The organism is Avibacterium sp. 21-586 (assembly GCF_026226775.1).
Taxonomy (GTDB): Bacteria; Pseudomonadota; Gammaproteobacteria; order Enterobacterales; family Pasteurellaceae; genus Avibacterium.
Window position 1 is genome coordinate 1323872 of sequence record NZ_JAKKOD010000001.1, and the last position, 57671, is coordinate 1381542.

Here is a 57671-nt window from a genome sequence, read left to right on the forward strand (position 1 = left end):
TTTCGCCCAACGCATAGCTTGGGTGAGATTATGCCCATCGCGGCTAAAACGTTGTTCTGTAAAATAATTAGGAAACCCGAAATTTTTCAGATTTTCCAACCGCACTTTGAGATCGTCTGTTTCTTTCGCATCACGCAGTAAAATCTCAAAATGATTGCCATCTAGGCTGCCCGTACGAATTTTGCGGTTATGTCGTGTTACATTGAGGATTTCCACGCCCTCTAGCTGAAACTGGCTGAAATCAGGCGTAGGCTGGCCAGCCATATGTAAGCAGAACCACTGTTCAGTGACAGCCTTGCGATCTTTTAATCCAGCATAACTCATATTGCGTGCTGAAATGCCCGCAAACTCGGCTAATTTTTCACCGACAAACAGCGTGTTGGCATCGGTTTTTCGCACATAAAGGGCAACAAATTCCCCTTCGCCTGCCATTTCATAGCCTAATTCTTCTTTGACAATAAAATCCGCACATTCTGCTTTTAAGCGTGCTTGCTGTGTGGGTTGTGATTGTAAAAACGCTAATTCTTGCATTTTAAGCCTTCACCAAAAGTGCTACCGCTTCACACGCGATTCCTTCACCACGCCCGGTAAAACCGAGCTTTTCGCTCGTGGTAGCTTTCACGTTCACCTGTTCCACATCGCAATCTAACACCTGTGCAATGGCCGCGCGCATATTATCAATATGTGGACGCATTTTCGGTGCTTGCGCAATAATGGTCATGTCCACATTGCCAATTTTGTAGCCCTTGCCTTGCACTTGACGATAAGCCTCTTGCAGTAACCCTTTGCTGTCCGCCCCTTTATATTGCGGATCGGTGTCTGGGAATAATTTACCAATATCCCCCAGCGCCACTGCACCTAACAAGGCATCTGTTAACGCGTGCAACGCCACATCACCATCACTATGCGCCAGTAAACCTTTCTCATAAGGCACAGCCACCCCGCCAATCATAATAGGCCCTTTACCGCCAAAGGCGTGCACATCAAATCCATGCCCAATTCGTATCATAGTCTTTCCTAATCGCTGATGAAAAATAGTGCAAGATTATAGCATCACAAGCCCTATTCAAAAATGGATAATTTAAGTGCGGTGGGATTTTTGTGAGTTTTTTACTGCATTTTTATTCACTTATTATATTTACTTCTTAGAAAAATCCTTTACTGTATAACAGATAAAATTGCTGTATGGAGAGAACTAATGAAATACCTCCCCCTTATTCCCGGTTTATTATTGACCCTTTTAATTAGCGTGCTGGCGAGCTGGGTTGCGCAAACTCAACTGGCGGTGCAGTGGCATATTAGCGCCTTGACCTTAGCCATTGTGTTGGGGATTTTGGGCGGTAATACCTTTTATCCTTATATTGAGCTACAAATGAAAGCTGGCGTGTTGTTTGCGAAAGGGATTTTACTGCGTTGCGGTATTGTGTTGTTTGGCTTTCGTTTAACTTTTCAGGATATTAGCCAAGTGGGATTGAGTGCGCTGTTTGCAGATGCTACCGTGCTGATTTTAACTTTTTTGCTCACTTGTTGGGTGGGGATTAAGTGGCTGAAGATTGATCGTCAAATTGTACAACTCACCGCCGCAGGTTGTAGCATTTGTGGGGCGGCGGCGATTATGGCCACTGAACCGATTGTAAAAGCGCCGTCTTATAAAGTCTCAGTGGCGGTAGCGTTGATCGTGATTTTTGGCACACTGAGTATGTTTCTTTACCCTATGTTATATCCTTATTTGCAAGCCTATTTGCCTGATCAGGCGTTTGGTATTTATATTGGTTCTACTGTCCACGAAGTAGCACAAGTTTATGCGGCTGGAGCGAATCTTGGTTTACAAGTCGCGGACACTGCGGTAATTTCTAAAATGTTGCGTGTGATGATGCTTGCACCGCTTTTGCTTGCGTTGTCCTATTTTTTACGTAGGGAAAGTGGCGAAAAACAAGGTAAAATCGTGATTCCTTATTTTGCTTTATTATTTATTGGCGTGGCAATCTTCAATTCTTTCAATCTATTACCGCAAGTGGTTGTGAATTTTTTGGTTCAGCTTGATAGCGTTTTATTAATGATGGTAATGACAGCATTAGGACTTACCACCAATATTAACTCGCTCAAACAAGCAGGAACAAAACCGCTATTATTAGGCGCGATCATTTGGATTTGGTTAATGGTGGGGGGATTGGCAATTAACTTGTTAGCTGCACAAATTTAATTTATGAGTATAAAAACAAGGCGTTTAAAAAACGCCTTATTTTTTACCGCACTTTTCCAATACATTTGTATTGAAATTGTATTATTCTGCCTTTAAGCGATGTAAAAAGGCTTTGGTGCGTTCGTGTTTTGGATGTGCGAATAATTTTTGTGGGGAGCCTTGTTCGACAATCACGCCACCGTCCATTACCACAACCACATCTGCAACATCTAATGCAAATTTAATCTCGTGCGTTACCACCACCATCGTCCAGCCCTCATTGGCGAGTTCTTTCATCGTGTTTAATACATCTTGCACTAATTCTGGATCAAGTGCAGAAGTGGGTTCATCAAACAGCATTAGTTCAGGCTGAATTGCAAGGGCGCGAGCAATGCCAACGCGTTGTTGCTGACCGCCTGAAAGTTGGTAAGGATAAAGATCTTTCTTATCTAACAAGCCCACTTTAGCAAGCAATGCTTCCGCTTCTTGACGAACGATTTTTGGATCGCGTTTTTGCACCTGCATAGGGCCTTCCATAATATTTTCCAAGGCAGTTTTGTGGGGGAATAGGTTGTATTGTTGGAACACCATTCCTGATTTACGGCGCAATGGCAAAATATTTTTGTTAATGCTTGGGTTGGCAAAATCCACTTTAAGTGGATCTTTTTGCTGAAATTCAATGGTACCTTGTTCAGGTAATTCTAAGGCATTCAAACAACGTAAAAAGGTGGTTTTGCCCGAACCAGAAGGGCCAAGAATCACCACCACTTCGCCTTTGTGAATATCAAGGTCAATCCCTTTTAAAACAGGATTATCGCCAAAGGTTTTATGAATATTGCGTACTTTAATCATTGCCTTCCCCTATCGTGCCACATAGCGATCTAAACGTTTTTCTACCCGCGCTTGAATAATAAACAGCACAAAACAGAAACACCAATACACCAATCCTGCCTCAATATACACAGGTAAGAAATCGTAAGATGAATTCGCAATTTGCTGTGCTACGCGGAACATTTCTGTTACGGTCACCACTGAAGCTAAAGAGGTATCCTTAAACAAGCCGATAAAGCTATTGCTCAATGGCGGAACGGCAACACGAAAGGCTTGCGGTGCAATAATTCGGCGGAAGGTTTGCATATAGGTCATACCAATGGTGTAACCTGCTTCCCATTGCCCTTTCGGTACGGATTGAATTGCTGCACGCACGGTTTCTGAACCGTAAGCACCCACATTCAGAGAAAAACCAATAATTGCCGCAGGAATGGGATCAATAAACACACCCAGTGCAGGCAAGCCGTAAAACACCACGGAAATTTGCACCAACATTGGCGTACCACGAATAATCGAAATATAGATTTTCGCAATCGCCAAAAAAATACGATGCAACCAGCCGTTTACAGGGGTAACGCGTAGTAACGCCACACCCACTGCGATAATCATTCCCAAAAAGAAAGATACAACAGCAAGCGGTATTGAAACCAATACCGCCGCTTTAACCATTGGGATAAACCCGTTTATTACCAGCTCTGCACGAGCATCAGTCATAAAGGGTAAGGAAGCTAAGAAATTATTTAACACTGATATCCTTTCCAAAGAATTGCTCACCCAGTTTTTTCAAGGTACCATCATTGCGTAATTCCACGATGGCAGCACTAATTTTTGCAAGTGCTTCTTCATTGTTTTTGTTGGCAACAAACCCAGCCCCTACTTTTTCTTCAGATTCCCAGAATGGTTTTAATCCTGAATTTGGATTTTTCTTTAAATAATCTAGTAATGCTAAGGAATCATTGAAAGTAACATCCGCACGTTTTTGCTGAATTAACAATAAGCCTTGTGCCATTCCATCGATTGGAACGATTTGCGCACCATAGTTGACCGCTAATTCACCGTAGTTAGAACTCAAGGTTTGTGCAGCTTTTAAGCCTTTCACATCTTCCACTTTGTGAATGCGAACTTCATCTTGGCGTGCAAGCAACATTGCGCCTGACCAACTATAAGGCTCTGATTTATCAAAAGTTGCTTGGCGTTCTGGTGTTGTTAAAGCCACTTGGTTTGCCACTAAATCAAAACGACCACCTTTTAAGCCCGCAAGCATTGCGTCCCATTGAGTTTCTTTAAATTCTACTTTTACGCCTAATTTTTCAGCTACAGCACGAGTAACTTCAACATCATAACCTGTTAATTTGCCACTATCATCGTGATAAGTGAACGGGGCATAAGTCCCTTCTGTACCTACGGTAATTGTACCTTTATGATTAATACGTTCAATTAAACTTTCTGCGGCAACAGCTTGAGTTGCGGTCGCAAAAGCAAATAGAGAAGTGGCTAAAAGCGTAAATTTTTTAGACATAAAGTGCTCCTTAGTGAAAATAAATGAAATTGTCCGAAATTCAATGCAGAGCATTGTAAAAGAAATACCTTAATTTACAAATAACTTAAAAGTATAAGTTATGAAAAACCTTAATATACTAGCTGTTAGTATAGTTAATTGGAAATATATTTTTTGCATATTCGGCTCAAATTAAGTAGGTTTTTTCTCTAATTATGCGATAAAGTTATAAGGCAATGGGATTAAGTTAAGTTTTGATTTTTCATCAATAAGTCGAAATTCTGTATCCGCATCAAACTGATTATTCATCACCACTTGCAGCCATAAAATGCCGTCAAAATGCACCGCACTTAGGATAAAGCCTGTTTTACGCCAGCCATTTTCCAACTGCATTTCAATTTCTGAGCCTAACTGAATAGGTGCGTTAGTTTGAGTGGTAAACAGGAACATCGCCCGTTTGTTAATGCCACGATATTTCGCACGTGCCACGGTTTCTTGCCCGATATAACAGCCTTTTTGGAACGAAATAGCTTGTTCGATACATTGTAAATTCAAGGCTTGCGGGATAAATTCGTTTTGGCTCTCGGGCGATAAAATCGGGTAGCCCGCTTGCATTATGGTTTGCTCCCATTGTGCAATTTCACCTGTGAAATCAATCGGTTGTGGGGTTTTGTTTAATAACATCGCGCACGCAGATTGCCCTATTTCAAGGCAAAAATCCGCAGAAATTGCACCGCACTTTTGTTTATCCAATAGCCCGATCACTTGCCAATCTTGCGCTTCAAAGGCAACTTTGGAAAAGACAGCATATTTTTTCAGATTATCCAACGCAGAAGGCAATAAGGCGTGGCGGATAATCAAGTAAAACTGCTCGCTATTTTCACGCAACAGACGAAACACACTGCTCATTTTACCTTTTGGATCACAATGGGCGGTGAGCGTGGACTGTCCATCTGCTAGCCTATTCACATCACAAGTGAGCTGACCTTGTAGAAATTTTTTTGCATCCACGCCTTGCACAGAAATAACACGATATTGTGAGAGATTGATGATTGCCATAAGGATTCCAAAAATTATTCTAAATTCTGAATTTGTTCACGCATTTGTTCGATAAGTACTTTTAATTCCACGGCAGAATTGGTGATTTCCGCACTAATGGATTTTGATGCCAGTGTGTTACTTTCGCGGTTGAGTTCTTGCATCATAAAATCGAGTTTACGCCCTACTGCGCCGCCTTTTTGTAAAATGCGTTGGGTTTCTTTAACGTGCAGCTGTAAACGATCTAATTCTTCCGCCACATCAATACGCTGCGCTAATAGCACCATTTCTTGTTCTAGGCGCTGTGGATCGGCTTGTAATTGCAATTCGTCAAAACGTTGCTGTAAACGCTCGCGTTGCCATTGCAAAATCTCTGGCATTTTTGACCGCACTTTATCACTTTCACTGGCGATAGCCGTTAAACGCTGTTGGATCAAGTCGTTTAATTTTTCCCCTTCACGCCCACGCATTGCGATAAATTCATCGAGCGCCGCTTCAAAGCCAGCTAACAATTCTTGGCTAATGCGATCTAAATCTTGCTCTGGGGTTTCCACCACGCCGGGGTAGCGCAGAACATCGGTGAGATTAATTTCCCCTTCACCTGCTTGTTGTTTGATCCACTGTAAGGATTGGATCACCTGTTGTGCCAAGGCTTGGTTTAAATTAAGGCTCGCTGTGGCTTGCTGTTTGCCTTCAAAACGCAAGTTGCATTCCACCTTACCACGGGTTAAACGCTGGCGTAATTTTTCTCGCAAGGTGTTTTCTAAACCGCGAAATGGCTCTGGCAAGCGGAAGACCGTTTCCAAATAACGTTGATTAACGGAACGAATCTCCCAAACCGCATTGCCCCAATCTTGCTTGATTTCATAACGGGCAAAGGCCGTCATACTATAAATCATAATAAATCCTTAATTTGTGCTAAAAATTGTCGCCTATTCTACCGTTAAATTTCTCATCTGTCAGTTTGCGTGTTAGAATGAGCGCCATTTTATGAATGAATAAGGAATTTCCAATGCGTCCGAATGATCGCCCATTAAATCAACCCCGCCCAATTAAAATTACCCGCCATTTTACCAAATATGCCGAAGGTTCGGTGTTGGTGGAATTTGGCGAAACCAAAGTGCTTTGCACCGCCAGTGTTGATGAAAGTGTGCCACGTTTCTTAAAAGGTCAAAACCAAGGTTGGGTTACGGCAGAATATGGTATGTTGCCACGCTCCACTCATAGTCGTATGCAGCGTGAAGCGGCAAAAGGTAAACAAGGCGGACGTACGATGGAAATTCAGCGTTTAATCGCCCGCTCTTTGCGTGCAATGGTGGATCTTAATGCGCTTGGTGAGCGTTCAATCACACTGGATTGTGATGTGATCCAAGCTGATGGCGGCACGCGTACGGCGTCAATCACTGGCGCTTGCGTGGCGTTAATTGATGCGATCAACGGCTTAATGGAAAAAGGTGTGCTGAAGACGAATCCAATTAAAGGGCTAGTGGCGGCGATTTCTGTTGGCATTGTGGAAGGCGAAGCGGTATGTGATTTGGAATATGTAGAAGATAGCAATGCCGAAACCGATATGAACGTGGTAATGACCGATGATGGCCGAATGATTGAAGTGCAAGGTACGGCAGAAGGTGAACCATTCTCCCACGAAGAATTATTAACCCTGTTAGATCTTGCGAAACAAGGCTGTGAAGTGATCTTCAACGCTCAGCGTGAAGCCTTAGAGCAAGCATAATTGGGGGCGCAAATGCAAGGCTACAAAATCGACTTTATCAAATTCGCGTTAAGCCGTAATGTGCTGAAATTTGGTGAATTCACCTTGAAATCTGGGCGTATTAGCCCTTATTTCTTTAATGCAGGTTTGTTTAACACAGGGGCGGATTTAGCGCGTTTAGGCGAATTTTATGCCGCCGCCATTCAAGCAAGCGGCTTAGATTATGATGTGATTTTTGGCCCTGCTTACAAAGGTATTCCTATTGGCACGACGGTATCTGTGGCATTGTTTAAGCAATATGGCATTGACAAACCGGTGTGTTTTAATCGTAAAGAAGCAAAAGATCACGGCGAAGGGGGCAATTTAATTGGCAGCCCATTGCAAGGTAACGTGTTATTAGTGGACGATGTGATCACCGCTGGCACGGCAATTCGCGAAGCAATGGATTTAATCGCACAAAATCAAGCAAAATTAAGAGCAGTGGTGATTGCGTTAAATCGTAAAGAACGTGGTAAAGGTACGCTTTCTGCCATTCAGGAAGTAGAACGTGATTATCAATGCAACGTGCTTTCGATTATTGATTTTGACGATTTAATGCAATTTATTGAGCAAGAGGCGGATTATCAGCAATATCTGCCTGTAATGCGTACTTACCGTGAAAAATATGGCATATAAAAATCACTAAAAAGTACCGCACTTTTAATTTTATAGCTTACTCAAGTTGGAGAATAGAATGAGTTTTATTGGAAAGTTATTAGGTTTTTTTATTGGCTACCGTCTGGGAGGATTTTTTGGTGGGCTTGCTGGTGCCTATTTAGGTCATCTTGCGGATAAAAAATTATATGAATTAGGTAGTGTTAATTCGAGCTTTTTCAACCGCAAAGAAACTCGCCAATCTTTATTTATGCAAACTACGTTTGCCGTGCTTGGGCATTTGTCTAAATCGAAAGGACGAGTTACGCAAGATGACATTGCGCTTGCCAACAATCTAATGAACCAAATGAATTTGGACGACAAAGGGCGAAAATTGGCGCAAGACGCCTTTAATCGCGGTAAAGATCCTAATTTCCCGTTACGCCAAGTGATCCGTGAATTTTGCCAAGCCTGTGGTCAGCGTAGTGATCTATTAAGAATGTTTTTGCGTGTTCAGCTACAAGCTGCATTTGCAGATGATCACTTGCACGAAAATGAAAAAGAAATATTGCAAGCGGTAGCGGAAGAATTAGGTTTATCTAGTTTCCAATTCCAACAAATTTTAATGGCTGAAATTGCCGCACGCCAATTCAGCCGTGGCGGATTTTATTATGAATATAATGGATCGCAACAAGGTGATCATCAGCAAGATGGTTATCAACAAGGGGGAAGCTATCAAGGACATCGCTCAGGACCGACTTTACAAGATGCTTACAATGTATTAGGCGTGAGTGAAGGGGACGATCGTGCCACGGTAAAACGCGCTTATCGCCGTTTAATGAACGAAAACCATCCCGATAAATTAGTCGCCAAAGGCTTACCAGAAGAAATGCTTGAAATGGCGAAAGAAAAAACACAGCAAATTCAAGCCGCTTATGATTTGATTTGTAAAGCGAAAGGGTGGAAGTAAACCTTTCTTCATTGCTGAATTTTTTACCGTTTCTCTGAAATAACAAAGTGCGGTGAAAAATTCAGCTTTTTTATTTTTATCAAAAGAGTAATAGTAAATAAAATGCGTGTTTTCCTCGCGCCAATGCAGGGGGTGCTTGATCCCCTTGTGCGGCAGCTTTTGACTGAAATTAACGATTATGATCTGTGTGTATCGGAGTTTGTGCGTGTGGTGGATCAGCGTTTGCCAGTTAAAACCTTTTACCGTTTATGTCCAGAACTGCAGCACGGTGGGCGAACGCCCGCGGGAACGCCCGTGCGCGTACAACTTTTAGGGCAACACCCACAGTGGCTGGCGGAAAATGCGGTGTTGGCGGTGGAATTGGGATCGCACGGCATTGATTTTAACTGTGGTTGCCCGTCTAAAACCGTGAATGGTAGCCACGGCGGCGCGGCATTATTAAAACAGCCCGAATTGATTTACCAAGCCACTAAAGCCTTACGCGAAGCCTTACCGAAAGAGCAGGTGGTGAGCGTGAAAGTACGTTTGGGCTGGGATAGTGATAATCACGCCTTTGAAATTGCTGATGCGGTGCAGCAAGGCGGCGGTACGGAAATCACTATTCACGGACGCACCAAAACCGATGGCTATCGTGCAGAAAAGATCAATTGGCAGAAAATTGGTGAAATTCGTCAGCGTTTAACCATTCCCGTGATCGCAAATGGTGAAATTTGGCATTGGCAAGATGCGCAAGACTGCCTTGCTATAACAGGCTGCCAAGATGTAATGATTGGACGCGGCGCATTAACCATTCCAAATTTAAGCCTTGTGGTGAAGTTTAATCAGGAAAAATTAGATTGGACGCAAGGGGTAATGCCCTTGCTGCACCGTTATGCGCATATCGAAAACTTGCAAGATACGGGCTTTTACCACATCGCCCGCACCAAACAATGGCTACAATATCTGAAAAAATCTTACCCACAAGCCACCGCACTTTTTGAGCATATTAAAACCTGCCAAAGTGCGGTAGATTTGCGCGAAAGATTAGCTACTTTTGCCATATAGCCTTAGCTTGATTAATCCAAGGCTTTGCCTTTCAGTTCTGGAATTAAGAAAATGGTGGCAATCATATCGATCACATAAATCAGTGCAAGGAAGGCAATCGCGGTGGAAAAAGAATAGCTTGCCACCACCGCACCAACTATCACTGGACCGAAACCACCGACTGCCCGCCCGATATTAAACAACACATTTTGTGCGGTCGCACGGGCTTGAGTTGGATAGGCTTCAGCCATTAATGCACCGTAGCCGCCCATCATTCCATTTACGAACATTCCCAAGAATGCCCCCGTAATAAGCATTGCGTTTGGATCGGTCAGTTGTGAGTAGGTAATCACACTGATTACGGCACCAAGTTGGAAAAGCAGAAAACTTGGTTTGCGTCCGATTTTGTCCGCAAGGCGACCAAAAATCCAGATACCGCTCATCATTCCACATACGGTTACCGCTGTCCAAACGCCAGATTTAGTTAAGCTAAAGCCAAGCTGTTTAGACAGGAAATTTGGTAGCCAAATCATTATGCCGTAATAGCCAAAATTCTGCACGGAAGTGAGAACCACAACCCCTAGGCTGACTTTGGTAGTTTGTTTATCTTTTATCAATAATTGGAAAGATTGACGGAAAGCTTGCCATTTCGATTGTGTGGGGTGAGTGGCGGAAAGTGCGGTCTGTTTTTCGGTAAAAACGTCTGGCTCGTGTAATCTTGCACGTAAATACCACGCCACGAAAGCAGGGAAAATACCCACAATAAACATTCCGCGCCAGCCGATGATTGGCAATAATAACGGCGTAAGCAACACTGCAGCTAGCACGCCCACTTGCCAGCCTAATGCCACATAAGAAGCGGCTTTTGCACGGTGTCGAGCAGGCCAAGCTTCTGCCGCTAATGCCATTCCAATACCAAATTCACCGCCTAAACCAATGCCTGCAATGGTGCGGTAAATTAATAAATCCCAATAGCCTTGCGCGAGCGCACATAAGCCGGTAAATACGGCAAATAGCACGATTGTCCAAGTTAATACGCGCACACGGCCATAACGATCGCTTAATGCGCCGAAAATAATGCCTCCCGCCACTGCGCCGATTAATGTCCAAGTAACCAAAGAGCCCGCTTGTGCGCTTGATAGCGCTAAATCGGCAGAAATTGCACTGAGCATAAAGCCGAGAATGAGTAAGTCGAAGCCGTCCATTGCATAGCCCACGGCAGAGCCGATCAAGGCTTTCCAGCCATAATCATTTACGTTGTTGTTCATAGATGTCCTTTTGCTACTCACGGGTAGCCTTTAAAGTGTGAAGAAAGGAAGTTTGCTAAAAGCGTGCCTAAAAAGCGCGCCCCAAAAAGCGCACATAGTGTAGTCAATTTAACGGATGTAAGCAAATAAAAAAAAGCCTTGCAAATCATTACAAGGCTGTTTGAAAAATTATTCCACCGTTACCGCTTTAGCAAGGTTACGCGGTTGATCCACGTCTGTTCCTTTGATTAAGGCGATATGGTAAGAAAGCAGTTGTAACGGTACTGTGTAGAAAATTGGTGCGGTTACTTCGTCTACTTTCGGTAGCACGATGGTTTTGAAGCCTTCACCATCGCTGAAACCGGCGTCGTGATCAGCAAAGATATAAAGCTGACCGCCACGGGCGCGCACTTCTTCAATATTTGATTTCACTTTTTCAAGTAAATCATTTTCTGGTGCAACCACAATCACCGGCATATCGCTATCAATTAAAGCCAGTGGGCCGTGTTTTAATTCCCCAGCTGCATAGGCTTCTGCGTGAATGTAGGAAATTTCTTTCAATTTCAATGCAGATTCCATTGCGATTGGGTAAAACTCGCCACGACCTAAGAATAAAGTGTGATGTTTATCGGCAAAATCTTCAGATAATTTTTCAATTTGTTTATCGTAAACTAACGCACTTTCAATTTGTGCTGGCAAACGTTGCAAGGCTTGCACAATGTGATGTTCTTGTTCTTCGCTTACCGTGCCTTTTAAGCGTCCGATTGCCGCATTTAATAATAATAAACAGGTTAATTGAGTGGTAAAGGCTTTGGTTGATGCCACACCAATTTCCACGCCTGCACGGGTCATAAAGGCGAAATCTGATTCACGCACTAAAGAAGAACTTGCCACGTTACAGATTGTCATTGCTGTCATATAGCCTGATTCTTTGGCTAAGCGTAATGCCGCCAAGGTATCTGCGGTTTCACCCGATTGAGAAAGGGTGATAAGCAGGCTATTTGGGCGAGTGACGAATTTGCGATAGCGGAATTCTGACGCAATTTCCACATCACAGCTCACGCCAGCAATGGATTCAAACCAGTAGCGTGCCACCATTCCTGCGTTGTATGACGTTCCGCACGCCACAATTTGAACGTGTTCCACTTTTTTCAAGATTTCTGCCGCATTAGGACCAATGGCATCAATGTTTACCTTACCATTAACGATACGACCATCTAAGGTATTCATAATTGCAACAGGCTGTTCAAAAATTTCTTTTTGCATATAGTGGCGATATTGCCCCTTGTCTGCTGCATCAGCTTCAAAATGCCCTTCGTGCATTTCACGATCAACCGCATTACCTTGCGCGTCAAAAATTTGTACATCACGGCGAGAAATTTCCGCCACATCGCCTTCTTCTAAATAAATGAAACGACGCGTTACGCTTAATAGCGCTAAAGGATCGGAAGCAAGGAAATTTTCCCCCACCCCTAAACCGATAACCAATGGGCTGCCAGAACGTGCGACCACTAAATGGTCAGGTTCATCTTGGTGCATTACCACCGTACCGTAAGCGCCACGCAACTGTGCCACGGTTTTTTGCACCGCTTCTAATAATGAGCTAGCGGTGCGGTATTCCCACTCTACTAAGTGGGCGATCACTTCGGTGTCGGTTTGCGAAAGGAATTCATAACCGCGTTTTTGTAATTCTTCACGCAATTCTTCATAATTTTCGATAATCCCGTTATGCACAACGGCAATTTTACCTGAGCGATGCGGGTGAGCATTGGCTTCTGATGGCTCGCCGTGGGTTGCCCAACGGGTGTGAGCGATGCCTGTTCCCCCTAAAATTGGATGGGCTTCAAGGGCTTCATCTAAGGCTTTTACTTTGCCTACACGGCGTACGATTTGCATATGATGATTTGCATCTAGCACCGCGATACCCGCTGAATCATAACCACGGTATTCCAAACGATGTAAGCCATCGACTAAAATTTCCGCCACATCACGTTGTGCTACTGCACCCACAATTCCACACATAAAATTTCCTTTGTTGTAAGTTTGTAAAAAATAGTCAAAATTTACACCGCACTTACGCAGATCACTTCCACGCCTTGCGATTCAATTTGTTGTTTAATTTCCGCTGGCAACGCATTATCGGTAACTAACACGTCAATTTGCTGCCAAGTTAATTCGATATTTGGCATTTTTCTGCCAATTTTTTGTGATTCCACCATCACAATAACTTCACGAGAAACTTCCGCCATCACACGGCTTAAATCCACTAATTCATTAAAGGTGGTCGTGCCGCGCTCTAAATCAATGCCGTCCGCACCAATAAAGAGCTGATCAAAATTATATGAACGCAACACTTGCGCCGCCACTTGCCCTTGAAACGATTCCGAACGGGTGTCCCAAGTCCCCCCTGTCATCAATAGCGTTGGCTCATTTTCTAATGCTCGCAATTGGGTCGCTACCGACAAAGAATTCGTCATCACCACCAACCCCTGCTTTTTGTTGAGCTGATGAATGAGGGCTGCTGTTGTACTACCGCTGTCAATAATAATGCGGTTGTGATCAGCAATGCGTTCGGCTACATATTTGGCAATTGCTAACTTTCGTTTTGAAAGATGTTCATCTTGGCTTTCATCGAGCAATTCCTGTGGCATTAGGATTGCCCCACCGTAACGACGTAGTAACACTCCGCTCTCTTCAAGCGCGGTTAAATCTTTGCGAATTGTAACCTCAGAGGTTTCAAATAACTGCACAAGCTGTTCCACACTCACTTCGCCTTGGCTTTGTAATAATTGCACAATGCGATGACGGCGTTGTTGCGTATTTCTGGGTTGAATGTTTCGTTTCATAATCTTAAATCAGAACTAAATTTCGGTTCGGAATTTTATAGGTGGGAATGTGATATGTAAAGTCCTAATATGTAATTTATTAAGATTGATGCTTAAGTACTAGAGTGTTTTAATAAAGACAAGGTGATTTGTATTATCCATCCAACAGAAAAGGAAAATAATAAGGTTCCTATTCCTATTGTTCCACCTAGTAAAAAACCTAATGTACAAACACTCGCTTCCATAATCGTTCGCATTACCCCGACTTTGCAATGAAAGTAGCTACACAGACCAACCATTAGGCCATCTCTTGGACCTCCGCCTTGATGGCAGGTGAGATAAAATGCAGAGGAGATAGAAAATAGTAAAATGCCAACAATTGCATAACCAATGCGTAATAACAAGTCATTCGGCGCGGGAATAAAAGCAGTGGTGATACCTAAAGCCAAAGCAACCAAAAGCGTATTTAAAATTGTTCCTAGACCAACGCGTAGTTTAAGTGGGATCCACATCAGCATAACGAATGCACTAATTAATAATGATGCCCAACCTACGCTAAAGCCGGCTTGTAGTGCGATGCCTTGTGAAAGCACTGTCCAAGGTGCAGAGCCGAGATTGGAAAGTAAAAGCAAGCCTTCACCAAAACCTAAGAGCAATAAAGAGATAGTTAGCACGCATAAGGGCTGACGTTCTAAAGACCAAAAATTTTTTGCCGTCCAAGGTGTTTGAGGAAGAACCTTAAATTGATTTTTCATAGATAAATTTATTGTAAATTTTCACCGTCATTTAACTGCCATAATAAAGGAAATTTAGGTAAATCCCAATAACTTAATCCGCATAAGATATAGCAAAAAGAAGTAAAGGTTGTGTGTTTTTACGGCAAAGCAATCGCTTGCCTTCACATTTTTGTACAATTTTGCAAGCATTTTATGGCAAAACAAAGTAGAATTAGTATGTCTTTTGTATTGTTTTTAATTTCAATTTTGAGGAAATCCTAACTATGAGTACCTTAATAAGTATGCTAGGTATTGTTGTACTTCTTGCTATTGCTATTCTCTTATCCAGTAATCGTCGTGCGATTAATTTGCGTACCGTAGGGGGCGCGTTATTAATTCAAATTCTGATCGGCGCATTTATTCTTTATGTGCCAGTTGGACGTGATATTTTGCTGGCATTATCCAATGGCGTAAGTAAAGTGATTAATTATGGAAATCAAGGTGTGCAGTTTGTCTTTGGTGGATTAGCAACAGATGCGTCTTTCAAGGCTTTTGGTAATGATGGATTTATTTTTGCGATCCGAGTATTACCAATCATTGTATTCTTTTCGGCATTGATTTCGCTACTTTATTATATTGGTGTAATGCAGTGGATTATTAAAATCATTGGTGGTGGGTTACAAAAAGCATTAGGCACCTCTAAAGCCGAGTCCATGTCTGCAGCGGCGAATATTTTCGTTGGACAAACGGAAGCGCCATTGGTGGTGAAGCCTTATATCAGCAAAATGACTGAATCCGAATTATTTGCTGTAATGTGTGGCGGTTTGGCTTCTATCGCAGGTTCTGTATTGGCAGGTTATGCCGGTTTAGGCGTGCCATTGCCATACTTGATTGCCGCTTCTTTTATGGCTGCACCAGCAGGATTATTATTTGCAAAATTAATGGTTCCACAAACCGAAAAATTCAATGATGATATTGAAAAAGTGGATTTAGAAAAACCAGCTAACATTCTTGATGCGGCAGCAGCAGGCGCATCATCTGGTATGCAATTAGCAATGAATGTGGGCGCAATGTTGATTGCTTTCGTGGCGTTAATCGCACTGGTTAATGGTTTATTAGGTGGCATTGGCGATTGGTTTGGTATGCCTGAGCTTTCTCTTGGTATGATCTTAGGCTGGATTTTCCGTCCGTTAGCTTGGGTGATTGGTGTGCCTTGGAATGAAGCTGGGGTTGCTGGTCAAATGATCGGGATTAAATTAGCGGTGAACGAATTTGTTGGTTACTTAGAATTTGCCCCTTACCTTGCTGCAGATGCAGCTGTACAATTAAGCGATAAAACTAAAGCGATCATTACTTTTGCGCTTTGTGGTTTCGCTAACTTCAGTTCTATCGCCATCTTGATCGGTGGATTAGGTGGAATGGCACCAAGCCGTCGTGGTGATATTGCGCGTCTTGGTATTAAAGCGGTGATCGCAGGGTCATTAGCGAATCTGATGAGTGCAACCATCGCAGGTTTATTTATCGGTTTAAGTGGTGCTGCACTATAAAATGTAAGAAAAGTGCGGTAAAATTTCACCGAATTTTTTCGATAACACCACGACATTGTTCGTGGTGTTGTCATATTAAGGTAAAGAAAACGTTTGCTATTGTAACAACGCACAAGACAATAGGTATTTCCTTGAACCATCACTTATCAAAAAGAAAGCAAACATTCTGTGCCAGAAAAACAGAGTTCAATGATTAAGGAGCTTAAAATGAAACGCGTATTTATAATGATGTTAGATTCTTTTGGAATTGGAGCTAGTGAAGATGCAGAAAAATTTGGTGATAAGGGAGCAAACACCTTAGGCCATATTGCACAACGTTGTGCGGAAGGGTTAGAAGATAAAAATGAGCGAAAAGGCCCACTTCATCTGCCTAATTTGGAAAAACTCGGTTTAGGCTTAGCGGCTAAAGAATCTTGCGGTGAATTGCCAGCAGGGTTTAATCCAGAGCCTGTGTTAATTGGTGGTTATGCTTATGCGAAAGAAATTTCATCAGGTAAAGATACCCCATCAGGCCATTGGGAAATTGCTGGCGTACCCGTATTATTTGATTGGGGCTACTTCCCAGATCACGAAAATAGCTTTCCAAAAGTGCTTTTAGATCGCATTGTAGAACGCGCAGGTTTAGATGGTTACCTTGGTAACTGCCATTCATCAGGCACGGTAATTTTAGATCAACTTGGTGAAGAACATATGAAAACGGGCAAGCCGATTTTTTACACCTCTGCCGATTCAGTATTCCAAATTGCCTGCCACGAAGAAACCTATGGCTTAGATAAACTTTACGAATTATGCGAAATCGTGCGTGAGGAATTAGCTGATTATAACATTGGCCGTGTGATTGCGCGTCCATTTGTGGGGAACAAAGCAGGCGAATTTACTCGTACAGGTAACCGTAAAGATTATGCTATTGAGCCGCCAGCAAAAACGGTATTACAAAAGTTAGTAGAAGAAAAACAAGGCGATGTGATTTCTATTGGAAAAATTGCGGATATTTACGCCCACACCGGCATTACCGAAAAAGTCAAAGCGACAGGCTTGGAAGAATTGTTTGATAAAACTCTCGTAGAAGTAAAAAGAGCGCGTGAAAATTCCATTGTTTTCACTAATTTTGTAAATTTTGACTCTGATTTTGGTCATCGCCGTAATGTGGCCGGTTATGCTGCCGCCTTAGAATATTTCGATAGCCGTATCCCAGAATTATTAGCCTTAATGAATGAAGGTGACTTGCTTATTTTTACTGCTGACCACGGTTGCGATCCAACTTGGCACGGTACCGATCACACCCGTGAGCATATCCCTGTGTTGCTTTATGGCTCACAGGTGCCAAAAGCATTTTTGGGTAAACGTGAAACCTTTGCTGATATTGGGCAAACTGTTGCGACCTATTTCGATTTATCCTCAATGGATTACGGTAAAGCAATTCTAAATTTCGATAACCAAGATTAATTTAAGTAAGAGGACTTTATTATGACTCCACATATCAACGCACCTGCAGGTGCTTTTGCTGATGTAGTATTAATGCCGGGCGATCCATTGCGCGCAAAATACATTGCGGAAACGTTCTTAGACGATGCCAAAGAAGTGACCAATGTACGTAATATGTTAGGCTACACTGGCACTTACAAAGGACGAAAAATTTCGGTGATGGGGCATGGAATGGGTATTCCATCTTGTTCGATTTACGCGAAAGAATTAATCACTGAGTATGGTGTGAAAAAAATTATTCGTGTGGGTTCGTGCGGTGCGGTGCGTCCCGATGTAAAATTGCGTGAGGTGATCATCGGTCTTGGTGCTTGTACTGATTCAAAAGTCAACCGTATTCGTTTTAAAGATAATGATTTTGCCGCGATTGCAGATTTTGAAATGACTCAAGCTGCCGTGCAAGCAGCAAAAAATAAAGGTATCAATGTACGCGTGGGGAATCTTTACTCTGCGGATCTTTTTTATACACCAGATGTCGAAATGTTTGATGTAATGGAAAAATATGGCATTTTAGGGGTAGAAATGGAGGCGGCCGGTATTTATGGCGTTGCCGCAGAATTTGGTGCTAAAGCTTTAACTATTTGTACTGTATCTGACCATATTCGTACTCACGAGCAAACCAGCGCAGAAGAACGTCAACTGACTTTCAATGAGATGATTGAAATTGCGTTAGAAAGTGTATTGCTTGGCGATCAGGCTTAATTTTTAACAAAATCTCACCGCACTTGACGCACATAGGCAAAATAAGTGCGGTGTTTTTTTATGAATTTTTCATCTTATTACGTCTTGCCATATCTCAAGCAAGAAAATATTGCTATAATTTTCCACAAGTTGTTTTCATTTCAATCACTCAAAATGTTAAAGCGATTCACCCAAAAAATTCGTCATTTTATTCATCGAAAATTACGTCAAAGCTATCGTATTTCACGTAAGACCATTGAGTTTTCTTGTTTATTAATTGGGGCAGCGTTGGTCTCTTTATTCTCACTTGGTTTTGCTAAATTTGCCGACCTAGCTTTACATTTGAATGCCTTATGGACTGCGAAGCACCCTTATGCCGTTTGGTTTGTACTGCCTTTGGGCTTAGCGTTTTTGGCGTGGTTTACTGCAAAATATACCCCTTATGTTTCAGGCAGTGGAATTCCACAAGTTATTGCCTCTATTGATATGCCGTACAGTGCGAATAAAAGTAAACTCATTGCCTTTGGGCAAACCTTGTGGAAAATTCCGCTCACGTTTTTAGCGATGTTATTTGGGGCGTCTGTGGGGCGTGAAGGGCCATCTGTACAAGTGGGCGCTGCGGTAATGTATGCGTGGGGAAATGTTTGCCGTCGACATGGAATCGCATTTAAGGGATTAAATGCAAATGAATTAATGGCAACAGGGGCAGCTGGTGGGTTGGCTGCAGCATTTAATGCACCTTTAGCTGGAGTGATCTTTGCGATAGAAGAATTAGGGCGAGGAATTTCATTGCGTTGGGAGCGCCGAGTGTTGCTTGGCGTCCTAACAGCAGGGTTTATTTTGGTTGCAATTGAAGGTAATAACCCTTATTTCCCAAATTATCAAGGAGAAACGTCTGTACCTTATATGTTCTTATGGGTTGTCTTATGTGGTGTGGTGAGTGGGGTATTTGGTGGCGTTTTTGCTTATTTATTAGCCAAAGGCGCAGCAGGGATTGCACCGGCACAAATTCGTGGCTGGATTCGCCGTCATCCTATTTATACCGCATTTATTTTAGGGGTAATTCTAGCAGGGATTGGCACCTACAGCAAAGGACAGACTTATGGTACGGGCTATGAAGTGGTAACTAAAGCTCTTGATGGTCAGCAAGTGGCAGCAGAAGTTGGCGTTAGTAAGCTTTTTGCAACAGTTGGAACTTATTGGACAGGGACAGCAGGGGGAATTTTTACCCCTTCATTGACCACTGGGGCGGGGATTGGTGCTCAGATTTGGTCGTTTACAGGTGGGGTTGTAGATCAGCGCTTACTGGTTTTATTATGCATGGCTGCGTTTTTAGCTGGCGCGACCCAGTCTCCCGTTACGGCAAGTGTGGTGGTAATGGAAATGACCTCAAGTGAACCGGTGCTATTTTGGATATTGATCTGCAGCCTCATTGCTTCTATCATTTCACGCCAATTTAATGCGAAACCGTTTTATCATTTTGCCGCAGGGCGTTTCCGTCAGCGTATTCAAGAACAAGCAAAGCAAGATGAGCTGAAACAACAAGAACAGCAAAAAGCTGAAGCAGAAGAAAAAAAATAATGAACCAACAAAAACCAACGAAAAAACCACCGCACTTTTATCGTGGGCGATTTTCTGTCGCCCCAATGCTGGATTGGACAACGCGACATTGTCGTTATTTTCATCGTCAATTCAGCCAATACGCCTTGCTTTATACGGAAATGGTGACCACAGGCGCGATTATTCACGCCAAATATGATCATTTGGACTTTGATTTAGCGGAAAATCCTGTGGCACTTCAGCTTGGCGGTAGCGATCCTGAACAATTGCAACATTGTGCAAAATTGGCTGCTAAGCGTGGTTATCAAGAAATTAATTTGAATGTGGGTTGCCCCTCTGATCGCGTGCAAAACGGAATGTTTGGTGCGTGTCTAATGGCAAAAGCGGATTTAGTAGCTCAATGTGTTCAGCAAATGCAAGAGGAGGTGGATATTCCTGTTACGGTGAAAACCCGTATTGGTATTGATGAGTTAGATAGCTATGCATTTCTTTGTGATTTCGTGCAGAAAGTAACTCTGGCTGGTTGCCAAGAATTGATCGTTCACGCACGCAAAGCATGGCTTAGTGGCTTAAGCCCGAAAGAAAATCGTGAAATCCCCCCCCTTGATTACGAGCGTGTTTATCAGCTAAAACGGGATTTTCCACAGCTTTTGATTAGCATTAATGGTGGTATTAAAACGATTGAAGAAATGCAACAACATCTGCGTTATGTGGACGGCGTAATGGTGGGGCGAGAAGCCTATCAAAATCCAAGTTTATTAGGCTATATTGACCAAGCCTTGTTTGATCCACAAAGCCCGATTGTGCGCCCAAGAGAAGCGGTGCAAAAAATGTTCCCTTATATTGAGCAACAGCTCGCACAAGGTGTTCATCTTAATCATATCACCCGCCATATGCTTGGTGCATTCCAACATTGCAAAGGCGCACGCCAATGGCGTAGACACCTCAGTGAAAACGCACATAAAACCGGTGTCGGGATTGAGGTGTTAGAGCAAGCTTTAGCTTTCTTAGAAGAATAATTTTTATATGTGAAAGAGCGGTTGTTTTTCCGTATTTTTTAGCCAGGAAAAAAGCGCCATCACATAGCATTAAGAGCCTTTATGTTCAAAATAAAGCACGGTGGCTGCTACACGAGAATGTACATTTAGTTTACGTAATAAATTGCGGATGTGTACTTTTACCGTTTCTTCAGAGATAAAAAGTTGGGCAGCAATTTGCTTATTTGATAAGCCAGTAGCGATAAGGCGTAGCACATCCATTTCTCGCTCAGTTAGGGTTTGAATTGGCTCTTGCTCTGGGCGTTTTTCTAGCAATAAATCCTTAATGGAATCGCTTAAGATGACTTCTCCGTTTGCAATACGTTTGATTTGACTAAGGAGTAGTTCGGGGTCTGTATCTTTTAATAGGTAACCATCGGCTCCCGCATCAACTAGGGTAAAAACATCATTTTTTGCATCAGAAACGGTAAGTATAATAATACGAGCATCTATGTCTTCCTCGCGCAATGCTTTGAGGGTATCTAGCCCAGACAATCCTTTCATATTTAAATCAAGAATAATGAGATCTGGTGAGGTTTTTAGGGATAAATTAATCCCCTCATCTCCGCTACTGGCATCACCAACAACTTCGAAGGCTTCATCGAGTTCTAATAATTGTTTTATGCCACGACGCATCAAGGGATGATCGTCAATGAGTAATACTTTCATTTTGTCAAGCATAGCTTTTCCCTCTATTATTTATGATGGTTATGTTGACACTAACCGACTATGAAATGGTACAATTTTTATACCATCTTTATCTGGTAATAATTGATAAAATTGTGGATAGTTAAAATTTCGTTGCACAATTTTATATGGATTATTATTTCCATCCAACCCTGCCGATTGATAAATATGATTTATTTCACTAACTTTTTGCTCTTTCTTTCCTTCACAATTGCGATAAATCTCAATGTGATTAGCTTCATCTAAAATATATACATTAAAGGTGTGATCTGGGTTATTTTCAAAGAAAAATTGTAAGAACCCTTCGCTAGCAAAAGCATCAATTTCATAAGGATATTGTTTGCGTATTTGCATCGCTTCTTTACTGTCAATGACATCTTGTAATTCTACGTTAAATTCATTGTTATCTAGCAAAGTAGAGTTATGGATTTCTTGCAAGCTAATACCTCGTTCTTCAAAGAAAAATTGCCAGTTTTTACCTGCAACACGTAATAAGTTATTTTGTGGCGCATCGCTGACACCAACTTGAATATTGATACACTTATTCAGTAAGGCTGTTACAATATTGCGTAATGTTTTTTGATAGTATTGGCTATAGCAAAATACGTTGACGCTCTTCGGGGGGGTTGCTCCACGGTAGATTTTGTTAGAAAGTACCTTTAATGCCAATAGAATCGCATTTGGTCCTTCGAAATGCAAAGTGCGGATTTCATTCCATAAGTTTCGATAAGTGAGATCAATACTGCCAACTAAACTTTTTTCATCAGGACCAAAACTAAACAAATCACTAGCTATAATAGATGTTTTAGCTTCACATAGATTAGCTGTTGGATCCGAGGTGAGGTTAATTGCCACGACTAAATTTTTGATTTCACAATTGTGACTTAATTCATCGTTACTCACAAGAGGAACGGATATAGGCAGGGAAAGTCGTAAATCGGTAACAAATTGGCGTAATTTTTCTTGACTAATACTGGGGCTAAAAATATGCAAATCAGTTTTGGGGGTGAGTAGACGATTAAAATATGCCCAAGCAACTAATTTATTTAAACTTTCGCCATATTCTGTGTAGCGTTGGTGATTAAATCCACTCAAATCAGGTTTTTGATTTACTAAGTACCAGCCATCTTTAAAAATCGCATTATCTTTTACTTCAATAAAGGTGATGCTATTCTCAGATAAATCTGAAGAAATAACTGCATTAAGTAAGGTGATTTTGCCAGGTAACTCTTCAAATGCGGTATAAAGTTTACGCGTTAAAATACTCATATCTTGAGGCATTATGCTTGAATTTACTTTATATTTACGTGCAAATTGCATCAAGTGACGATAGCTAAACATCAAAAATTTTATCAGATTATTATGACTTTCTCGAACTCGTTTTATTTTCCAGCAAGCGATCTGATTGAGTTCTTGAACCAATGAGGGTGACCATCCCCAAGTTTTAGCTAAATTTTCTAATTGAGAGAGACGCCAACTATTTCGTGTTATAGTTTGATTGTATTCATTCGCTTTAATGTAAAAACAGCGACGAACAAATTCTAGACGTTGCAAATCTTTTAAACTGATTAAATAATTGGTTACTCGCTCAAGCATTGTAAGATAAGGATCAAAATGATGTTTTTTATCACCATTTAGTAATCGAGCTTTAAATTCTTGTGCGATTAAATAAGTATCCGGATAATCTGCGGAATAGGTTTCTAGTAATAATATTTTTAATACAGATTTGTAAGGAGAATCAATCCCTTTGTATAGTTGCCAAAGACTCGCACCGAAATATTCATTAGCAGAAAATGCCCCTAATCCCCCAAAATCAACCCAGTCATTAGGGTCAATCGTATTATCATCAATTAAACGCTCTACTTCTTTTTCATAATCTTTTTCATTTTCTACTGCAAGATGTAACCATAACAATGGTTTACCAGCAAGCCGAATAGCAGAGCGATAAAACTCATCAAGCAATAACATATACTGTGCAGAGCCACAATTCTCAGCGGTTAAAGGATCAGCATATCTAAAACAACGGAAACGCTTTTGATCCATTAAATAAAGCGTAATTTCTACACCTAAAGTTAATGCCCATTTTTGTAAAGCTTCGATCTTCTTGTTTAATAAATTTCGACCAGTTGGACTGATTTCCTCGAAATGACATACCCAAATATCTAAATCTGAAATTGAAGTTTGACTGATAGACGCTATACTCCCCATTACATAAACGCCTAAAATAGGGAAGGAAGAGCGGTGAGAAAAAACCGATTTTTTTATCTCCTGCTTAGTAAAATTAAATTGATCAATAAGAAAATCTTGTTGGTAATCGGATAACTCAAAACGGGCTATTCCTGCTGGCGCATTTTCGATATAGCCGGGCAATTTTTTATGATTCAGATGTAATAATAAACTAATGGTTTGGAATACTTGTTTAAACTCTGGAGAGGTTCCCAAAAGAGCACGTTTAAAGCGTATTTTATCAAGATATTCTACTTGTTTTTTGGCGCTATCAATATCGTAATTCAATTTATATCCTAGAATAGATACATTAGTAAATGAATAATTTATGTACAGTTTTTTTAGATGATTGTGAGATTACTCTATCATTTGCCTTGTCGGAAAGCAAAAAAATTAAATGGAAACTGACATTTTTCAGCAACAGTGATAGGATAAGACAATTATTTCTAGTCTTCTCTTTTGCATCACGATGACAAAAAAACTAATCAAAATTGCCACTCGCCGTAGCCCATTGGCATTATGGCAAGCTAACTATATTAAAGGGCGTTTAACTCAACTATATCCACAACTTATTGTTGAGCTTGTACCAATGGTAACCAAAGGCGATGTGATTTTAGACTCACCACTAGCCAAAATCGGCGGTAAAGGCTTATTCGTTAAAGAGTTAGAAAATGCTTTATTAAATGGCGAGGCAGATATTGCGGTACACTCAATGAAAGATGTACCAATGCAATTTCCTGAAGGATTAGATCTAAGTGTGATTTGTAAGCGAGAAGACCCGCGTGATGCGTTTGTGTCAAATGCTTATCGCACTTTAGATGCGCTACCTCAAGGCGCTGTGGTGGGAACATCAAGTTTACGCCGCCAGTGTCAGCTTAAAGCCTTACGTCCTGATTTGAATATTCAATCTTTGCGCGGCAATGTGGGGACACGCTTGAGCAAATTAGATAATGGTGATTATGATGCGATTATTCTTGCTTCCGCAGGCTTAATTCGTTTAGGAATGGCCGATCGTATCGCCTCTTTCATTGATACGGAAACGTCGTTGCCAGCAGCTGGTCAAGGTGCGGTGGGAGTTGAATGTCGCACCGATGATCTAGAAACCCAACAACTATTAGCGCCATTGGCGGACGCGGAAACCACTGCTTGTGTACTGGCAGAACGTGCAATGAATAACCACTTACAAGGTGGCTGCCAAGTGCCAATTGCGGGCTATGCGGTAATTCGCGACAACCAGCTTTATCTCAAAGCCTTAGTGGGGAAAACAGATGGCAGTGAAATTATTCGCGCGGAAGGTAAAAGTGCGGTGGAAAATTCACAAAAATTAGGTGAGCAAGTGGCAAAAAGCTTGTTAAAGCAAGGGGCAGATGAAGTTTTACAAGCCCTTGGTGTGTAATCGTTCACGCTTATAACGATAAGGAAAAGGAAATGGCAGTGTTGGTTACGCGTCCTGATGAAAAGGGCAAACAGCTAGTAGATATGCTTACTAAGGCAGGCATTGCCGCCATTCATTTTCCGCTCTTTTCTATTCAAGCAGGGCGTGAACTAAATGATTTACCCCGTCAGCTTAATCAACTCAATGCAGGCGATTACGTTTTTGTGGTATCGCAAAATGCAGTCATTTACAGTGCAGAAAGCCTGAAACAAGCAGGTTTCCAATGGCGGTCAGATTTACATTATTTTACTGTTGGACAGCGAACTGCGCAGGCCTTTTCCAGTCAAACAGAGCAATGTATTCATTATCCTTTTCAGCAAGAAACAAGCGAGGGGGTGCTTTCCTTGCCAGCAATGAATAATGTGCAAGGGAAGACCATCTTGATTTTGCGTGGTAACGGTGGGCGAGAGTTTTTTGCACAACAATCTAAATTGCGTGGGGCAACCATTCAAGCACTAGAATGTTATCGTCGTGAACCTCTGATTTATGATAATGTCGAACAAGTGAGTATGTTAAAACGGGCTGGGATCCGTGAAATTGTGGTAACGAGTAAAGAAATTTTACGTTCATTGCTGGATTTTGTGCCAAAAAATGAACATAATTGGCTAATGTCTTGTGGATTAATTACAATTAGCGAAAGAATTGCTCATTTCGCCCAAGAAAAAGGGTGGCAAAACGTGCGTATTTCGCCAAAAGCAGATAACCTAGCAATTTTAAATGCGGTATTGCAACGAAATGAAGTTTAATCAGCATAAGGAATAAATTATGGCTAAACATCACGGCAAAAAAATGGGGAAAAATCGTTTAACGGAAACCTCGCCCGTAAAGCAAGAAGTAGAACAACACGAAGTAGGAAAAAAAATAGAACAAGAACCTACTGCTCAAATAAACCAACAGCAAGCAAGCCAAGAAAGCGAAGCGAATCCTCAAAACTTAGAACAAAATGTGGTGGAAGCGTCGCAGAACACTGATTCAAATCAAGCCCAAGTAACGGAAGAGCAAACAACAATGAAAGAAAAAGAGCAAACTCAAGAACGCGATGAATTATCGCAACAAGTTGAATCCCCTGAAACAGAAGCAACCCAATCGGCTGCTGAGCCACAAACCGTCATCGTTAAAAAAGGCGGCACGGGCGTGGCGATTTTAGCCTTATTAGTCGCGTTAGGGTTAGGCAGCGCAGGGTATTATTTTGCTGAGCAGCATTTAACCAAAGTACAAGGCAGATTAACCGCCCTAGAACAACGCGCTGTACCAACCAATGCACAGGGGTTGATGGATAGCGATTTAGCTGCATTAAAACAAGATCAAGCCAAAATAGCACAGCTTGCCGAAACCAGCCAATCCACTAATGACAAATTAAGTGCGTTGGAAAAAATGGTGGAAATTAAAGATCAACAAATCACGTCATTACAAAATCAAGTTAAGAATTTAAGTAATGCACAGAAAACTGCGCAGCCGAATGATTGGTTACTTTCTGAGGCAGATTTTTTATTAAACAACGCATTACGTAAATTAGTGCTAGATAATGATGTGGATACCGCAGTTTCGTTATTAAAAGTAGCAGATGAAACCTTAAGCAAAGTGTCTGAATCGCGAGCGAATCAAGTGCGCAGTGCGATTAATGCAGATTTAAAACAGTTATTATCAGTTAATAACATTGATCAAAACGCCATTATGCAACGCCTTTCCCAGCTTGCAAATACCGTGGACGAACTCACCGTGCTAAACGTAAATTTTGATGATCAAAATCTGGAGAACGAAAAATTAAGTGGTTCTTGGAATGATTGGAAAGAAAATGCGGAGAAAAGTGCTACATCGTTCTTAAATCATTTTATCCGTGTTACGCCAAAAAATGCGGAAAACAAAGCCTTGCTTGCACCAAATCAAGATATTTATTTACGTGAGAACATTCGTTTACGCTTACAGTTAGCGATTATGGCTGTACCGCGTCAACAAAATGATTTGTATAAGCAGTCTTTAGAAACAGTTGCATCTTGGGTGAGAAGTTATTTCGATACCAATACGGAAGTAGCGAAAACTTTCTTAAATGAAGTGGACGAACTGGCGGAACAATCTATTTATGTCGATGTGCCAACCCAACTTAGTAGCTTAAATATGCTAGATAAATTGCTCAACAAACCGTCACAAGAAGTGCAGAAAATTGAGATTTCCGTAGATAAAGAGATTGCTAAAGAAAATGCACAAGATGCTAAAGCGGAAAGCATACAGAGCAATAATGAGACAGAAAAAGCAACATCAGCAGAACAACCAGTAATGGATAAAGCTGAAAGTGACGCTACGCAAAGCAATGAAAGCCAAAGTGAAAAGCCTAGCGAAAATCAAACTCAGGCGGAAAACCAAACTGATTCAGAAAATAAAAGTGCGGTAGAAAATTCCGACAAATCTGAGCAAACACAAGCACCACAACAGTAGAGGAAATAGCAATGTTTAGAACCCTATTTTTAATGCTGGTGTTACTTGCCGGCTTAATTGCAGGCCCTTATTTATCGGGCAAACAAGGCTATGTGCTAATAGAAACCAGTTCTTATAGCATTGAAATGTCAATCACCACCCTTGTGATTTTCTTTGTGATTGCAATGGCGGTGGTATATGGCATTGAGTGGATCATTACCAAATTCTTCCGTTTGAGCAACAACACCTATGGTTGGTTCTCTCGCCGTAAACGTCTTAAAGCGCAAAAACAAACCCTTGAAGGGTTAATGCTAATGGACGAAGGGCAATATTCTAAGGCAGAGAAATTGATTGGTAAGAATGCTAAACATTCAGATGAGCCAATCCTAAACTTTATTAAAGCCGCAGAAGCAGCACAACAGCGTGGCGATGAGTTTGGCGCAAATCGTTATTTGATTAAAGCGACCGAGCTAGCTGGTACAGATAATCTGCTTGTTGAGATTGCTCGTACGCGAATTTTGTTACAACAAAATAAATTACCGGCTGCACGCAGTGCCATTGATAGTTTGTTAGTTATGACCCACCGCAATAAAGAAGTGTTGAAACTCGCGGTTGAGATTTACTTAAAATCTCATGCTTTTGAAGCGTTAGATAAAATTCTCGATCAAGTGGGAAATTCAGGGCTTTATTCTGACAAAGAATTTATTACCTTACAACATCGCGTTGAAGATGGCTTACTTGATGAGAAAATGAATGAAGACGGTGTAGATGGTTTGCTTAAATGGTGGGATGATCAACCACGTAAACGTCAAAATGATCTTTATGTGAAAGTAGGATTGATTCGCCGTTTAATTGACAGTGATGACCACGAAACCGCATATAAATTGATCTTAGAAGCCTTGAAAAAAGTGGATGAAAACAGCCCATTGGTGCAACAACTTTGTATGCAAGTTACTCGTGTTCAACCAGTAGATAACAGTAAGTTGTTGAAAATGATGCTAAAACGAGCGAAACAAAGTAAAGATCAAGGCTGTTGTTGTACAAACCGTGCCTTAGGTTACTTGTATGTGCGTAATGGTGAATTTGCTAAAGCCAGCGAAGTATTCAAGAAAGTATTGGAAAATAAAAACCAGCTTGAGCCAAATGATATTACTATGGCTACCTATGCGTTTGAGCAAAACGGCGAAAATGAACTGGCTAAACAACTTCAGCAAGAAAGTTTGAAATCTGCCATGTCGGTGCAAAACTTAGTCTATGAAGAAAACGAGAAAACGCCAGAAAATTCCACCGCACTTGCGGAAACAACAGAAGCAAAAAATGCTTAAGATAATCCTAATGCCCTGTTTTGCAGGGCATTTTCTTTGATGTGATGAAAAATCTTCCTCATAATATTGCACAATTTTTACAACAGCAAACAGTGATGAGCATTGCTGTACATAGCGCACAAGGCTTTTGGGTAGCCAACTGCTTTTATGTGCTTGATGACAGTAATATCAGCCTGATTTTTTTTTCTTCCCTTTCCACCCAACACGCACAAATTATGCAACAAAGTGATCTGGTGGTTGGCACGATCGCCACCCAAACGGATCAAGTGAGCGAGATTGAAGGCGTGCAATTTAAAGGACGAGCTATTTTGCTCAATGAAGATATTCGTCAGTCTGCCCTTAAACGCTATTATGAGCGTTATCCCTTTGCGCGCTTAATGAACACGGATTTATGGGAAATTGAGCTTGATGAAATCAAACACACGTCAAATAAATTCGTTTTTGCCCAGAAAACTTACTGGAAAAGAGCAAGTGCGGTGTAATTTTTGATTATTTTGCCTAAATAAGTAAAAATCACTTTTCTTTCTAGCAAAAAAGGGTACTATATCCCGTCTTTTGTAAGGCTTAGGCTTTACGAAATCTCTGTTTTCCAAATTGGAAAAAATAAAAAAGCTGAAACGCTTTTTTTAATAAGTAGCGAGTCAAATGCCCCATGGCATCTTATTTTGAAGAATAAGAAAGCTTAGGCTTCCCGCAAGGCACCCGACTTATTTTTTTAACCTCTTATCGAAGGTATAGATTAAAAATGACAAACACTCCTGTAAATCCAATCAACAACGCAACCAATGAATATTACCTTACTCGTCAAAATGAAATGGAATCCAATGTGCGTAGTTATCCTCGCAAATTGCCATTAGCGATTGCAAAAGCACAAGGTTGCTGGGTAACGGACGTAGAAGGTAATGAATATCTTGATTGCTTAGCTGGTGCAGGTACATTAGCCCTTGGACATAATCATCCCGCAGTGATCCAAGCCATTCAAGACGTATTAAGCAGTGGTTTACCGCTTCATACATTAGATTTAACTACGCCATTAAAAGATGCTTTTACCGAAGAGCTGCTTTCTTTCTTCCCGAAAGAACAGTATCGCTTGCAATTCTGTGGCCCTTCTGGTGCTGATGGCACAGAAGCCGCAGTAAAACTTGCTAAAACCTACACGGGGCGTGGTAATGTTATCGCATTCTCTGGTGGTTATCACGGAATGACCCACGGTTCATTGGCGATGACAGGGAACTTAAACGCAAAAAACGCCGTACAAAACTTAATGGCAGGCGTACAATTTATACCTTATCCGCACGAATATCGTTGTCCATTAGGGCTAGGCGGTGAAGCTGGCGTAGAAGCTTTAACCTATTATTTTGAAAACTTTATTGAAGACGTTGAAAGTGGTGTGGTAAAACCAGCAGCCGTGATTCTTGAAGCTATTCAAGGGGAAGGCGGTGTGGTTACTGCTCCAGTGAAATGGTTACAAAAAATCCGTGAAGTCACCAAAAAACATGGCATTGTGCTAATCCTTGATGAAGTACAAGCAGGCTTCTGCCGTTCAGGAAAAATGTTTGCCTTTGAATATGCAGGGATCGAGCCAGACATCGTTGTAATGTCAAAAGCGGTAGGTGGAAGTTTACCATTAGCGGTGCTAGCTATTCGCAAAGAATTTGATGCATGGCAGCCAGCAGGACATACCGGCACATTCCGCGGCAACCAAATGGCAATGGCAACAGGTTATGCGTCATTAAAAGTAATGCGTGAGCAAAACTTGGCACAAAATGCCTTGGAACGTGGTGATTTCTTACAAACTGAATTGAAGAAATTAGCCCAGCAGTATCCTTGTATCGGCAACGTACGTGGACGTGGTTTAATGATCGGGATTGAGATTGTTGATGAGCGTAAACCACAAGATCGCATCGGTGCTTATCCAGCAGATGGTGAACTTGCTGCTGCAATCCAAAAAGCCTGCTTTAACAATAAGTTATTGTTAGAACGTGGCGGTCGTGGCGGTAACGTGGTGCGTATTCTTTGCCCGCTCATCATCACCCAAGCGGAAAGTGAAGAGTTAATCAAACGCTTTGCTCAATCTGTCGCAGATGCATTAAAAGCCATGCGTGGCTAATTATTAATCTAGCTAAATGGGGTGCACAACACCCCTTTTAGCTATTTTTATTTCAATCATCTTTCAGGAAATTCCAATGGTCGATTTCGCAAAACACAAACAATCCCTTCTTTGCAATGATCCACAATCTATCGCTGATTATGAAAAAAATATGGCTACAGCAATAAGTGCGGTAGGAAATTGGCTCAAAAATAACAAAATGTACACCGGCGGCAGCATTAAACAGCTGCGCGAGGAAATTGCTTTTCAGCCCTCTCAAGCTGGTTTTGGTTTAGAAAAATCCTTAGATCGCTTAACCCAATTATTCTTAAATAAAAGCCTAAAAGTGCATCATCCCCATTCTTTAGCGCACTTGCATTGCCCGGCAATGGTGGCGAGCCAAGTCGCAGAAGTGTTTATTAACGCCACCAACCAATCAATGGATTCTTGGGATCAAAGCCCGGCAGGTTCATTAATGGAAGTGCAACTGATCGAATGGTTGCGTGAAAAAGTAGGCTATGCCGCAGGCGATGCGGGCGTGTTTACTTCTGGCGGTACGCAATCTAACTTAATGGGCGTGCTATTGGCGCGTGATGCTTGCGTGGCAAAACACTGGAAAAATGCGGAAGGCAAAGAATGGTCTGTACAGCAAGATGGCTTACCCGCAGAAGCCTTGCAACGTGTGAAAGTGTTATGTTCAGAGAATGCGCACTTTTCCGTGCAAAAAAATATGGCTATGATGGGAATGGGATTCCAATCCGTGGTGAGCGTGCCTTGTAATGAAAATGCACAAATGGACGTCAATGCGTTAGCTGAAATTTTGGCAAATCTTAAAGCGGAAGGCAAGTTGGTGGCGTGTATTGTGGCAACCGCAGGCACAACTGACGCAGGGGCAATCGATCCACTCAAAGCCATTCGTAAATTGGCGGATCAATATGAGGCGTGGTTACACGTTGATGCCGCGTGGGGTGGTGCATTATTGCTTTCCAATGAATATCGCGATTGGTTAGACGGCTTAGAGCTGGCGGATTCCGTTACCCTTGATTTCCACAAACACTTTTTCCAAAGCATTTCTTGCGGTGCGTTTTTGCTTAAAGATCCGCAAAATTATCGTTTTATTGATTACAAAGCGGACTACCTAAATTCAGAATATGACGAAGAACACGGCGTGCCAAACTTGGTGGCAAAATCACTGCAAACCACACGCCGTTTTGACGCGTTAAAATTATGGTTCACCGTAGAAGCGCTTGGCGAAGAACTTTACGGCTCAATGATCGACCACGGGGTAAAACTCACTCGCGAAGTGGCGGATTACATCAAAACCACAGAAGGCCTTGAATTATTAGTTGAACCGCAGTTCGCTTCGGTGTTATTCCGTGTCAATCCTGCGAACTACCCAGCGGAATTTATTGATAATCTCAACCAAAATATCGCAGACGAATTGTTCGCCCGTGGTGAAGCTAATATTGGGGTAACGAAAGTAAATGGTGTACAAGCCTTAAAAATGACCACCCTTAGTCCAATCGCCACCCTTGAAAATGTGCAAGCCTTGCTCGCTCAAGTGCTAGAAACCGCCGATAACATCAAAGATGCGATCGTTGCAGGCAATTATGTGCCAGCGATTGATTAATTTTCTGGACGATAATAAAAAAAGTGCGGTGAAAAATACCGCACTTTTTGTTTATTCCCGTTTATTTATTGCGTTATCCTTTCCGATTACACATCAGCAACCCAAGCACAATCAATGTGCCACTGGCGAAATGATACCAATAGAGCGCTTCCCCTAAAACACTAATACCAAGTAACGCGGCGAATAACGGTGTTACATTGGTAAACACCGCACCTTTTGCCCCACCCACAAGGCTTATTCCGTAATTCCACAAGGCGTAAGACAAAATAGACGGCCCGATAACCAAATAGCCAATCATTGCCCAATGGTTAGTGGATATTTGGCTGATGATCGGCTCGCTGGCGGTTAAGGCTTTCCATAGAAAAAACGGGCTAAAGCACAGCATTGCAATGGCAACAAGCAGGGTAAGCATCACTGCGTTAGGTAAATCTGTTGGGCGTAGGCGGATAATACAGCAGTACAGCGCCCAGCTCAATGCCGAACCAATCGCCCATAAATCCCCTTTATTCACATTAAATTGCAGTAAGGTTTGTGGATCGCCTTGGCTTAATAAACATAATACACCGAAGAAACTCACCACTGCGCCTGCGAGCATTAAAGGGTGGATTTTATCCCCGAAAACAAGACGATTGAGCAATAATACTGCAATCGGCACAACGGCAAGATAAATACTGGCGTTAAGTGCGGTGGTGGTTTGCAAGCCTTGATAAAGAAATAACGGGAAAATGACAATGCCAAGTAAAGAAAGAGCGGTCAAAATTTTCCACGTTTTTTGAATAGTGGGGTAGAAAGCGAGGGTGCGTTTAGCAAACAGCAACAACAAAATTACCACAGCGGGAAACCAACGAAGATAAGTTAGCACAATGGGATCCACTTCACGGCTTAGCATTTTGCCGAAAATATAATTTCCGCCCCAAAATAAGGTAGCTAAAATGAGGCAAAGATAGCCATAATGCTGTTTGTTCATCTTGTGCCACGTTCCACAATAATCCCTACATTACGCGCTTGCGCCACGGCTTTAGGTTTACTTAATTTAATTTTTAACCAGCTTAGCCCATATTTTTGTTCAAGCTGCGCTGCCACTTCATAAGCCACGCGCTCAATTAAGAAAAAGGGTTTAGATTGCACATAGTCAATGATAAATTCGCTGACTTCTGCGTAATTTAGGCAATATGCCACATCATCACTTTCTGCGGCTTGACGGCAATCCCACGCCATTTCGACATCAAAAATAAGCTTTTGTTTGATTTGCTGTTCCCAGTCATACACGCCAATTTGAGCGAAAACGACCAACTCTTCAATAAAAATGCGATCTATCATAAAATCCTTCAATATCCTGAAATACTATTAGGCGTATGCTACCAAGTTTATGTACAATAGACGAACAAATTTTTCACTTGACGAATCAGGTAGGTAAAAATGAGCCTTTTCGCCCTTTTTTATATGTTTTGTGCGTATTTACTCGGTTCAATTTCGAGTGCCATTTTATTTTGTCGCCTTGCGGGCTTACCTGATCCGCGTACCACAGGCTCACACAACCCCGGTGCAACTAATGTATTACGCATCGGCGGGCGCTGGGCTGCCTTAGCAGTACTGATTTTTGACATGCTAAAGGGAATGCTTCCCGTATGGGCTGGCTATTATCTTGGCTTAACCCAATTTCAGTTAGGCATGGTTGCACTGGCCGCCTGTTTAGGGCATATCTTCCCCATCTTCTTTAAATTTAAAGGCGGAAAAGGCGTTGCCACCGCATTTGGTGCGATCGCCCCTATCGGCTGGGGCGTGGATTTGTGGATGCTCGGCACTTGGCTTGCGGTGTTTTTGCTCACGGGCTATTCATCGTTAAGCGCCGTTATCGCCGCGATCACCATTCCTTTTTATGTATGGTGGTATAAACCTGAATTCACCTTCCCAGTAGCGCTCGTCTGCTGCCTGCTTGTGTACCGCCATCACGATAATATCCAACGCCTATGGCGTGGGCAAGAAGACAAGGTTTGGAATAAATTTAAGAAAAAGTCATGAGAACTAAATCATCAATTGATCACAATTATTCTCTTTTCTCTGGTATAAATATAGACATCTATCAGAAAATATAACTGATTCAGTCACTCCCATTTATTTATAAAGCAACAAGCTTTCAATAAATATATTTTTAGAACTAATCAAATAACCCTATCAGTAACTCTTTATTTTAACTGCTACTTAAAGCAGTCTGTAAGCAATATATAGAAAGAACAACTGTTCGCTATGTGATTTTATATTCAAATCATATGTCTACATATTAAGGCTGCACATATCTAAATATGTGATGATGCTCACAGAAATAAGAAAGAAATACAAAAAAATTTAGATATGGGATCTAGATCACATCTTTTCTAGAGTAAATATGATTAAATTTGCATAGTTCAAAAGAACACCTGATGAACATATGATAGATGAGGAGAGATGATGTACAAACCAACAATTGCTTTATTACTTGGAGATCCTGCTGGCATCGGACCAGAACTTGTAGCCAAACTATTAGCGCAAGATAAATACAGAGAACAAGCCAATATTCTAATTATTGCTGATGAAAATGAACTACGGAAAGGAATGGATATTGCACAACTACATTTTCCTTATGAACAGATAGAGGAAGAACATCTACCAAGCTACTCATTTAAGCGTGGCGTTCCAGCATTAATTGCACATCAATGTTCTGACAAAACACCTTTTGAATACGGTAAAGCAACAAAACAAAGTGGCATCTACATTTTAGAAACACTACAAAAAGCTGTCGAGTATGCACAGGCTGGGTATATACAATCTATTTGCTTTGCCCCACTAAATAAACAAGCTATGCATTTAGGTGGACTACAATACCGTGATGAGCTTCATTGGTTTGCCGAGAAGACAGATTTTCAAGACTTTGTCTGTGAATTAAATGTAGTTGATGATATTTGGGCAAGCAGAGTGACGTCACATATTCCATTCAAAGATATTGTATCTAATTTATCTATCCAAGGAGTGATTGATTGTATTTGCTTATTGAATAGAACACTCATTCAAGCTGGCATTTCTCACCCTAAAATTGCTGTACAAGCACTAAATCCACACGGTGGAGAAGGTGGTGTATTTGGTGATGAAGAAATAACGATTATTAAACCTGCAATTGAAAAAGCTCGTCAAGAATATGGCATTGATTTATACGGTCCGTTCCCAGGTGATACCACAATGCACGAAGTGCGTCGCTTAAATATTAATGGTGTCGTATCAATGTATCACGACCAATTTTCTACCGCTCTTAAACTTCTTGGCTTTGAACGAGGTGTAACCGTACAAGGTGGAATCCCTATTCCTATTGCAACAGCAAACCACGGCACTGCTTACGATCTATATGGCAAAAATATTGCTGTTCCAACTGCATTTGAAGCAGCATTTAATATCGCTGTGCGTATGGGCAAAGGCGTACTTACAGCTAACTAACACAGCTTGGAGAAACACTTATGAGTAGAAAACCTAAAAAACTATTAAATAATCCTCACGCTGTACCGGCAGAACAGCTAGAAGGCTTGCTGTACGCCTGCCAAGGTAACTTACTAAAAGTAGAAGGTTATAGTGGTGTATATAGAGCAGATATTCGTAACGATCAGGTTGTAGTTGTTACTGGTGGTGGAAGTGGTCACGAACCGATGTTTGCTGGTTATGTCGGACAAGGATTGGCTGACGCTGCTGCATTAGGTGATATTTTTGCCTCCCCTTCTCCAGATATTATTATTGAAACCACAAAAGCAGCAGAAAAAGGCAAAGGTGTTCTGTTTGTTTATGGAAATTATGCTGGCGACAATATGAATTTTGATATTGCAGCAGAACTACTAGAAGAAGAGGGCATTCAAGTAAAAACTGTGCGTGTAACAGATGATATTTCTGCTGCACCTATTTCTAAAATGAACGATAGACGTGGTGTGGCAGGGGATATGTATGTCTTAAAAATTGCAGGTGCAGCTATTGAAGCAAATTATAACTTAGAACAGGTATATACAGTAACCCAAAAAGCTAACTTTAACACGAGAACTATAGGTGTGGCTTTAGGTGCTTGTTCTATTCCTCAAACGGGGAAATTCAATTTTGAGTTAGCTGATGATGAATTAGAACTTGGTATGGGTATCCACGGAGAACCTGGCGTTAGAAGACAAAAGATGACAACTGCTGATGAAATTAATGGTGAGATGGTTGAGCGTTTATGTAATGACATGGAATTACAAAGTGGAGACAAAGTTTGTGTGACCATTAACAACCTAGGTGGTTCAACTTATACCGAGTTATTAATTGCTTATCGAAAAGTTTATCAAGAATTAACTGCACGAAATATTCAAATTTATGATGTGTTAATTGGTCCTTATTGTACATCTCAAGAGATGGCTGGTTATTCAATAACCGTTTTCCGTTTAGATGATGAATTACAAAAATTATATGACCTGCCTTGTCACAGTTTTGCTTGGAGAAAATAAAAATGAACTTAATAGAAACCAGAGAAATGCTACTCTATACCGCTGAAAAAATGATTGATAGCGAGCCTACTCTCACCGAGTTAGACTTAAAAATTGGTGATGGTGATCACGGAATAGGAATGCAACGAGGTTTTACAGCTGTCCGTGATTTGCTACAAAATGATAGTTTTGAGCCTAAAGATATTGGTGAACTCTTTTTAACAGTGGGAACAAAAATGATGTCAAGTATGGGAGGAGCTTCAGGCGCAATATTTGGCACATTATTCAGAGCTGGCGGAAAAGCCATTGCCGAACAACAACTTTTCAACAGTACAACGCTTTCACAATTTTTAATTGCAGGATCAGCGGCAGTCTTTGCTCGAGGTGGAGCAAAACCGGGCGATAAAACAATGATCGATGCTTTGGTCGCTGCAGAAAAGCAATCTGAAAAAACAGTAAATGAAGATTTACAAACTGCGTTATCTAGCATAGCAAATGCGGCTGCTCAAGGAGCTGAAAATACACGAAATCAAATCGCTGTCTTCGGACGCGCAAAAAGTTTAGGTGAACGCTCATTAGGTCATATCGACCCAGGTGCAGTTTCTATGTCTTTGATTCTCAAATATATGTCGGATTTTGTGAGTAAAAAAGACTAAAGTTGATTGTGTAGTAAAAATGCAATGTATCTTCCCAATTAATATTTCTTTTGAAAGGAGACGGATATGAGGAAAGTTTTATTATTAACTTCACTAGTAACAATGTCAGCAGTAGCTACTACATTTCCTAGTAAAAACTTAGAAATCGTAACTCATTCTGGTGCAGGAGGAGGAACGGATTTAACCGCTCGTATGACTGCAAAATTAACTGAACCACTTTTAGGTAAATCCATCTTAATTGTTAATAAACGTGGCGGTGGTGGTGTACTTTCACTAAATTATGTTGCCTCTCGTCCAGCAGATGGACATACAATTCTGACATATACGAGTGGACAAGCTAGCGAAATTGCAAAAGGTCATTCAAAAACAAAATTAAAAGATTGGGTTCCTATTGCGAGAGCAACCGATGATCCTCAAATTCTAATGGTAAAATGCAATCGTTTTACAGATGTAAATCAATTTTTAGAATCACAAAAAAAAGAAGCACTAACCTATGGTACCACACATTTAGGGGGTATTGATGATGTATCTGCCTTCGCATTCACTACCAAAGCTAACTTGAAAACAGCTAAGGTTATTCCGTTTGAAAGTGCCAATGAAGTTGCAACACAAATTGTTGCTGGAGGCGTTGATGTAGGCGTCTTAAATTTAGGAGAGGCTAAGGTACAAATTGAGGCAGGTCAAGTTTGTCCAATAGTTGTGTTAGCAGATAATCGTATGAAATCTTTACCTAATATACCTACAGCAAAAGAATTAGGAATACCCGTGAGTTTATCAACCGTGCGTGGATTTGTTGTAAAGTCGGGGACACCAGAAGATGTAGTAGAAAAACTTGAGAAAACATTATTAGAGGCTATGGCAAAACCAGAATTTCAAAAATTTTTGGCTAATCTCGGTCTAGATAAAACTTCAGTTGCGGGTAAAGAAATATGGGGTAGACAATTAGCAGAAAGTGATAAGGAAATGCACGAAGCATTGAAACAGCTAGGTTTTATTCAATAAAGTTAAAATGGTCTATTTGATATGGAGATAAATTATGAGAAGCAAGAAAAATTTCTTTATATTCTTCACTATTTTTGCATTTGCGAGTGTGGTTATCTATCTTGCTTCTCAATTTAGAGACTTACCACCCATTTTACAGAGAGGATTGCAACCCTCAACATTTCCTATTATCTGTGCAATATTTATTATTTTATTGAGTTTTATTCTCTGGCTAAAAAGTGATAATGAACGAGATAAATTAGAAGATAATTTTAATAAAATGACAATTAAAATCTTTCTTATTATTCCTGTATTTATAGGAATATTAAATATAGATTTTTTTCTAGCCGTTACCTTATCAGCCTTAGCTATACATATGTTATGGACGGATAAAATAAAAGTGTTCTCCCTTATTTTGCTAGGAATCATTTTACCTATTTTTGTTTATATTTTATTTGATCAGATTTTAGGAGTTAAATTTCCAGAAGGGATATTAATAAATTATATAAGTGGAGGTAGCCAATAATGGAAACTGTTTGGACTGCATTGAGTAACTTAGCAGATATTCAATTATTAGCTTGGATTTTAGTAGCCTCTATTGCTGGTATTTTAATCGGTTCATTACCCGGATTAAATGCTACAACTGGCGTTGCATTAATTCTTCCATTTACTATCACAATGGATCCAATATCTGCTGCAACAATTATGCTAACAATTTATTGTGCTGCAACCTTTGCGGGAGCAATAACCGCAATTCTAATAAATACACCTGGAACTTCTGCTAGTGCAACAACCTGCTTAGATGGCTATCCACTTGCTCAAAGAGGAGAAGCGGGTAGAGCATTAGGGATCGCTGCGGTATCATCTGGAATTGGAGGAATAATAAGTATTGTTTGTTTAATGGTAGCTGCTCCACTTTTAGCTGATATTGCCTATAAATTTGCTCCTCCAGAATATTTAACATTAACAATTTTTGCTATATCTATGCTAGCTACCGTTGGTAATAGCTCTGTTTTGAAAAATCTATTATCTGGTTTATTTGGAATACTAATCGCTACAATAGGTGTGGATCCTTTAACAACAATAGATCGTTTTACCTTTGGTGTTTCCGCTTTACACGAAGGTATTGGTTTAGTACCAATGATGATCGGCATATTTGGAATTAGTGAGTTATTTATTCAAGCATCTCGATCATCAGTTACTGGTAACCTAGTAAAAATGGACAAAATTAAGCTACCTTCTTGGCTAGACTATAAACGTATTTGGAAAACAATCTTACGCTCAACAGGTATCGGTACTTTTATTGGTATTTTACCAGCAGAAGGCGCAACTGTAGCCTCTATCGTAGGATATAACGAAGCAAAACGTTGGTCTAAGACACCAGAAGAGTTTGGGAAAGGCTCCATTGAAGGTATTGCAGGATCTGAAGCGGCAAATAATGCAGCAACAGGAGGCTCTATGGTGCCAAGCTTAGCTCTAGGAATACCAGGAAGTCCTACTGCGGCGGTCATTTTAGCAGGATTAATGATTCACGGAATTAATCCCGGACCTAATTTATTTATTGAAAAAGGAGAGGCTGTTTACACTATTTTTTGGGCAATGCTTTTAGCTAATGTCATCTTTTTTATTGTTGGATTACTTGGTGCCAAATTATTTGCTCGAATTACATTTATCCCAACTTCTATCCTATGGCCAATGGTGTTTGTTTTTTGCATTGTTGGAGCATATGCTGTTAATTTATCAGTAGTAGACATTTATATAGCATTGATATTTGGCTCTCTCGGCTATTTGATGAGAATATTTGGATTTTCTGTTATTCCAATGACTATTGGGTTGATTTTAGGCAGCGTTTTAGAATTAAGACTAGGTCAAACAATGACTATGGTAAAAAATGATTGGTGGGTTATTTTAGAACGTCCAATATCTGTTTTCTTCATTCTAGCAACGATACTTGTGCTAACTATGCCAATAATTAAATCTTATATAGCTAAGCGTAAAGGAGGTAAGAATGAATAACCACTTTAAATTAGCTGTCAATACTTCTATTTATGATGGATATGATTTAGAGACAATCTTTTGCTCCATTAAAAAATGTGGATTTAACTATTTTGAATTAGCTTATAATCAAGGATATGTTGGTAATTTAAATCAAGATCTCTTTAGCAAAGAAAATGCTGATCGTATTAATAGCCTGAAAAGCAAATATGGTTTATCCACTTTCTCTTTAGGTTGTACTATGGATCTATCAACAGATAATTTAGGTGATATTTTTTCTCCTCGTATCAGGTTTGCTCATTTAATTGGTGCTAAATATATTAATGTATGCACTACTAAACGAGAAAATAAAGTTAAATTAATTGATAATTTAAAATTATTAACCGCTCTTTTACAAGAGAATGATTGTGTTCTCTGTTTAGAAAATGCTGGGGATTATAATTTTAGTGCTTTTACTGAATTAGACGATGGATTAGAGATTTTAGATAAGCTAGATAGTAAGTTATATGCGATTAATTTTGATCCAGGTAATATGTTTACTTATGATTCAAACTTAAATGTTACTGAGCAATCTTTAAAATCTCTTAAATATTGTCAACACTTTCATATTAAAGATGTTGTCATTGAAGATAATAAATTCAAGTTTGTGCCTATAGGTGATGGTGTTATTGATTATAGAGAAGTTATTAAGATATTAAAAGATAATAATATCTGCTGTAGTTTAGAAATTCCATTAAGAATATACAGAGAGTTAGATTCAACACCTAAAAGATACCCTAATAAAGTAGATCTTAATTTAATTGAAGAAACATTAATAAAGTCTGCTAAATATATTAATAATATTATTTAAAGTAATAAGGATTAAATAATGAATCATAAAGAAATGGATCTATTAACTGAAATAGCAATTGCTTATTATGAACACGAATTAACCCAAGAGGAAATTGCTAATAAGTTTAATATTTCACGCATAAAAATTGGTAGGTTACTGAAGAAAGCTCGAGAAGAGGGGGTAGTAGAAATTAATGTTAAATATCACCCTGTTTTTACTTCTCAATTAGAAAAAAGATTAGTTGATGAATTTGGCATTCAAAGAGCATTAATTGCAATAGATACTCAAAATGAAGTGGAGCAGAGACGACAAGTCGCCGCTTTAGTCAGCTCGTATTTATCCCATACTCTGAAAGATGGAATGACTATTGCTGTAGGGCAAGGTCGTAATGTTGCGTCAGTTGGTGAGCATATTGGTATTTTTCCCGCAAAAGCCTGTAAGTTTATCTGTGGTATTGGTGGCGTTCAACGAAATGGCGAGCCAGTCGATGCTGATCACACTTGTAGAAATCTGGCAAGAAATTTTGGGGGAATAAACGAAACTTTATATGCTCCTGCTTATCTTGAAAATAAGGAATTTAGAGATGTATTTATGAAAAACGGTGTTATTAAGGAAACACTGGACAGGGCAAGAAAAGCAGATATTGCACTAGTTGGTATAGGTGATATGAATGAAAACAGTTATATGGTGCAATTAGGTTGGTTTACTCCGCAAGAAGTAACCGAAGCTAAAATGAATTTAGGCGTTATTGGGGACATTGCTGGTTATGGCTTTTTTAATTTACAAGGCGATCCAGTCGAAACGGTTATGAGTGATCGGGTAATTGGATTAAGTCTTGAGGATTTAAGAGCAATACCTTGTGTAATCGGCATTGCATCTGAAAGTAGTAAAGCAATGGCAATTTTAGGTGCATTAAGAACGGGGATTATCGACATTATTGCAACCAGTGCAAGCAATGTGAACACAATTTTAAATTTAACTAAGCTATAAATACAAGGAGTTAAAATGAAACTTGCAATTGGCTGTGATGAAGCAGCATATAATTTAAAAGTAGAGCTAATGAAATATTTAGATACGCTTGGTATTGAATATGATGATTTTGGTGCTAATGCTGGTGATGTCGTTTTATACCCTGATATTGCCGAAGCTGTTGCTCTTGCTGTGGCAGAGGGGAAATACGAAAGAGCTATTTTAACGTGCGGCACAGGGATTGGTATGTCTATTACAGCAAATAAGATACCTGGCGTTAGAGCCGCAGTTTGCCACGATATTTTTTCCACAGAAAGAGCAAGAAAAAGCAATAATGCACAAATTATCTGCTTTGGTGAGCGAGTTATTGGTGTTGAATTAGCAAAATCATTGCTAAAAACCTGGTTAGATTGTGATTTCGCTGGCGGTGGTTCAGCACCAAAAGTAGCAAAAATTGACGAAATTGATCAGAAATACCATAAAGCCTAATACGACTATTCCATTAAGACTATAACGCTATTTATTTTAATCACACACGAATGGGGGTGTATTTATGAAAAAACTTAATTTTCTTTCAGCAACAGTTTTATCTCTTCTCTACTCTGCAAGCCTTTCTGCTGCTGGAATGCACGAATTAGCGTTGAGCCATTATGGTTCGCCAACGGATACTGTGACCAAAGCAACTGAATTTATGGCAAAGAGAGTCAAAGAGTTATCAAACGGGCGAATCACAATAAAATTACACCCCAATAGTGAATTAGGTGCGTCAGGCACTCAAATTGATGGCACCAGAATAGGAACTATTGATATTGTTGTAGTAGGAAATCCTTACTATACCACTTTTAATGAACGGCTTAACTTACTCGATTTGCCATTTTTATTTAAAAACGAATCACATGTTGAAAAAGTGCTAAATAGTGAAGTGGGCGAAAATTTACTCAAATCATTAGAGCAATATGGCTTAAAAGGTTTAGCCTTTTATGAAATTGGCTTTAGAGATATTACCAATAATAAACGACAAGTTACTTCTGTTAAAGATCTCTCACATCTTAAATTAAGAACAACACCAAATCCTGCTCATATTGCTGCTTTCAAAGAATGGGGAGCAAATCCAACACCAATGCCATTCAATGAAGTATATTTTTCGCTAAAAACAGGTGTTATTGATGGACAAGAAAATCCAATTCATCATATTTACAATAACAATCTACAAGAGGTGCAGAAATATTTATCTTTAACACACCACGCCTATACAGCAGCTCCAATGGCAATGAATTTAGATCGCTTTAATTCATTAGATAAAGAAGAACAGGATATATTGTTACAAGCGGCAAAAGAGGGGGCTGATTTAGAGAAGAATTTAAATATCGAAGAGAATAAAATTTATTTAGAAAAACTTAAATCACAAGGTATGGAAGTAGAAGTCTCACCTGATATTACTTCATTCCAAGATGGTGCTAAAAAAGCTTGGGACGCCTATGCTAATAAATTTGGTGATCAAGAAATCAATAAAATTTCTGAACTTAAATAAAATTAAGCTGTAACTAACATTCTGTAGAGTAAGGAAGAAATATTATGATTGAGAAATATGAAAACTTTATCAGCAAGACATTTTTATCGCTAGGTTGTTTATTTTTTCTTATTCTAGTCGTTATGACATTTATTCAAGTAATTACTAGATACGTCATTAATATTTCTTTTCCTTGGGCAGAAGAATTTTTAAGGTTTTGTTATACCTATATGATTTTATTTGGAATATTAACCACAACACAAATACAAGTACCATTATTAAGAATAATGATTTTTGAAAAGTTTAAATATGGCTGGTTACTCTCATCAATACTATATATTGTTATGCTGGTCTCTCTAGCTCTGTTAATAAAAGGTGGATTGAAATTATATAGTATGAATCTAAATAGTTATTATTCTGCTTTTAAAATATCAATCTCCTGGGTTTATGTTCCATTTATTTTATGTTTATCGCTTGAAATTATCCGAATTATTATTTCTTTTGTCTCATTGGCAAAAACAAAAGTGGTGAGGGAGTTATAATGTCATTTATCATTCTATTAGGCGTTATGTTTATCTTAACCGTCCTTGGATTACCGCTATTTTATAGTATTATTTTTTCTTCTATCGTTACTCTGTTTTTATTTTTACCTTATGTACCTGTTACGATTGTTGCACAACAAGTAATGCAAGGAATTGATACCAATGCACTACAAGCACTAGCATTCTTTTTCTTAGCGGGCGAGTTAATGAGTGTTGGAGGGATTACGGCAAGAATTATTCGTTTTGTAACAGCATTTATTGGACGTTGGCAAGGCTCTCTTGCATATATTAATATTTTCTCCAGTCTATTTTTTGGCTCTATTAGTGGCTCTGCCGTTGCATCAACGGCTGCTATCGGAAGCTCATTAATCCCTGAAATGAAGAAAAAAAATTATCCTGCTCCTTTCGCTGCTGCCTTGACACAATCCGCTTCAATTATCGGTCCAATTATTCCACCAAGTGTGCCGATGATTGTATTTGCAGCACTGGCTGGCGCAGGTGTATCCGTTGGTAAAATGTTTCTATCTGGTATCATACCGGGATTGCTGATTGCGTTCTCTCTCATACTTGTTACGTTTATTATTTCCAAAATTAAAGGATTCGGTAATCAAGCTACCCCCTTTAGTTTTAAAGAAGTAAAAGAGAGTTCAAAAGATGCTATATGGGCATTATTTTGTCCAATTATAATTCTATATGGAATTATTTCTGGTATTTTTACTGCCACAGAAGCAGGAGCTGTCTCAGTGGTATATGCTTACTTAGTGGGGGCATTTATTTATAAAGAGTTGAGTATAGAAAGACTAAAAAAAGCATTAATCTCCTCTTTAAAAGGCACAATTACGGTTATGTTAATTGTTGGTGCGTCTTCAATATTTGCCTGGGTCATAGCAAGGCTACAGATTAGTCATCAAGTAGCAAACTATGTTGCTGAAATTTGTTCCTCGCCCTTATCTGCCCTAATCCTTATCAATATTATTGTTCTTTTTATTGGAATGATTATGGATCCAACTGCGGCACTAACAATTCTAGTCCCCGTATTTATGCCAATAATCAATCAATTTGGGATATCACCAATTCACTTTGGCTTAGTCATTATTTTAAATTTAATGATTGGACTTGTTACACCACCCGTGGGGTATTTAATCTATCTTTCAGCAAATATCGCAGAATGTGAGCCGATCAAAACATTAAAAAGTAGTATTCCTTATTTACTATCATTATTAGGATTGCTTGTTATCTTAATTTTAGTACCTGAATTTAGCACTTACTTACCAAATTTATTCTTTGAATAAAAGGAGATTGATAATGGATAACACTTGGATTGATCTATCAATGCCTATTTCGAATCAACACATACGTTGGCACACTACCCTAGAGAAAAAAGGCAATTTTAATTCTGGCGATCTATTTGAAGCGACACAAATACAAGTATCCTGCCACGCATTCACGCATATGGACGCATTAAGCCATATAAACAAAGGTGGCTATACGATATTAGATATTGATCCTAATACTTATATTGGCGAGTTTTACATAGTCGATCTTTCTAAAGAGATTACAGAAAATCTCGCTATCACAGCAGACATATTAGAACGTGTGTGGCCTAAAGGTGATCCAGATAAAATTATCTTTAAAACACAATGGGATACTTTTTATAGCTATAATACGAAAGAGTTTTGGACCAAATCCCCCTACCTAACAGATGATGCTGTAATCTTTATGTGGCATAAAAATATCACTATTGTTGCGTTCGACTTTCCGCAGGATTATCCGATTAGATCTTGGGTAGAAAATAGAATCGATAAACCCTTAGAAAAACATCCAACACACTATCACTTACTATCTAGGGGAGTAACCTTAGTAGAATATATCTGTAATACTAAAAGCATCACAAGCCATAAGGTTTATGCCGTAATGGTTCCTATCGCAATAGAAAATGCAGATGGTTCTCCTTGTAGAGTATTAATTAAAAATATTACAGAGTAAAAACAATGAAAAAGAAAATTTATTTTGGCACTAATCTTAAAATGTATAAAGGTAATAATGAAGTTATTCATTATCTATCAGAACTAGGAAAATTATATAAACAGCACATTCAAAATAATAATATAGAGTTATTTGTTATTCCATCATATACCGCACTATCTGATGCTACCCGATTAGCTAATGATGAATTAGATAATTTAGTGATTGGGGCGCAAAATATGTGTCATGCTGATTCTGGGCAATTTACAGGGGAAATATCACCTGTAATGCTAAAAGAATTAAATGTTAAATTAGTGATGATTGGTCATTCTGAACGGCGTCATATTTTCAAGGAAACTGACCTAGAAGAAAATAAAAAAGTACTTGCTGCACTGAAACATCAATTCATTACACTGTTATGTATCGGTGAAACATTAGAACAAAAAGAATATAGTATTTCAGATGAGATACTAAGAATGCAACTTAAAATCGGGTTGCATAATGTAACGAAAGAACAAATACCGCTCATAAGAGTTGCTTATGAACCAGTTTGGGCCATTGGAGAGGCTGGCATACCCGCTTCTGCTGAATATGCCGAAAATAAACACGCTGTGATTAAACAATGCCTATCTGAAATGTTTGGCGAAGTGGGATTAGATATTCCTGTGTTATACGGCGGAAGCGTTAATCCAACCAATGCTAACGAACTCATCAATAAACAACATATTGATGGATTATTTATTGGCAGAAGTGCTTGGAATGCGGCTAACTTTATTCAATTGATGAAAAATGCTTTAGAGGCATTATCTCAAAATAATCAATATCAAAACAATGAATTTGCTACAACAGCAAGCAAACTCATTGAATATCTAGGTGGTAAACAAAATATTGTAGCATTAACACACTGCGCTACAAGAATTAGAGTAGTCTTACACAATCCAGAAAATATTGATAAAAATAAGATAGAAAAACTCCCCCTTGTTAAAGGATTATTCTCAATCAGCAACCAATATCAAATTATATTAGGGAAAGACATCGTTAGTATGGTACATAGCCAAATGCAGATACAAATGCCCTAAGATAAAGTAAAACGTTTAATATTAATACATTGAGGAGAAATAGTTATGAAAAATCAACTAGATTTATTGCGCACGATGACCGTTGTTGTCGCTGATACAGGCGATATTGAAGCAATCAAAAAATATCAACCGCAAGATGCCACAACTAACCCATCATTAATTTTAAGTGCCTCTGCACTGCCACAGTACGCTTCGCTTATTGATGATGCCATAGCCTATGCTAAAGCACAAAGTGCGGATAAAAAACAGCAATTAATTGATGCTGAAGATAAACTCGCTGTCAATATCGGCTTAGAAATTTTAAAAATCGTTCCCGGACGCATTTCAACTGAAGTGGATGCTCGCCTCTCTTATGATACCCAAGCGACTGTTGAAAAAGCACGCCGTATTATGGCATTATACAATCAAGCTGGCGTCAGCAACGACCGTATTTTGATTAAAATTGCCTCAACTTGGCAAGGTATCCGTGCAGCTGAAATTTTAGAAAAAGAGGGAATCAACTGTAATTTAACCCTATTATTCTCTGAAGCTCAAGCCCGTGCCTGTGCTGAAGCTGGCGTCTATCTTATCTCTCCATTTGTAGGGCGTATCTTAGATTGGTACAAAGCGAACGGCGATAAAAAAGAGTTTGCACCACACGAAGATCCGGGTGTTGTCTCTGTTACTAAAATTTATAACTATTACAAACAATACGGTTATAAAACTGTAGTAATGGGAGCAAGTTTCCGCAATATTGGTGAAATTACTGAATTAGCTGGTTGCGACCGCCTCACTATTGCCCCTACATTATTAAAAGAGTTGCAAGAAAGCAATGCTGATTTACCACGCAAACTTGCTTATAACGGTGAAGTATTAGCTCGCCCTGCACCAATGACAGAAGCAGAGTTCTACTGGGAACATAACCTAGATGCAATGGCTGTGGAAAAACTGGCTGAGGGCATCCGTAAATTTGCTGTGGATATTGAAAAATTAGAAGCAATGCTAGCGGCAAAATTGTGATTCCATAAATGGAGATAAGAATATGCTAACAAGAAAACAACTCGCAAACGCAATTCGTTTTTTAAGTATGGATGCGGTACAAAAAGCTAAATCAGGGCATCCAGGTGCACCTATGGGAATGGCTGATATTGCCGAAGTATTATGGCGTGATTTCTTATCACACAATCCCGCCAATCCAAATTGGGCAAACCGTGACCGTTTCGTCCTTTCTAATGGACACGGCTCGATGTTAATTTATAGCCTGTTACATTTGACTGGCTATGACCTCTCCATTGACGATTTAAAACAGTTCCGTCAATTGCATTCTAAAACACCTGGTCACCCAGAATATGGTTATGCCCCAGGTGTAGAAACCACCACTGGCCCTCTTGGACAAGGCATTACCAATGCAGTGGGAATGGCAATCGCAGAAAAAACCTTAGCTGGTCAATTTAACCGTCCAGGACACGCTATTATCGACCACCACACCTATGTTTTCCTTGGTGATGGCTGTTTAATGGAAGGCATTTCACACGAAGCTTGTTCATTAGCTGGCACGTTAGGCTTAGGCAAATTAATCGCTTTCTATGATGACAATAATATTTCAATTGATGGTCATGTGGACGGTTGGTTTACTGATGATACACAAAAACGCTTTGAAGCCTATGGTTGGCAGGTTATTCCCGCCATTGACGGACATAATGCAGAAGCAGTGAAAGCCGCCATTGAGCAAGCAAAAGCAGAAACAGAAAAACCGACGTTAATTATCTGTAAAACCATTATTGGTTACGGCTCACCGAATAAAGCCAATTCACACGACAGTCACGGCGCACCTTTGGGTGAAGAAGAAATTGCTTTAACGCGTCAAAATCTTGGTTGGGAATATGCACCATTTGTTATCCCTGCAGAGATTTATGCACAATGGGATGCGAAAGCAAAAGGTCAAGCAGCTGAACAGGCGTGGAATGATAAATTTGCCGCTTATGCCGCTGCTCACCCCGATTTAGCTGCTGAGCTTACTCGTCGTCTAAATGGTGAATTGCCGGCAAATTGGGCAGCAGAATCACAAGCCTTTATCGAAAAATTACAAGCCAATCCAGCCACTATCGCTAGCCGCAAAGCATCACAAAATGCAATTGAAGCCTATGCTCACCTGTTACCTGAATTTTTGGGTGGTTCGGCTGACCTCGCTAGCTCAAACTTAACTCTCTGGTCTGGCTCAAAACCGTTGCGTGCCAATGTCGTTGACGGTAACTATATCAACTATGGTGTGCGTGAATTTGGTATGTCTGCTATTATGAACGGTATCGCCTTACACGGTGGTTTCATTCCTTATGGCGCAACATTCTTAATGTTTATGGAATATGCACACAATGCTGTGCGTATGGCAGCACTAATGAAACAACGTTCGCTCTTTGTCTATACCCACGACTCTATCGGCTTGGGCGAAGACGGTCCAACTCACCAACCGGTAGAGCAAAGTGCTGCATTACGCTTAATTCCAAATCTTGAAACGTGGCGTCCTTGTGACCAAGTGGAATCAGCGGTGGCTTGGAAAGCGGCGGTAGAACGCAAAGACGGGCCAAGTGCCTTAATCTTTACCCGTCAAAACTTAACACAAATGGACCGCACTTCAACACAGCTAGCCAATGTCGCGCGTGGTGGTTATGTGCTAAAAGAGTGCGATGGTACACCAGACCTTATTCTTATTGCCACCGGCTCTGAAGTGGAATTAGCTGTCAAGGCTGCGGCGCAATTAAGTGCAGAAGGGCATAAAGTGCGTGTGGTGTCTATGCCAAGTACCAATGTATTTGACAAACAAGATGCAGCTTATCGTGAAAGTGTCTTACCAAGCAATGTGAGCAAGCGTGTAGCCATTGAGGCAGGAATTGCTGATTTCTGGTATAAGTACGTTGGCTTTAACGGTAGTATCGTGGCAATGAACAGCTTTGGTGAATCTGCACCAGCCGACCAGCTCTTTAAGCTATTTGGCTTTACCGTTGAAAATGTGGTGGCAAGAGCGAAAGAGATTTTATAATTTTCTGCCGCACTTTTGCGAAAAATAGGAAAGAAAAATTTTGATCTTTGGTTCAAGGTTTTTTGTTTACGTTAGAAAATTCTTTGAGAAGTATTATTGTTAATTATCATGCCCAAATGAACCAGGCAGGGACAGTAAGGTCATCAAAAAGTGATCTACTTCGTGTTTGATAAACTTATTGTTATTTAAACAGGGAATAGCATAGTATGCTTTGTGTGGAAACAAGACTTTCGTAAGGTATTATATCTTGGTTATTGTAGCCGAGTCTGTACGCATCGAATATCGAGGCGGTTACAACTTCTCCCTAGCTATCAATTTCTCTACATAGGCATTTGCCATATTCATATTCTTTGGTAAAGGCAAAATTGGTAATCTCTGTCACTGCTAACATTAGAAGGTATTTTTCATACTGCTATTGTTAAATATCACAAAAAAAAAACCAGATCGCGAGGGAAAATATTTTCTCAAGTTATGTCGACGGATTTTGGGAGCGAGATTGCTTTTTGCACTGGTTTCTTTTTTGTGTTTTAAATTACCCCAAGAAATATTGATAAGCCGGGCTATTTGTTACATCTTGATAAGTATAGGCTAATTCTTCAAGATGGCTATTGAAACGAATCTCATCATTATCATTTAATTGGAAACCTGCAAGTACATTTCCATAATCGGCGCCGTGTGCACGATAATGGAATAAGGAAATATTCCAATGCGTGCCAAGCATTTCAAGGAACTTGAGTAATGCCCCTTTTTGTTCTGGGAACTCAAAACTGTATAAACGCTCTTTGGCTTTACTTGATGAGCGTCCACCGATCATATAGCGAATGTGAGTTTTTGCCACATCGTCATTAGACAAATCCATGACGGAATAGCCATTTTGTTGTAATTGCGTAATAATTTCATTTTTTTCATCCTCACCGCCAATTCTTACTCCAACAAAAATACAGGCTTGCGCTTGATCAGCATAGCGGTAGTTAAATTCCGTAACAGCACGATCGCCAAGTAAATGGCAGAAACGCAAGAAGCTACCTTTTTCTTCAGGAATGGTTACGGCGAGCATAGCTTCGTGTTTTTCACCGATTTCACAGCGCTCAGACACATAACGTAGTGTGTGGAAATTTAGGTTTGCACCTGATAAAATGTTTACCAAGGTTTCCCCTTGAATATTATGTTCTTTGACGTATTTTTTTAGTCCTGCTAGCGAAACCGCTCCTGAAGGCTCAGCAATTGCGCGTACGTTTTCAAAAATATCTTTCATTGCAGCACAAATTTCATCGCCGTCTACCAGCACCACATCATCAAGATATTGTTGGCATAAGCGGAAAGTTTCATTGCCAATGCGTTTTACTGCCACACCATCGGCAAATAAACCTACTCGTTCTAAATCCACAGGTTGTCCTGCTTTTAATGCGTGATACAGGCAAGCGGAGTCTTTGCTTTCTACACCGATTACTTTGATTTCTGGTATTAATTGTTTGATCAATACGGCAACACCAGCAGCTAATCCCCCCCCACCCACAGGCACAAAAACACGATCAATATTGGACGATTGTTGTAACAATTCTAACGCTAACGTACCTTGCCCAGCAATCACCAAAGGGTGATCAAAAGGGGGAATAAAGGTCATATTTTTGCTTTTTGAAAGTTCAATAGCTTTATTTTTTGCCTCATCAAAGTTTGCACCATAAAGCAGCACTTCACCACCAAAGTTTCTTACTGCATCAACTTTAATACTTGGTGTATTTTGCGGCATTACAATTAACGCATTTAGACCAAGGCGCTTTGCTGATAAGGCTACCCCTTGTGCGTGATTTCCTGCAGAGGCAGCAATCACGCCAGCATTACGTTGTTCTTGACTAAGTGAGGCAATCATCGCATAGGCACCACGCAATTTAAAGCTATGAACAGGCTGGCGATCTTCTCGCTTAATCAAAATATTATTCTGTAGCCTTGCTGATAATTTTTCCATTTGCTGTAGCGGTGTTGTTTGAGCGGCTTGATAAACAACAGAACCTAACTTTAAGATCGCTTTTAAATAGTAATCTGCACATGGAGTTGGAGAGTTATCAAATGCGAGACTTGTCATATTATTATCCTTAAATCTAATTTATAGAGTGGGTGTTTTATTGAGGATGCAGATATGAGCAGAGTATTCATATTTCTCTGTAACCAGCTATTTTGATATGCTAGCATTTCTGCTCCTAGTTTGTTTAGATCTCGGTAGAAATTATAAAAAATTCGCGAAAAAACGGCCGCACTTTAATTTACCTTGTGCGGCCATTTTATTTAGTCATTTAATTTTGAACGATCTCGCACCGCGCCTTTATCCGCTGAAGTGGCGAAATAGCCGTACATTTTGAGTGCGAAAGAGACTTCACGCTGACGATTTGCCGGCTTCCAGCCTTTCGCATCTTGTTCTGCGCGGCGTGCGCTCAATTCTTGTTCCGATACCATTAATTGGATTGAACGATTTGGAATATCGATCTCAATGGTATCACCGTTTTTCACCAAGCCGATTGTTCCACCTGCTGCGGCTTCTGGCGAACAATGTCCGATAGATAAACCTGATGTACCGCCAGAAAAACGGCCATCAGTTAATAACGCACAGGCTTTGCCTAAGCCCATTGATTTTAAATAGCTGGTTGGGTAAAGCATTTCTTGCATACCCGGTCCACCTTTTGGCCCCTCGTAACGAATGACCACAACGTGTCCTGCTTGCACTTTGCCGCCGAGAATGCCGTTTACCGCATCTTCTTGGCTTTCAAATACAATGGCTTTGCCGGTGAATTTTAAGATAGATTCATCCACCCCTGCAGTTTTTACAATACAGCCGTCCAAGGCGATATTACCGGAAAGCATTGCTAATCCGCCATCTTGGCTATAAGCAAAGGCTTTACTGCGAATACAGCCGTTTTCGCGGTCGTCATCAAGGCTATCCCAACGGCAATCTTGTGAGAAGGCTTGGGTGGTGCGAATACCCGCAGGCCCTGCACGATAGAATTCACGAATGGCTTGATCTTGAGTGAGCATAATGTCGTATTTGGCAATTTGCTCAGCCAAACTTAGCCCTAATACGGTGCGAGTTTGGTTATCAAGCAATCCTGCACGATCTAGCTCACCTAAAATTGCCATAATTCCACCCGCTCTATGCACATCTTCCATATGATATTTGGCAGTGTTCGGTGCAACTTTGCTTAAACAAGGCACACGGCGAGAAAGTCTGTCAATGTCTGCCATAGTGAAATCCACTTCCGCTTCTTGCGCCGCTGCCAATAAATGCAATACGGTATTGGTTGAGCCACCCATTGCAATATCTAAGCTCATTGCATTTTCAAACGCAGGTTTAGTGGCAATGGAACGTGGCAATACGGATTCATCATCTTGCTGATAATATTTTTGACAAAGTTCAACAATTTGTTTACCCGCATCTAAGAATAATTGTTTACGATCTTTGTGGGTTGCCAAGCAAGAACCGTTACCCGGCAGGCTTAAGCCTAAGGCTTCGGTTAAACAGTTCATTGAGTTTGCGGTGAACATTCCTGAACAAGAACCACAAGTTGGGCAGGCAGAACGCTCAATGGTTTCCACATCAGAATCTGACACATTTTTATCCGCACTTTGCACCATAGCGTCCACCAAATCTAACTTGATGATTTGATCGGAAAGTTTGGTTTTTCCCGCTTCCATCGGGCCGCCAGAAACAAAAATCGTTGGAATATTCAAGCGCAGTGCGGCCATCAACATTCCTGGGGTGATTTTATCGCAGTTAGAAATACACACCATTGCGTCTGCACAATGGGCATTTACCATATATTCCACACTGTCGGCGATTAAATCGCGAGAAGGCAAGGAATACAGCATTCCCCCGTGTCCCATTGCGATGCCATCATCAACGGCAATGGTGTTAAATTCTTTCGCTACACCGCCTGCTTGCTCAATTTGTTGCGCAACTAATTGTCCAATATCTTTTAGGTGAACGTGGCCTGGTACAAATTGGGTGAAAGAATTGACTACGGCGATAATTGGCTTACCAAAATCATTTTCTTTCATTCCTGTGGCGCGCCACAATGCACGCGCGCCTGCCATATTGCGGCCTTGTGTACTGGTCGCTGAACGTAGTTTAGGCATAATCTCTCCAACTTTTATCAAATTCTTTTATTTTTCTGTTCATACAGATAGTGCAATGGCGAAGGTTATTATAGCTAGCTTAATGCTAACACATCAGGTAATTTAACTAATTGATTTACCAATAATTCCACCGCTCTTTCACTTTGCACCACAACGTGCAAGGTGATTTCTTGTTGTTGGCTTTCGGTTTGTAATTTAATCACTTCAAAACCGCGATGACGCATTACGCGCAATAGACGTTCTAAGGTTTCTGGGCGTCTGTTGGCGCGGATTGATAATTCATACTGTTGCATAATTTTCCCCACAGTTCCTTTTCTATTATTCTTCAAGCATATCCACGTTACAGGCATTAGGTGGTACAAGTGGCCACACGTTTTCTTCTGCTGGGATACAAATATGTAATAAATAAGCGCCTTCCGCTTGGAATAAGCGATCTAATGCAGCTTGTACTTCTTCGCCAGATTGAATACGCTCGCCTTTAATATCAAACGCAGAAGCAAGCGTAACGAAATCAGGGTTATCATCTAAAATCGTATTACTATGGCGTGCTTGGAAGAATAGGGTTTGCCATTGACGCACCATTCCTAAGCGTTGGTTATCTAATAAAATGATTTTTACCGGTGTTTTTCCACGTTTAATTGTGCCAAGTTCCTGCACGTTCATCATTAATGAACCATCACCGGTGATTAAAATTACATCATCATTTGGACGTACTTTCTGTGCACCAATGGCCGCTGGCAAGCCAAAGCCCATTGAACCAAACCCTGCTGAAGTGATGAAATTTTCAGGCGCATAATGTTTCATATGCTGTGCTGACCACATTTGATGTTGTCCTACATCAGTAACCACAATGGCATTTTTCGCTTTTTGGTTAGAAACGGTGTTAAGTAACCACCAAGGATTAATTGGTTGTTTGCCTTGATTTTCTGCATAACGGAAATCAAAATCTTGTTTTAACTTATTGATTTCTTTATGCCAATCTGCCAAATCTAATTTCATTGCCAAGGCACGGAAAACTTCACTTAAATCACCACGCAATGCCACATCTGGACGGCGTAATTTGCCTAATTCTGCCACATCAATATCACAATGAATCACTTTAGCGTGCGGTGCAAAGGTGTCTAATTTGCCCGTTACACGATCGTCAAAACGCGCGCCAAACACTAACAATAAATCAGATTCTTGGGTGGCTAAATTGGCGGCTTTGGTGCCGTGCATTCCAATCATTCCCATATAATAAGGGGTTTCAGGCAAAATTGCGCCCAAGCCTTTTAAGGTGGAAATACTTGGAATTTCTGTGGTGGCTAAAAACTCTCGCAAGGCTGGCACGGCGTTCGCCATTCCCACACCACCACCAACATACACCACAGGGCGTTTGGCATTTTTCAATAATTCCACCGCTTTTTCCAATTCAGCAGGATCAAGTGCGGTTGGTTTTTCCACAGGAATAGTGAAAGGTTGCAAATCGGTTTCGGCAAATTGCACATCTTTTGGAATATCAATAAGCACAGGGCCAGGGCGACCACTTTGTGCGATTTGGAACGCTTTGGCGATGATTTCGGGCAACTCGTCAATGCTTTGTACAATAAAACTATGTTTAGTGCAAGCCAGTGATAAGCCCAGAACATCTGCTTCTTGGAAGGCATCTGTACCAATCAATGGCGAAGCAACTTGCCCCGTGATGGCCACCACAGGAATGGAATCCATTAACGCATCGCCTAGTCCCGTAATTAAATTGGTTGCCCCTGGGCCTGATGTGGCGATACACACCCCGGTTTTTCTACTAGCTCTGGCATAGCCAATGGCCGCCATTGCCGCACCTTGCTCATTGCGACAGAGCAAATGCTCCAAACCTGAATCATAAATGGCATCATAAACTGGCATTATTGCCCCACCTGGATAGCCAAATACGACATCTACATCATGTGCTTTCAAGCATTCCGTTACTAATCTTGCACCGTTCATATTCCACCCCTAATTATTGATTGCTATAAAAAAAGCCTCTCGAAGTTCTCTGCGAGGGGCTTTCTATATACAAATTAAGTTATCAATTTATTCTATTTGTTAGCAAGCCAAAACCCCGCAGTGTTTACCACCACGAGGTTAATAATAATGCCAATAAGAGAATAAAATTTTTTCATTGTCTGAATCCGATTTAAGCATTGCGCTTTTAATGCTGTTATTGATACCACATTCAAAATAGAAATCAAGGAATTTTTTATATTTCGCAATCGTTTTCTTATGAAATAAAAACGGTGGTATGAAATTTCTTCAATTTTAGCTTAATTTAAGCGTTTAATTGCATCAATGACTAAATCCCAAAAGCCTTCATGATCTAATTTTGTTGCAACTTGAGTGTTGCAGGGTTTGGGTGGATAGCGAAAATCGGCTACCGTCATTCCTAACGTATGTGTTCCGGTCAACTCAATATGTACAGGAACTTTTTGTGTTTCGATTAAGTTAGGATTAATAACATAAGCAACTGCGCAAGGATCGTGTACGGGTGGATCGTTAAACCCTTGAGCCTGTTTGTACATTTTGCCAAAAAAAGCTAACAACTCAACCACAAATTGGGCTGGCTTAGTCCCAATTTCTGCAATACGCTTAACAACATCAGGTGTAGCTAGCGCTTGATGTGTTAAATCTAATCCAATCATTGTTACTTGCCAGCCTGCACTAAATACAATATGCGCAGCTTCGGGATCAATTTTTATGTTAAATTCCGCTACAGCACTCCAGTTACCTGT

General features: G+C 40.3%; 54 protein-coding genes (2 of these 54 running past the window's edge). 34 read left to right on the forward strand and 20 right to left on the reverse strand.

What is annotated here, in order from left to right; all coding sequences use genetic code 11:
• Together truD and ispF are read right to left on the reverse strand one after the other, a co-directional pair.
• Nucleotides 1-531, reverse strand: the 5' portion of a protein-coding gene (gene truD / locus L5B71_RS06105) for a tRNA pseudouridine(13) synthase TruD (protein WP_265757463.1). It extends 477 nt beyond the left edge of the window; only the first 531 of its 1008 coding nucleotides appear in the window; it begins with the start codon at nucleotides 529-531; the stop codon falls past the left edge of the window.
• Nucleotide 532: 1 nt separating this feature from the next.
• Nucleotides 533-1009 carry a 2-C-methyl-D-erythritol 2,4-cyclodiphosphate synthase gene (gene ispF, locus L5B71_RS06110; RefSeq protein WP_265757464.1) on the reverse strand — a complete coding sequence of 159 codons (477 nt, stop codon included), beginning with the start codon at nucleotides 1007-1009 and terminating at the stop codon, nucleotides 533-535.
• Nucleotides 1010-1198: 189 nt separating this feature from the next.
• On the opposite strand from ispF, the gene L5B71_RS06115 reads away from it, so the two are divergent.
• Nucleotides 1199-2203 (forward strand): YeiH family putative sulfate export transporter, encoded by a 1005-nt coding sequence (locus L5B71_RS06115; RefSeq protein ID WP_265757465.1) that lies wholly within the window; start codon nucleotides 1199-1201, stop codon nucleotides 2201-2203.
• A gap of 81 nt (nucleotides 2204-2284) precedes the next feature.
• Here the strand turns inward: L5B71_RS06115 and L5B71_RS06120 are convergent, their stop codons facing one another.
• The 5 genes from L5B71_RS06120 to L5B71_RS06140 form a co-directional block, all read right to left on the reverse strand.
• A complete protein-coding gene (locus L5B71_RS06120) occupies nucleotides 2285-3034 on the reverse strand; it encodes an amino acid ABC transporter ATP-binding protein (protein WP_265757466.1) in 750 nt (249 codons plus the stop codon).
• Between the two features lie 9 nt (nucleotides 3035-3043).
• Complete coding sequence (locus L5B71_RS06125) at nucleotides 3044-3727, reverse strand: amino acid ABC transporter permease (protein WP_268741555.1); 684 nt, start codon at nucleotides 3725-3727, stop codon at nucleotides 3044-3046.
• 22 nt (nucleotides 3728-3749) lie between these two features.
• A complete protein-coding gene (locus L5B71_RS06130; protein ID WP_265757469.1) occupies nucleotides 3750-4532 on the reverse strand; it encodes an amino acid ABC transporter substrate-binding protein in 783 nt (260 codons plus the stop codon).
• Between the two features lie 192 nt (nucleotides 4533-4724).
• Nucleotides 4725-5570: a CAF17-like 4Fe-4S cluster assembly/insertion protein YgfZ gene (gene ygfZ / locus L5B71_RS06135; RefSeq protein ID WP_265757470.1), complete on the reverse strand. Its 846-nt coding sequence runs from the start codon at nucleotides 5568-5570 to the stop codon at nucleotides 4725-4727.
• 14 nt (nucleotides 5571-5584) lie between these two features.
• Nucleotides 5585-6448 (reverse strand): YicC/YloC family endoribonuclease, encoded by an 864-nt coding sequence (locus L5B71_RS06140; protein WP_126370824.1) that lies wholly within the window; start codon nucleotides 6446-6448, stop codon nucleotides 5585-5587.
• Between the two features lie 113 nt (nucleotides 6449-6561).
• Between L5B71_RS06140 and rph the strand changes: the two genes are divergently transcribed.
• From rph to dusC, 4 genes are all read left to right on the forward strand, one after another.
• Nucleotides 6562-7281: a ribonuclease PH gene (rph, locus tag L5B71_RS06145; RefSeq protein ID WP_265757471.1), complete on the forward strand. Its 720-nt coding sequence runs from the start codon at nucleotides 6562-6564 to the stop codon at nucleotides 7279-7281.
• 12 nt (nucleotides 7282-7293) lie between these two features.
• Nucleotides 7294-7935: an orotate phosphoribosyltransferase gene (gene pyrE / locus L5B71_RS06150; RefSeq protein ID WP_265757472.1), complete on the forward strand. Its 642-nt coding sequence runs from the start codon at nucleotides 7294-7296 to the stop codon at nucleotides 7933-7935.
• Nucleotides 7936-7993: 58 nt separating this feature from the next.
• The gene (djlA, locus tag L5B71_RS06155; protein ID WP_265757473.1) at nucleotides 7994-8863 is read left to right on the forward strand and encodes a co-chaperone DjlA; all 870 of its coding nucleotides are present in this window, start codon (nucleotides 7994-7996) and stop codon (nucleotides 8861-8863) included.
• A gap of 102 nt (nucleotides 8864-8965) precedes the next feature.
• Nucleotides 8966-9907: a tRNA dihydrouridine(16) synthase DusC gene (dusC, locus tag L5B71_RS06160; protein WP_265757474.1), complete on the forward strand. Its 942-nt coding sequence runs from the start codon at nucleotides 8966-8968 to the stop codon at nucleotides 9905-9907.
• A gap of 11 nt (nucleotides 9908-9918) precedes the next feature.
• Here the strand turns inward: dusC and L5B71_RS06165 are convergent, their stop codons facing one another.
• The 4 genes from L5B71_RS06165 to yczE form a co-directional block, all read right to left on the reverse strand.
• Complete coding sequence (locus tag L5B71_RS06165; protein ID WP_265757475.1) at nucleotides 9919-11154, reverse strand: MFS transporter; 1236 nt, start codon at nucleotides 11152-11154, stop codon at nucleotides 9919-9921.
• A 168-nt stretch (nucleotides 11155-11322) separates the two neighbouring features.
• A complete protein-coding gene (glmS, locus tag L5B71_RS06170) occupies nucleotides 11323-13155 on the reverse strand; it encodes a glutamine--fructose-6-phosphate transaminase (isomerizing) (RefSeq protein ID WP_265757476.1) in 1833 nt (610 codons plus the stop codon).
• A gap of 41 nt (nucleotides 13156-13196) precedes the next feature.
• Nucleotides 13197-13979 (reverse strand): DeoR/GlpR family DNA-binding transcription regulator, encoded by a 783-nt coding sequence (locus L5B71_RS06175; protein ID WP_265757477.1) that lies wholly within the window; start codon nucleotides 13977-13979, stop codon nucleotides 13197-13199.
• A 92-nt stretch (nucleotides 13980-14071) separates the two neighbouring features.
• Nucleotides 14072-14713, reverse strand: a complete 642-nt coding sequence (gene yczE, locus L5B71_RS06180; RefSeq protein WP_265757479.1) for a membrane protein YczE — start codon at nucleotides 14711-14713, stop codon at nucleotides 14072-14074.
• Between the two features lie 245 nt (nucleotides 14714-14958).
• Between yczE and L5B71_RS06185 the strand changes: the two genes are divergently transcribed.
• The 5 genes from L5B71_RS06185 to dusA all read left to right on the forward strand — a co-directional run bounded on the left by L5B71_RS06185 (nucleotide 14959) and on the right by dusA (nucleotide 20963).
• A complete protein-coding gene (locus L5B71_RS06185) occupies nucleotides 14959-16221 on the forward strand; it encodes a NupC/NupG family nucleoside CNT transporter (RefSeq protein ID WP_265757480.1) in 1263 nt (420 codons plus the stop codon).
• 207 nt (nucleotides 16222-16428) lie between these two features.
• Entirely contained in the window at nucleotides 16429-17667 is a 1239-nt protein-coding gene (locus tag L5B71_RS06190) for a phosphopentomutase (protein ID WP_265757481.1), read from the forward strand.
• Between the two features lie 21 nt (nucleotides 17668-17688).
• Nucleotides 17689-18405, forward strand: coding sequence for a purine-nucleoside phosphorylase (gene deoD, locus L5B71_RS06195; RefSeq protein WP_265757482.1), 717 nt, complete (start codon nucleotides 17689-17691; stop codon nucleotides 18403-18405).
• 153 nt (nucleotides 18406-18558) lie between these two features.
• Nucleotides 18559-19965 (forward strand): chloride channel protein, encoded by a 1407-nt coding sequence (locus tag L5B71_RS06200; protein WP_265757483.1) that lies wholly within the window; start codon nucleotides 18559-18561, stop codon nucleotides 19963-19965.
• Nucleotides 19965-20963, forward strand: coding sequence for a tRNA dihydrouridine(20/20a) synthase DusA (gene dusA, locus L5B71_RS06205; protein WP_265757484.1), 999 nt, complete (start codon nucleotides 19965-19967; stop codon nucleotides 20961-20963). The genes L5B71_RS06200 and dusA overlap by 1 nt, the downstream gene beginning before the upstream one ends.
• Nucleotides 20964-21032: 69 nt before the next feature.
• On the opposite strand, the gene narL is transcribed toward dusA, so the two are convergent.
• Both narL and L5B71_RS06215 read right to left on the reverse strand, forming a co-directional pair.
• Nucleotides 21033-21662, reverse strand: coding sequence for a two-component system response regulator NarL (gene narL / locus L5B71_RS06210; protein WP_265757486.1), 630 nt, complete (start codon nucleotides 21660-21662; stop codon nucleotides 21033-21035).
• A 27-nt stretch (nucleotides 21663-21689) separates the two neighbouring features.
• On the reverse strand, nucleotides 21690-24182 hold the full coding sequence (locus L5B71_RS06215) for a class I adenylate cyclase (protein WP_265757487.1): 2493 nt from the start codon (nucleotides 24180-24182) through the stop codon (nucleotides 21690-21692).
• Nucleotides 24183-24363: 181 nt separating this feature from the next.
• Here L5B71_RS06215 and hemC point away from each other — a divergent pair, with 181 nt between their 5' ends.
• From hemC to L5B71_RS06250, 7 genes are all read left to right on the forward strand, one after another.
• Complete coding sequence (gene hemC / locus L5B71_RS06220; RefSeq protein WP_265757489.1) at nucleotides 24364-25290, forward strand: hydroxymethylbilane synthase; 927 nt, start codon at nucleotides 24364-24366, stop codon at nucleotides 25288-25290.
• 32 nt (nucleotides 25291-25322) lie between these two features.
• Nucleotides 25323-26075: a uroporphyrinogen-III synthase gene (locus L5B71_RS06225; RefSeq protein WP_265757490.1), complete on the forward strand. Its 753-nt coding sequence runs from the start codon at nucleotides 25323-25325 to the stop codon at nucleotides 26073-26075.
• Nucleotides 26076-26094: 19 nt separating this feature from the next.
• A complete protein-coding gene (locus L5B71_RS06230) occupies nucleotides 26095-27762 on the forward strand; it encodes a uroporphyrinogen-III C-methyltransferase (protein ID WP_265757491.1) in 1668 nt (555 codons plus the stop codon).
• Between the two features lie 11 nt (nucleotides 27763-27773).
• A complete protein-coding gene (locus L5B71_RS06235; RefSeq protein WP_265757492.1) occupies nucleotides 27774-29066 on the forward strand; it encodes a heme biosynthesis protein HemY in 1293 nt (430 codons plus the stop codon).
• Nucleotides 29067-29110: 44 nt separating this feature from the next.
• Nucleotides 29111-29548: a hypothetical protein gene (locus L5B71_RS06240; protein WP_265757493.1), complete on the forward strand. Its 438-nt coding sequence runs from the start codon at nucleotides 29111-29113 to the stop codon at nucleotides 29546-29548.
• Nucleotides 29549-29811: 263 nt separating this feature from the next.
• The gene (locus tag L5B71_RS06245) at nucleotides 29812-31176 is read left to right on the forward strand and encodes a diaminobutyrate--2-oxoglutarate transaminase (protein ID WP_265757494.1); all 1365 of its coding nucleotides are present in this window, start codon (nucleotides 29812-29814) and stop codon (nucleotides 31174-31176) included.
• A gap of 76 nt (nucleotides 31177-31252) precedes the next feature.
• Nucleotides 31253-32785, forward strand: coding sequence for a pyridoxal phosphate-dependent decarboxylase family protein (locus tag L5B71_RS06250; protein WP_265757495.1), 1533 nt, complete (start codon nucleotides 31253-31255; stop codon nucleotides 32783-32785).
• A gap of 73 nt (nucleotides 32786-32858) precedes the next feature.
• Here L5B71_RS06250 and L5B71_RS06255 read toward each other — a convergent pair whose 3' ends face one another.
• Together L5B71_RS06255 and folB are read right to left on the reverse strand one after the other, a co-directional pair.
• Entirely contained in the window at nucleotides 32859-33752 is an 894-nt protein-coding gene (locus L5B71_RS06255; protein WP_265757496.1) for a DMT family transporter, read from the reverse strand.
• Nucleotides 33749-34105 carry a dihydroneopterin aldolase gene (folB, locus tag L5B71_RS06260; protein ID WP_265757497.1) on the reverse strand — a complete coding sequence of 119 codons (357 nt, stop codon included), beginning with the start codon at nucleotides 34103-34105 and terminating at the stop codon, nucleotides 33749-33751. The genes L5B71_RS06255 and folB overlap by 4 nt, the downstream gene beginning before the upstream one ends.
• A 99-nt stretch (nucleotides 34106-34204) precedes the next feature.
• Between folB and plsY the strand changes: the two genes are divergently transcribed.
• From plsY to tkt, 17 genes are all read left to right on the forward strand, one after another.
• Nucleotides 34205-34807, forward strand: a complete 603-nt coding sequence (plsY, locus tag L5B71_RS06265) for a glycerol-3-phosphate 1-O-acyltransferase PlsY (RefSeq protein ID WP_265757498.1) — start codon at nucleotides 34205-34207, stop codon at nucleotides 34805-34807.
• Between the two features lie 426 nt (nucleotides 34808-35233).
• The gene (locus L5B71_RS06270) at nucleotides 35234-36250 is read left to right on the forward strand and encodes a 4-hydroxythreonine-4-phosphate dehydrogenase PdxA (RefSeq protein WP_265757499.1); all 1017 of its coding nucleotides are present in this window, start codon (nucleotides 35234-35236) and stop codon (nucleotides 36248-36250) included.
• Nucleotides 36251-36270: 20 nt separating this feature from the next.
• Nucleotides 36271-37275, forward strand: a complete 1005-nt coding sequence (locus tag L5B71_RS06275) for a dihydroxyacetone kinase subunit DhaK (RefSeq protein WP_265757500.1) — start codon at nucleotides 36271-36273, stop codon at nucleotides 37273-37275.
• A gap of 2 nt (nucleotides 37276-37277) precedes the next feature.
• Nucleotides 37278-37910, forward strand: a complete 633-nt coding sequence (dhaL, locus tag L5B71_RS06280; RefSeq protein ID WP_265757501.1) for a dihydroxyacetone kinase subunit DhaL — start codon at nucleotides 37278-37280, stop codon at nucleotides 37908-37910.
• Nucleotides 37911-37976: 66 nt separating this feature from the next.
• The gene (locus L5B71_RS06285) at nucleotides 37977-38912 is read left to right on the forward strand and encodes a Bug family tripartite tricarboxylate transporter substrate binding protein (protein WP_265757502.1); all 936 of its coding nucleotides are present in this window, start codon (nucleotides 37977-37979) and stop codon (nucleotides 38910-38912) included.
• 34 nt (nucleotides 38913-38946) lie between these two features.
• Nucleotides 38947-39417, forward strand: coding sequence for a tripartite tricarboxylate transporter TctB family protein (locus L5B71_RS06290; RefSeq protein ID WP_265757504.1), 471 nt, complete (start codon nucleotides 38947-38949; stop codon nucleotides 39415-39417).
• On the forward strand, nucleotides 39417-40907 hold the full coding sequence (locus tag L5B71_RS06295; protein ID WP_265757505.1) for a tripartite tricarboxylate transporter permease: 1491 nt from the start codon (nucleotides 39417-39419) through the stop codon (nucleotides 40905-40907). Before L5B71_RS06290 ends, L5B71_RS06295 begins: the two co-directional genes overlap by 1 nt.
• A complete protein-coding gene (locus tag L5B71_RS06300; protein ID WP_265757506.1) occupies nucleotides 40900-41736 on the forward strand; it encodes a sugar phosphate isomerase/epimerase family protein in 837 nt (278 codons plus the stop codon). Before L5B71_RS06295 ends, L5B71_RS06300 begins: the two co-directional genes overlap by 8 nt.
• A gap of 18 nt (nucleotides 41737-41754) precedes the next feature.
• A complete protein-coding gene (locus L5B71_RS06305; protein WP_265757507.1) occupies nucleotides 41755-42708 on the forward strand; it encodes a sugar-binding transcriptional regulator in 954 nt (317 codons plus the stop codon).
• 15 nt (nucleotides 42709-42723) lie between these two features.
• Nucleotides 42724-43176: a ribose 5-phosphate isomerase B gene (gene rpiB / locus L5B71_RS06310; protein WP_265757509.1), complete on the forward strand. Its 453-nt coding sequence runs from the start codon at nucleotides 42724-42726 to the stop codon at nucleotides 43174-43176.
• A gap of 64 nt (nucleotides 43177-43240) precedes the next feature.
• Complete coding sequence (locus L5B71_RS06315; protein ID WP_265757510.1) at nucleotides 43241-44218, forward strand: TRAP transporter substrate-binding protein; 978 nt, start codon at nucleotides 43241-43243, stop codon at nucleotides 44216-44218.
• Nucleotides 44219-44262: 44 nt separating this feature from the next.
• The gene (locus L5B71_RS06320) at nucleotides 44263-44739 is read left to right on the forward strand and encodes a TRAP transporter small permease (RefSeq protein ID WP_265757512.1); all 477 of its coding nucleotides are present in this window, start codon (nucleotides 44263-44265) and stop codon (nucleotides 44737-44739) included.
• Complete coding sequence (locus tag L5B71_RS06325; protein ID WP_265757514.1) at nucleotides 44739-46031, forward strand: TRAP transporter large permease; 1293 nt, start codon at nucleotides 44739-44741, stop codon at nucleotides 46029-46031. Before L5B71_RS06320 ends, L5B71_RS06325 begins: the two co-directional genes overlap by 1 nt.
• Nucleotides 46032-46044: 13 nt before the next feature.
• On the forward strand, nucleotides 46045-46725 hold the full coding sequence (locus L5B71_RS06330) for a cyclase family protein (protein ID WP_265757515.1): 681 nt from the start codon (nucleotides 46045-46047) through the stop codon (nucleotides 46723-46725).
• 5 nt (nucleotides 46726-46730) lie between these two features.
• Entirely contained in the window at nucleotides 46731-47783 is a 1053-nt protein-coding gene (locus L5B71_RS06335) for a triose-phosphate isomerase (RefSeq protein WP_265757516.1), read from the forward strand.
• Nucleotides 47784-47828: 45 nt separating this feature from the next.
• Entirely contained in the window at nucleotides 47829-48782 is a 954-nt protein-coding gene (gene tal / locus L5B71_RS06340) for a transaldolase (protein ID WP_265757517.1), read from the forward strand.
• 22 nt (nucleotides 48783-48804) lie between these two features.
• Nucleotides 48805-50799 (forward strand): transketolase, encoded by a 1995-nt coding sequence (gene tkt, locus L5B71_RS06345; protein WP_265757518.1) that lies wholly within the window; start codon nucleotides 48805-48807, stop codon nucleotides 50797-50799.
• A 532-nt stretch (nucleotides 50800-51331) separates the two neighbouring features.
• On the opposite strand, the gene ilvA is transcribed toward tkt, so the two are convergent.
• From ilvA to uriH, 5 genes are all read right to left on the reverse strand, one after another.
• On the reverse strand, nucleotides 51332-52882 hold the full coding sequence (ilvA, locus tag L5B71_RS06350; protein ID WP_265757519.1) for a threonine ammonia-lyase, biosynthetic: 1551 nt from the start codon (nucleotides 52880-52882) through the stop codon (nucleotides 51332-51334).
• Nucleotides 52883-53082: 200 nt separating this feature from the next.
• A complete protein-coding gene (ilvD, locus tag L5B71_RS06355) occupies nucleotides 53083-54924 on the reverse strand; it encodes a dihydroxy-acid dehydratase (RefSeq protein WP_265757520.1) in 1842 nt (613 codons plus the stop codon).
• Nucleotides 54925-54998: 74 nt separating this feature from the next.
• Nucleotides 54999-55217 (reverse strand): acetolactate synthase 2 small subunit, encoded by a 219-nt coding sequence (gene ilvM / locus L5B71_RS06360; protein WP_265757521.1) that lies wholly within the window; start codon nucleotides 55215-55217, stop codon nucleotides 54999-55001.
• A 25-nt stretch (nucleotides 55218-55242) separates the two neighbouring features.
• The gene (gene ilvG, locus L5B71_RS06365) at nucleotides 55243-56889 is read right to left on the reverse strand and encodes an acetolactate synthase 2 catalytic subunit (RefSeq protein WP_265757522.1); all 1647 of its coding nucleotides are present in this window, start codon (nucleotides 56887-56889) and stop codon (nucleotides 55243-55245) included.
• A 317-nt stretch (nucleotides 56890-57206) separates the two neighbouring features.
• On the reverse strand, nucleotides 57207-57671 hold the 3' portion of the coding sequence (gene uriH, locus L5B71_RS06370; protein WP_265757523.1) for a uridine-preferring nucleoside hydrolase UriH. The gene runs 468 nt beyond the window's last position; the window shows 465 of its 933 coding nt (coding positions 469-933); its start codon lies beyond the right edge, outside the window — the gene reads right to left on this strand; it ends in the stop codon at nucleotides 57207-57209.

What these genes read in the sequence shown, in the direction of transcription:
- L5B71_RS06130 (WP_265757469.1), bottom strand. Translation starts at nt 4,532, where the DNA reads ATGTCTAAAAAATTTACGCTTTTAGCCACTTCTCTATTTGCTTTTGCG.
- L5B71_RS06305 (WP_265757507.1), top strand. Translation starts at nt 41,755, where the DNA reads ATGAATCATAAAGAAATGGATCTATTAACTGAAATAGCAATTGCTTAT.
- L5B71_RS06230 (WP_265757491.1), top strand. Translation starts at nt 26,095, where the DNA reads ATGGCTAAACATCACGGCAAAAAAATGGGGAAAAATCGTTTAACGGAA.
- L5B71_RS06250 (WP_265757495.1), top strand. Translation starts at nt 31,253, where the DNA reads ATGGTCGATTTCGCAAAACACAAACAATCCCTTCTTTGCAATGATCCA.
- dusA (WP_265757484.1), top strand. Translation starts at nt 19,965, where the DNA reads ATGAACCAACAAAAACCAACGAAAAAACCACCGCACTTTTATCGTGGG.
- glmS (WP_265757476.1), bottom strand. Translation starts at nt 13,155, where the DNA reads ATGTGTGGAATTGTGGGTGCAGTAGCACAACGTGATGTGGCGGAAATT.
- ilvA (WP_265757519.1), bottom strand. Translation starts at nt 52,882, where the DNA reads ATGACAAGTCTCGCATTTGATAACTCTCCAACTCCATGTGCAGATTAC.
- dusC (WP_265757474.1), top strand. Translation starts at nt 8,966, where the DNA reads ATGCGTGTTTTCCTCGCGCCAATGCAGGGGGTGCTTGATCCCCTTGTG.
- yczE (WP_265757479.1), bottom strand. Translation starts at nt 14,713, where the DNA reads ATGAAAAATCAATTTAAGGTTCTTCCTCAAACACCTTGGACGGCAAAA.
- L5B71_RS06200 (WP_265757483.1), top strand. Translation starts at nt 18,559, where the DNA reads ATGTTAAAGCGATTCACCCAAAAAATTCGTCATTTTATTCATCGAAAA.
- L5B71_RS06275 (WP_265757500.1), top strand. Translation starts at nt 36,271, where the DNA reads ATGAGTAGAAAACCTAAAAAACTATTAAATAATCCTCACGCTGTACCG.
- ilvG (WP_265757522.1), bottom strand. Translation starts at nt 56,889, where the DNA reads ATGAACGGTGCAAGATTAGTAACGGAATGCTTGAAAGCACATGATGTA.
- ilvD (WP_265757520.1), bottom strand. Translation starts at nt 54,924, where the DNA reads ATGCCTAAACTACGTTCAGCGACCAGTACACAAGGCCGCAATATGGCA.
- tal (WP_265757517.1), top strand. Translation starts at nt 47,829, where the DNA reads ATGAAAAATCAACTAGATTTATTGCGCACGATGACCGTTGTTGTCGCT.
- L5B71_RS06320 (WP_265757512.1), top strand. Translation starts at nt 44,263, where the DNA reads ATGATTGAGAAATATGAAAACTTTATCAGCAAGACATTTTTATCGCTA.
- L5B71_RS06315 (WP_265757510.1), top strand. Translation starts at nt 43,241, where the DNA reads ATGAAAAAACTTAATTTTCTTTCAGCAACAGTTTTATCTCTTCTCTAC.
- ilvM (WP_265757521.1), bottom strand. Translation starts at nt 55,217, where the DNA reads ATGCAACAGTATGAATTATCAATCCGCGCCAACAGACGCCCAGAAACC.
- rpiB (WP_265757509.1), top strand. Translation starts at nt 42,724, where the DNA reads ATGAAACTTGCAATTGGCTGTGATGAAGCAGCATATAATTTAAAAGTA.
- rph (WP_265757471.1), top strand. Translation starts at nt 6,562, where the DNA reads ATGCGTCCGAATGATCGCCCATTAAATCAACCCCGCCCAATTAAAATT.
- L5B71_RS06120 (WP_265757466.1), bottom strand. Translation starts at nt 3,034, where the DNA reads ATGATTAAAGTACGCAATATTCATAAAACCTTTGGCGATAATCCTGTT.
- L5B71_RS06300 (WP_265757506.1), top strand. Translation starts at nt 40,900, where the DNA reads ATGAATAACCACTTTAAATTAGCTGTCAATACTTCTATTTATGATGGA.
- djlA (WP_265757473.1), top strand. Translation starts at nt 7,994, where the DNA reads ATGAGTTTTATTGGAAAGTTATTAGGTTTTTTTATTGGCTACCGTCTG.
- L5B71_RS06325 (WP_265757514.1), top strand. Translation starts at nt 44,739, where the DNA reads ATGTCATTTATCATTCTATTAGGCGTTATGTTTATCTTAACCGTCCTT.
- hemC (WP_265757489.1), top strand. Translation starts at nt 24,364, where the DNA reads ATGACAAAAAAACTAATCAAAATTGCCACTCGCCGTAGCCCATTGGCA.
- folB (WP_265757497.1), bottom strand. Translation starts at nt 34,105, where the DNA reads ATGATAGATCGCATTTTTATTGAAGAGTTGGTCGTTTTCGCTCAAATT.
- L5B71_RS06245 (WP_265757494.1), top strand. Translation starts at nt 29,812, where the DNA reads ATGACAAACACTCCTGTAAATCCAATCAACAACGCAACCAATGAATAT.
- L5B71_RS06115 (WP_265757465.1), top strand. Translation starts at nt 1,199, where the DNA reads ATGAAATACCTCCCCCTTATTCCCGGTTTATTATTGACCCTTTTAATT.
- narL (WP_265757486.1), bottom strand. Translation starts at nt 21,662, where the DNA reads ATGCTTGACAAAATGAAAGTATTACTCATTGACGATCATCCCTTGATG.
- L5B71_RS06165 (WP_265757475.1), bottom strand. Translation starts at nt 11,154, where the DNA reads ATGAACAACAACGTAAATGATTATGGCTGGAAAGCCTTGATCGGCTCT.
- L5B71_RS06330 (WP_265757515.1), top strand. Translation starts at nt 46,045, where the DNA reads ATGGATAACACTTGGATTGATCTATCAATGCCTATTTCGAATCAACAC.
- pyrE (WP_265757472.1), top strand. Translation starts at nt 7,294, where the DNA reads ATGCAAGGCTACAAAATCGACTTTATCAAATTCGCGTTAAGCCGTAAT.
- L5B71_RS06255 (WP_265757496.1), bottom strand. Translation starts at nt 33,752, where the DNA reads ATGAACAAACAGCATTATGGCTATCTTTGCCTCATTTTAGCTACCTTA.
- L5B71_RS06295 (WP_265757505.1), top strand. Translation starts at nt 39,417, where the DNA reads ATGGAAACTGTTTGGACTGCATTGAGTAACTTAGCAGATATTCAATTA.
- dhaL (WP_265757501.1), top strand. Translation starts at nt 37,278, where the DNA reads ATGAACTTAATAGAAACCAGAGAAATGCTACTCTATACCGCTGAAAAA.
- L5B71_RS06175 (WP_265757477.1), bottom strand. Translation starts at nt 13,979, where the DNA reads ATGAAACGAAACATTCAACCCAGAAATACGCAACAACGCCGTCATCGC.
- deoD (WP_265757482.1), top strand. Translation starts at nt 17,689, where the DNA reads ATGACTCCACATATCAACGCACCTGCAGGTGCTTTTGCTGATGTAGTA.
- ygfZ (WP_265757470.1), bottom strand. Translation starts at nt 5,570, where the DNA reads ATGGCAATCATCAATCTCTCACAATATCGTGTTATTTCTGTGCAAGGC.
- L5B71_RS06270 (WP_265757499.1), top strand. Translation starts at nt 35,234, where the DNA reads ATGTACAAACCAACAATTGCTTTATTACTTGGAGATCCTGCTGGCATC.
- tkt (WP_265757518.1), top strand. Translation starts at nt 48,805, where the DNA reads ATGCTAACAAGAAAACAACTCGCAAACGCAATTCGTTTTTTAAGTATG.
- ispF (WP_265757464.1), bottom strand. Translation starts at nt 1,009, where the DNA reads ATGATACGAATTGGGCATGGATTTGATGTGCACGCCTTTGGCGGTAAA.
- L5B71_RS06285 (WP_265757502.1), top strand. Translation starts at nt 37,977, where the DNA reads ATGAGGAAAGTTTTATTATTAACTTCACTAGTAACAATGTCAGCAGTA.
- L5B71_RS06190 (WP_265757481.1), top strand. Translation starts at nt 16,429, where the DNA reads ATGAAACGCGTATTTATAATGATGTTAGATTCTTTTGGAATTGGAGCT.
- plsY (WP_265757498.1), top strand. Translation starts at nt 34,205, where the DNA reads ATGAGCCTTTTCGCCCTTTTTTATATGTTTTGTGCGTATTTACTCGGT.
- L5B71_RS06240 (WP_265757493.1), top strand. Translation starts at nt 29,111, where the DNA reads ATGAAAAATCTTCCTCATAATATTGCACAATTTTTACAACAGCAAACA.
- L5B71_RS06290 (WP_265757504.1), top strand. Translation starts at nt 38,947, where the DNA reads ATGAGAAGCAAGAAAAATTTCTTTATATTCTTCACTATTTTTGCATTT.
- L5B71_RS06225 (WP_265757490.1), top strand. Translation starts at nt 25,323, where the DNA reads ATGGCAGTGTTGGTTACGCGTCCTGATGAAAAGGGCAAACAGCTAGTA.
- L5B71_RS06335 (WP_265757516.1), top strand. Translation starts at nt 46,731, where the DNA reads ATGAAAAAGAAAATTTATTTTGGCACTAATCTTAAAATGTATAAAGGT.
- L5B71_RS06125 (WP_268741555.1), bottom strand. Translation starts at nt 3,727, where the DNA reads ATGACTGATGCTCGTGCAGAGCTGGTAATAAACGGGTTTATCCCAATG.
- L5B71_RS06235 (WP_265757492.1), top strand. Translation starts at nt 27,774, where the DNA reads ATGTTTAGAACCCTATTTTTAATGCTGGTGTTACTTGCCGGCTTAATT.
- L5B71_RS06140 (WP_126370824.1), bottom strand. Translation starts at nt 6,448, where the DNA reads ATGATTTATAGTATGACGGCCTTTGCCCGTTATGAAATCAAGCAAGAT.
- L5B71_RS06185 (WP_265757480.1), top strand. Translation starts at nt 14,959, where the DNA reads ATGAGTACCTTAATAAGTATGCTAGGTATTGTTGTACTTCTTGCTATT.